Here is a 57,671-nt window from a genome sequence, read left to right on the forward strand (position 1 = left end):
ATTAACAAGTTCAATACCCTATAGCCTGCATAGTTTCATTTATGGTGGTGCCAAGTGTGCGGGCATGGGGGTTTAGTCCAGAAATAGGCTGCTCCTAGAACGGCTAAACAAGGTCGATTTTGCATATTGTATTAATGATTGTGGAGAGGTATAGTTGTAAGGTAAACGCTGGAGCGTTTACGGAAGGACGGAGAGCGGAACGAAAAATCTGTGATATGGCTGGAAATTATCCCTCCGACAAGGAGGTGCTGTATCTTGTCGGCATCATTATCATCCACTCACCACACTGCGAGTCCATTGTCCTGTTGCAGCGGAAAGGGTGAGGTGAGAAAGGGGAGCAAGAGAAATAAGGATGAGGAAAATATTGAAAAATTGTATTCAGTGTAAGGTGTGCGGGGAGGTGATTCAGTCAAAATCGGTGCATGATTTTAAGACCTGTTCCTGCGGTGCTTGCAGCGTGGATGGTGGATTGGAATATCTGCGAAGAGTAGCAGATGGCGAGGAAAGTTATGCAGAATTATCGATAACAGAGGAAATCACTGATACAAAATAGTATAGAGGAAATAAAGACGTAAGGGCGAAGATGCTTTTACGTCTTTTTTCTTATGGGGAGGTGGGAATGCTTTATGAAGAAAATCCGATTAATACCTGTTCCGCCCAAAGAACCAAAACGATTGAGGGTAGCGGCCTATTGTCGTGTTAGTACAAGGAGTAAGGAACAGAGAGCCAGTCGGTTCCGACAAATATGGGCATATATGAATCAGATATTGAATCATCCGGATTGGGAATTTGCCGGAATCTTTTATGATTTTGGAAAAAGCGGATTACGGAAAAAGGGGCGTACAGGGTTAGAAAAGGTGCTAAAACAGGCGGACGCTGGGGAGGTAGATTACATACTCACCAAATCGGTGAGCAGAGTATCAAGAGACACATTGGAAATTCTAAACATAGTTAGATATTTAAAGGAAAGGGGTATTTCTATGTATTTTGAAAATGAAAAGCTGGATTCTATGAATCCCGAAGCTGAGGCTTATATTACACTGGCAGGTGCGGTGGCGCAAGAGGAGAGCAGAAATATGAGTGAGAATATGAAATGGGCGGTTACAAGAAACTTTGAATAGGGGATTTTTACAAATTATAAGGCATTTATGGGGTATCGGTGTGTAGATGGGGAGTTGGAGATTGTTTCAGAACAGGCAGAGGTAGTGAAACAAATATTCGATTTATATCTGGCGGGGTATACCTTTGCACAGATTAAGAAGGAGCTGGAAAAACAGAAGATAAAGACGGCAACAGGAAAGGAAAGCTGGGATGTCACGACTATTCAGAAAATGTTGAAAAATGAAAAATATAAAGGGGATGCATTGTTGCAAAAGACTTTTACAGAAGATTATCTCCATGGTATCAGAAAGGAAAACACAGGCCAGCGGGCTAAGTATTATGTAAAAGGAAGCCATCCGGCGATTATTTCTTCAGAAATTTATGATGAGGTGCAAGAGGAAATGTTCCAGAGAGCGAGATTGATAGTTGATGAGAACGGAGCGAGGGAAAATCGTGTGGAGATGTGGTACGAGAATGGAAAAGGGAAAGGATTGTTGCGGACATTCTCCGACCTTAAAAGATGATCAGATAAAGAATATTTTGGGAGAGAAAGTATGTGGTGGTGTTTATGAAGAAGATGTTGTACGGAAAGAAGTAAAACGGATTGATGTATATGAAACGCAGATCATTATTTGCTTTTATGAGGGAGAGCGGTATTGCGTTTGCAGTTTGCATTCGAGTTAAATATTTCAAAATCAGTAAGAATACGAGTTGTGATAAAAGCAGAATGTGGCTAGACATACCGCAGGCAAGTGTGGTCAAAATACGGCGTGAAAAAGCCTGTGTGACGCTGTGACAGCAGAACGAAGCACGGAGCGAAGAAGTGCAGGTATTCGCCCATACTGATGGAAAAACCCTGCATGAAGCCATTATGGAGGCTATCAACAACAAGGTGGAGGATCATAGAGAATTTGTGGAAGCTTTTCGGGAGAATGTCATCCGGATTTTTGGCAATTACTCCGCCGACAGAGAGCCTACGGAATATGGCAGACAGATTGACAGCCTTCAGAAGCAAATGATGACACTGATTGAGGAAAGCACCAGGCTGGAAGACACGGATGAGGAATTCGATAGACAGTACCGTGAAATCGAAGACCAGATCAAGGAGCTGAAGTAGAAAAAATCCAAACGGATACGGGAGATATGGCTGGCAAAATCCTACGAACAGCGGGCGCAGAATGTGAACGGCTACAAAAAAGACTGGAAGTCTGAAACGGCAGTTCTATGATGCTCTCGTCAGGAGGCTCATCCAGAGCATCAAGGTCATCAATGAGAATAAAATAGAAATCCAATTTGAATCAGGCATAGTCATGAGACAGGATATCTTGTGCGATGACTGAGGTGTCAGCAGGGACTGAACGGAGGTTGGTCCCTGCTGGCGAGTACATATCACTGGTAAGAATAAAATCCTCAGACGGTAGGCTAAGGACTTTATTGTTGGCAGTGGTCACTGCCAGCGTAAATTCACAGGTACTTTGACTTATCATAAGTATCTTATTCTGGCGATGCGGAGCATCCTCAAATCTCAAAATCTATGTTATAATCTAAACGCAGGCAATAGAAATGGAGTGAGCTTGAAAAAGCTTGGTCTCCATTTTGGTAGGAATGATAAGGTTTCCGCCAAGATCAAATTGCACCTTTAGGGAATCTTTTTCACACAATCAACACATTTCGAGGCTTGTGTGGAATTAGTGAGAAAAGCTTGATTCCAGGAGAGTTGCAGTTTTCTAAACAAAAAAAGCGGAGATCCAAAAGCAGCGGATTTCGGATGTGCTGAATGCGAATTCCAGCATGATATGCCTGTACTGAAACATTGACAGAGCCATCTTGAAAAAACAGGAGGAAGAAGGCTGGGGAGCAAAAGTCATCGACCGCATGGCCAAGGATCTAAAGGACGCATTTCCTGAGAACTGGCCTGATTTTGAAATTGTGCAACGGGCTGTTGCACAATTAGAATTCAGATATACAGAACGATACTGGTAAGAATAAGACGCTTGAGCCGTTGCTGGTTCGAGTGTTTTACTGTTGGCAGTGTTGCAGTTGAGGCGATAGGTATGGCTGAGCGATAATGCGATCAGAAAGGTTTTAGAAATATGAATAATGAAATAGAAAATAAATGAATTTCATTCATTGACAAAGATAAAAGGAAGTGATAGGATAGAACCTGTAAGGAGGTCTTGCCTATGCGTGTTGTTAAAAATCCGGAGGAGAGAAAAGCAGAGATTTTATCCGCCGCAATTCGGGTGTTTGCCAGAAAAGGATATGATAAGACATCAATTTCCGATATTGCCAAAGAAATCGGAATTTCTCAAGGACTTTGTTATCGGTATTATACTTCCAAAGAAGAAATCTATGATGCGGCGCTGGATGAGTATGCGGATTATATTGCCCGGGAAAATCTGCGGCGGTATGACCTGCGTGGAAAGACACTGAAGGAAATGATTCAGGAAATGAGTGGTCATGTGGATGATTATGTGGAATTCGAACAGGGACAGAGAGAATTATTTGAATTGTTTCATAAGGGCGATAACAAAAGGCTGCACGACCAATTGTTTGTGAGGGTGGCAAAGAAGCTGGTCCCAATTCTTACGCAGTTTTTTGTGGAAGCAAAGGAACGAGGAGAGATTACCGTGTCAGATCCGCAGACAGTGGCATATTTCTTCGTGTATGGTCAAATGGGAATGCTGATGGACCCGGATATCAATGAAACAGACTGCACCAAACGAATCCAGGATTTTATGATAGAATCTTTAAATTTATAACAGATGGATAGGAAGCTTTTATCTGCAATGCAAGCCCGGGCCGAAGGCTTTGTGCAAAAAGCCTGGGTAACTTTATAAACAATAAATGAATGAAAATCATTCATCCAACAACAAAGAGGTACAAACAAATGAACAGTAAAATTGATTTTGTAAATGGTAAGACAGGAACCAGTCTGTTAAAAATGGTCATGCCGCTTCTTATGGCGATGTTTCTCACCATGGCTTATAACATGGTGGATAGTTTGTGGGTCGGTAATCTACTGGGTGAGAATGCCTATGCGGCATTGGCAGATTCCACGGCATTGATTTTGATTTTGAATGCCATTGCTATGGGGGCCGGAAATGGCATTGCCATTCTGATTGCTCATGTGGTTGGTGCGGGGGAAAAGCAGAAGGCTGAAAGAATGGTTGGAGTGGTTGTGTTTTTATCTGTGCTTTTCTCTGCTGTCATCATGATTCTTGCCGAGGTGCTGCTACCTGCTATTTTGCGGGCTTTGCAGACACCACAGGAGATTTTTAATGACGCTTATGGATACTTGTCCATTTATTTACTGGGGTATGTATTTTTGTATCTCTATGTACAGTTTACTTCTATATTCAGAGCATATGGAGATCCCATGCTTCAGATGAAAGGAATGTTTTTTACAACACTGTTTAATGCAGTAATCGATCCATTTCTGATTCGTCTGATGGGATTAAATGGAGCAGCCTGGGCAACCGTGCTGTCAGAGGTTTTATGTCTTGGATATGCGATCCTTTATTATCGGAAAAAGAAGCTGTTTTCCATCGATATGAAAGGAATCTGGAAAGAACATGCATATGTAACACAGATTTTATCAGATGCAATCCCCTCTGCCCTGCAGCAATGTATGCCGGCCATCAGCTCTGCCGTTATGGTGGTGCTTGTCAGCAGCTTTGGTGTGACGAGTATCGCTGCTTACGGTGTGACCAATAAGCTTGAAATCTTCCTGTTTTATCCTGCAATGGCAATGAATATGGCGCTGGTGACAAGCGTGGGGCAATGCGCCGGTGCCGGTAGAATAGACAGGGTGAAAGATTATATGAAATTTGCCTGCCTGATAGGCAGTATCTTTGTGGGTGTGGTTTCTGTGCTTATCATTCTGTTTGCGGGACAGTTGTCACATCTGTTTGTACCGGCAGATGCCGCTGCCGAGATCGTGAAGAGGTTTTTCTCCATCATCAGTATCGGGTATGTGATGTACATGCTGACTAGCTGCTTCTTGGGGGAATTAAGCGGACTTGGGAAGTCAGGCTTTTCCATGCTGCTGTTTTTTGTGTACTATATTGTGGTCAGGGTTCCGCTGGCAAGTGTTTTCGTACGGACGTCCTTGGGGCTTGACGGTATTTGGGTTTCTATATTAATCAGTCATGTGTTGGCGGCTGTGCTGGCAGGAATTGTGGCAGTCAAAAATCTCGCGGGTGATGTGAGTGTTTTTCATCAGAATGGAGAAAATGCCAGTGACTAAGTAGATAGATTTGGACTTACAGAGATACCGGAGTTCACAGATACTATTATCAACTGTGAATGCACCCCGTGGTCACAGGTGGTGAGTTGACAGTTAGATCAGACAGTTTAACGTCTTATAATTTATGAATAACCTCAAAATCCTGGCATACGAAAAAGATCTCTGGGGATTGGTTATTTTAAGACTAATTCCTACAGGCCTCTATGGTTTTTGTGAAAGTTGCCTGGTCTGTGGCGGTTCGTAAATTTGTGTGTTTAGCGTTTTAGCAGCTTCGGTGTCAGCATCACCTGGTCGGGAGCGACATACCGGAGCTGCAGCGCTTTCAAGACTTCTTCATCATACCATTTGCAGGCTTCTGCATAGGGTGTACTGCCAATCAAGGCCTATTCTGGTTACTGCGCATCAGATCACAGTAATAAATACTGGTTCTGCGGCTCCTATCCGGTGATGCTTCCAAACCATCTGGATCCCGAAACTCCACGCCCCGGTCCGTGAGTATGACCGGAAATAAAAAGGTAAATTCATCTGCACCGCCCAGGCGTGCCTGTAAGCTGTTAAATACAGCCTTTACCGCGCCGGGAGTGCAGCGATAAAGCAGATGGGCATAGAACAACTCTGTTTCGGGGAAGTAGAATGTCAGGATGCATTTGTCGGAGCCTTTGACTGATTTGACCGTATCCATTTCCGCAAAGTCCATCTCATCCAAATGAGACTGCTTAAAATCCTGGTAGGTCCTTCCGATAAAGACCTCCCGGTTTTTGATTTGTGTGTTGTGAACTTTTCTGGGTTTAAATTTCATCTTGCGCTTCAGGTCGATATTCCTGGTGAGCAGGACTCCCTGATTGGTGTAATTATAGAGAGTGCTGACTGAGATGCCAAGCTCTGGATGACTGGCCACAATCATGTATGGGGACTGGCTCTGCATGACCAATGGCCTCACTACGGAATCAATGGCATGAAGTTCCTTCCTTGAGAGGGGAATGCCCTGCCTGGAAGCGGAAAGACGTTCAGAATACATTCTGTGGGCAGCAATGGTATTGTAATCATATTTGGTGGAAATAGGGCATTTGTTCCTTTGCTGTGTGCATCCATTACAGACAAAAGGTGCTTTCTGAATTCGCCGGCATTGCTCTGGTTCAAAGCCATTACAGACCCGGTTGCAGATACTGCAGGAGCGGCATAAGGTATCACAGAGAATCAGTTTGCGGCATGCATTTGTTTTCTTGCAGCGGAAGCGGTGGACACAAACGTTGTGTGGGTTATTAAAGCTGCCGCGGTTCCAGGTGTTGGCGATTCTGTTTCTGAACACCTTATCGGAAATGGTGGATGGATCTTTACAGAGGTATCTGGAAATCTCGCGGAAGGACTTGCCTTCATTCAGAGAACGCTCAATATAAGCACGGTCATCAAGGGTGAGATGTTTATGGTCTCCTGGAATTAATTTAGACATAGCGTTTCCTCCTTTAACGCCACCAGGACCAGACAACAGATCGAACTATAAAACAGCGGGGACGTATGTGCAAGAGTTAGCTCCACTTGTCCAGGATTAAATCCTATCTTGGATGATGGGGGTAGGGTTTAGAAAAACAATCCAGGTATTTTCAATGTTGTGTAACTTTGCATTGCGTTGCCTCCTTCGATTTATTGTTGCAGCTTATTCTACATCAATAAATATATCAAAGGTGGTGCATTTTCATCGTAATATACACCAAAAACATCAGATATGCTTACGGGAAAAGATTCTTTTTGGGGTAATCGAGCAGAAATTTATGTTTTACTGGGGGAACGTAAGAAAGACGAAACGGGTGCTTGAGTATTAAACTTAGGCACCCGTTTTTCATGTCAGAATACATCAAAACAATATTTTCTATCCACAAACGTTCTATTCACAAGCAAGAATGTTTGACCTAATCACTTTACCATTAAAAAATCAAATGTTCAATATAAAATGAAAAATATATTGACATGTATGGAAAACATTGCTATATTGTTAATATAAAGATGGATAAATGTCAGAAATACATCAAATCAATAGAAGATGTATGATGAGTGATAATTATTACCCGGCAATTGGGATTGCCAGGTAATACTCGAAAGAATTAGCTCGCAACTAAACCATTCGATAAAATAATTTTATATAATTTTTGTCAAATGGTCAACCACTTTCGGGAGAATCACATACCGGAAAGGAGTATGATGGAAATAAGGTGTCTATTATCATCTATCTTTTTTAGAAAAACAGTAGTAAAATAAAAGGAGAGATAGACCATGATAAGATATTATTTAAATTTGGACACAAAAGGGAACCCAAATAATGACAATGAGGCTCATCGTGGATAAAACATCATATGGAGGAGATGCTATGATTGCCCATATCAATGCGGAAACAAGAGCAGAACAGACCGTCCTGTCCCATTTACAGGGGACAGCTGCGTTGTCAGAAAAGCTCGCCTGTCCCCTCGGTATGGGCAATCTTGCATACTTAACCGGGCTGCTTCACGACTTGGGGAAATGGCGGAAAAAATTCGAGGATTACATCCGTACAGCCATAGACCACCCGGAAAAGGTTCGGAAAGGCGAGGTGAACCACAGCTCTGCTGGTGCCATTTATGTGTATCAGCGATACTACAAAGGCGATAAGCTGCAGAGGCTGACGGCGCAGTTGATGGCTGAAGCCATTCTTTCCCACCATGGCTTGAATGACTGCCTTAGCCCACAGGGAGATGAAGCATTCCGAACCCGTATCGAGAAGTTGGAAGATTTGGATTATGATGAAATTCTGGTAAATCTTGAGAAAAGTGGGATAAAGGCAGAGGAACTGGATGATCGGTTTGCAAAAGCGCAGGAAGAGATTGCAGTATTCATCCGGAAAACGTCGGGATATGATTATGGAAAAAGCTTCTTTCAGGGGATGATACAGCGAATGCTCCTGTCGATTTTGATTGATGCTGACCGGACAGATACCGCAGTGTTTTGCGGCACGCGGGATGAGCTTGCTAGGGAGTTTACGGACTGGGAGCTGCTTTGCAGAAAGATGGAAGGATATCTTGCCCAGCCAAAGTTTATGCAAGACACTCATATCTCGCGAATCCGCCGGGATATCGCCGATGAGTGCCTGCGGTTTGCGGAGAATCAAACCGGGATATATCGCCTTTCGGTCCCAACCGGAGGCGGAAAGACTTTAAGCGGTTTACGGCTGGCATTGAACCATATCGCCGGGACGCGGCGCGAGAGGTTTGGGAAAATAGAGAACTCGGAGATTCAGAAGAATCTGGAGAAACCGGAGAATCCGGCACCGACCGCAAAAAAGAGAATTTTTTACATAGGACCTTACCTGAGTATTTTGGAGCAGAATGCCCAGGTATTCCGGGATGTGCTTGGGGATGGAGATTTTTTACTGGAGCACCATTCCAACGTGGTTCAGGATGATGAATCCCAGTTGGAGGGGAGCCGATATCGGCAGATGACCGAAAACTGGGAAGTGCCGATTGTGTTGACCACATTTGTCCAGTTTTTAAATACCTTGTTTTCAGACAGTACCCAGTCTGTGCGGAGATTTCATAGTCTGGCAGATTCGATTATCATTATAGATGAGATTCAGTCGCTGCCCATTCATATGATTTGTATGTTCAATCTGATGATGAATTACTTGTCCGCTGTCTGGAATGTGACGGTGATTCTTTGCTCGGCTACACAGCCGGTCTTACATCATGTGAAGCCACCGATTGATTTGGGTCGTCCGGAAGATGTGATCGAAAATACAGCGAAGCTGTACGCCAGTCTGAAGCGCGTGAGAATCGAGGAAAAGAAGGGGTGGTTGGACACTTCGCAGCTTTCCCGGTTTGTGGCGGACATTGCAGGGCGGGAACGGTCGGTACTGGTGATTTTAAATACTAAGACAGCGGTGCGGGCATTATTTCTTGAATTAAAGCAATATTATGCTGACAGCAGTAAACCGGTTCGCATTGTCTATCTTACCACCAACATGTGTCCGGAACATCGCCTGAAGGTAATTCATGATTTAAAGCAGCAGTTAGAAGCAATTCAGGAAGGTTCGACAAACGAGCGAATGATTTGCGTAAGCACTTCCTTGATTGAAGCTGGTGTGGATTTGTCTTTTTGCAGTGTAATTCGTTCTTATGCGGGGATGGACAACGTTGCACAGGCAGCAGGACGATGCAACCGGAACGGAGAGTCGGAGGAAGGCGTTGTCTATCTGGTTCGGTACAAAGAAGAGAATATGAGCCATCAGAAACAGGTTGTGAAAGGCGCTTCCTGCAGTGAAAAGCTGGTGGAGGATTTTCAGCAGAATCCGCAGCGTTATGACCATGATTTGCTGTCTCCACAGGCGCTGAATGCGTACTACAACCATTATTATTACGACCCGGAACAACAAAAGCTGATGCGTTATCCCATAGAAAAGAAGGGCTTTACGCTGCTGGATTTGCTAAGCGAAAACAGGGTCGGGAAAATGGCGGCATACAGGGATAAACGTCAGGTTGAACTGGAACTTTGTCAGGCATTTAAAACGGCCGGGGCTTGCTTTCAGGCGATTGACAGTGATACGGTAAGCATTCTGGTTCCTTATGAAAAGGGAAGGGAATACATTGCAGATTTATGCAGTTTCCACAGCACACCGGCTGAATGTAAGAAGATTCTTCGAAAGGCGCAGCGATTTACGGTGAATTTATACCGTTATCAGTTTGAGAAAATGAAAAATCTGGAGGCACTGCAGTTCCTGGAAAAAGCAGGTGCATGGGCGCTGAAGGAAGGATTTTATGACGAGGAGATGGGAGTGGTAATGGAGAAAAAGCTTGATTTTATGGACATATAAGGAGGGATTACATGGAGAAAGAAAACAGCATTACATTTAAGGTGTATGGAATCAGGGCACTGTTCTCTGACCCGGTCACCAGAGCAGGAGGTGAGAAATTTTCTTATCAAGTGCCGACCTATCAGGCCCTGAAAGGAATCACCGAAAGCATTTACTGGAAGCCTACCCTGGTGTGGGTAATCGACCGGGTGCGGGTGATGAAGCCTATACAGACGGAGTCACAGGCGGTTCGTCCCATTGACTATACCGGTGGGAATACCTTGTCTATCTATACCTATGTGCGGGATGTGGAATATCATGTGCAGGCGCATTTTGAGTGGAATGAGAACCGTCCGGAGCTGGCCCATGACCGCAATGAAAACAAGCATTTTTTCATTGCGAAGCGAATGGTGGACCGGGGCGGACGCAGGGATATTTTCCTTGGAACCAGAGAATGCCAGGGGTATGTGGAGCCATGTGAATTTATGGAAGAGAAGGGATTTTATGATGAGATTCCAGAACTTTCCTTTGGAACCATGGTGCATGGCCTGACCTATCCCGATGAAGCGGTTCGGGAGGAGGAACGGGGGAAATTGACGGCGAGATTCTGGCGGCCGGTTATGAAAAACGGAATTATTGATTTTGTTCGTCCGGAGGCGTGTGAGATTCGAAGAACCCTGCGGGATATGTCTATGAATCATTTTGATGACCACAACAGCCAGGGGGTGGAGGATCTGGAAGAACTGTTTTTGCAGGAAGGGGTGAAGTGATTTGGGATTGCTGCAGGATTTGTATGAGACCTATGACAAGTCGGCTCATCTCGTGGGAAAGGAGGACGAGTTTGGGAAAATCCTTCTTCCCATTGCCCATTCCACGCAGAATGCACAGATTGAGGTGGGGATTGATTTAAACGGAGCCTACAAGGGCGCACGGCGGGTGGAGAAAGCCCGGGCGGTGACCATTATTCCGGTGACGGAGGATTCCGGAAGTCGTTCCAGCGGGATTGCGCCCCATCCATTGTGTGATAAGCTGATTTATGTTGCTGGAGATTATGCCCGGTTTGTGCCGGGAAAAAAGACACAGCAATATTACGATGCCTATATTGCACAGTTAAAGGAGTGGAAGGAACATGGCTGCCATCCGTATGTGGAAGCAGTTTATCAGTATCTGAGCAAGGGAACATTGATGCAGGATTTGATATCCGAAGGGATTTTGGAGGTGGATGAAGGCAGGAAGCCGGTGCCCAATGCGAAGATTGAAGGTATTGCCCAGACAGATGCTTTTGTGCGGTTTTGCATCAATGATATCAATGTGATGGGAACCGGTGAAATCTTCAAGGAGAAAGCGGTTTATGATGATTACATTCAATATTATCTGAGTATTCAGGGAGAGCGGGATATTGATTATATCAACGGAGAATATACCATGTGCTCGGAAAAACAGCCCTCCAAAATCCGCCACAGCGCAGATAAGGCGAAGCTGATATCGGCCAATGACAGCAGCGGGTTTACGTATCGCGGACGTTTTACAGGCAAAAAAGAGGCCATGTCAATCGGGTATGAGACATCCCAGAAAGCTCACAATGCACTGAAATGGCTGATTGAACGGCAGGCCTATAACCGGTATGGTTTGTGTATTCTGGTGTGGAATCCGGTGCTGCTGGATGTGCCGGACTGGATGTTGGATACGGCGGATTTGTTGTACGAGGACAGTGATGTCCCGGCGATGGTTGACCAGGAATATGCCCTTCGTGTGCGGGAGGCGATATCCGGAAAGTATGCAGATATTAAAACAAAGGATACAGATATCAGCATATTGTCCCTGGACGCGGCAACACCGGGACGTATGGGAATTCGGCAGTATCAGAAGATTGCAGGTTCTGTGTTTCTGGAACGGCTGGAGTCCTGGCATGCGGAGTGCAGCTGGCGGATGACTTATAAAAAGGGAATAAAGTCTGTGATTATGGCACCGTCTCCGGAGGATATTGCCAGAGCGGCTTATGGAGTGGAGCGGAATGGACTTTTGGAGTTGGATGCAAAGCGCATGGGAGACGTGGTTGAGTCCTTGATTCCATGCATCACCGGTGAGAAAAAGATACCGGCGGAGATTGTGCGGGCAGCAGTTCAGAGAGCCTTTGAACCGCAGAAATTCAGCGATTATAATTACCGGAAGGTCTTGGAAGTGACCTGTGCATTGCTGCACAGACAAATGATATACAAAGAAGGAGAGGGGCGAAATGTTATGGCACTTGACCGAAACAGAACAGTGAGGGACTATCTTTATGGCCGGCTGATGGCAGTGGGACATAAGGTGGAGTATGATACGTTTTCTGAGAGTGAAAGAGGAAAACGAGAGACAAATGTGACACGGTTTATGAGCCAGATTGTGAAGCGGCCGCAGCAGACCTGGGAGCTGATTAGCCTGAAATTGCTGCCTTATAAGAGCAAACTAAATCCGGGACTGCAGACCAAATACCAGAAGGAAGAGCAGGAGATATACGATTTATTTTTGGCAGATGAGTATTCAGATCCGAGGCCGCTGGGGGCGGAATTTTTGCTGGGTTATGCTTGTGAGTTAAGCTATTTATGGGGAACAAATGAGAGTAAGGAAAGCGAGAAGGAGGACTAAATGATGAGCACTTTTACAAACAAAATCGATTTTGCAGTGCTGGTGACGGTAAACAAGGCCAATCCCAACGGAGACCCGTTAAACGGAAATCGCCCGCGTGAGGATTTTGACGGCAGAGGTGAGATTTCGGATGTGTGCATTAAGCGGAAAATCCGCAACCGTCTGCAGGATATGGGGGAAGAGATTTTTGTGCAGTCGGACGGCCATTACACGGATGAATACAGAAGCTTAAGCGACCGGGCAAAGAATTGTAAGGAGCTGGAGGCAGCGCAGAAGGCAAAGGATATGGAAGCCTACGCAAAGGCCGCCTGTGAAAAATGGATTGATGTGAGAAGTTTTGGGCAGGTGTTTGCATTTAAGGGAGCGGACAGCGGAGTGTCGGTTGGTGTGCGGGGCCCGGTTTCCATTCATCCGGCTTTTAGTGTATCCCCGGTGGATATTATGGATCAGCAGATTACAAAGAGTACCAACAGCGAGCCAACCAAGGATGGCAAGCGTTCTTCTGATACTATGGGTATGAAGCACCGCGTAGAGTTCGGTTTGTACGTATTTAAGGGAAGTATCAATCACCAGTTGGCGGAAAAGACGGGATTTTCCGATGAAGATGCAGAAATGATTAAGCAGGCGCTGATTACGTTGTTTGAAAATGACTGTTCTTCGGCGCGCCCGGACGGCAGTATGGAGGTGGTGAAGGTATACTGGTGGAAGCATAATTGTCCCATGGGACAGTATTCTTCTGCGAAGGTTCACCGTACTTTGAAGATTGAGGAAAAAAAATCGGCGAACGGCATGCCCGGCTGCTTTGAGGACTATGAGGTAACTCTTCAGTCTTTGGAAGGTCTGGAGCCGGAAATCTATGATGGAATATGATGAAAATGATTTCCTGATGCTGTCGGGAATCCAACATTATGCGTTCTGTCCCAGACAGTGGGCATTGATTCATATTGAACAGCAGTGGGAGGAGAATTATTTCACCATTGATGGGATGATTATGCATGAAAATGCCCACAATCAGGAGAAAACAGAGAAGCGGAAAAATCTTCTGATTACCAGAGGCATGCCGATTTTTTCAAGGACGCTGGGGATCCGAGGTGTGTGTGATGTGGTGGAATTTCATCGGAATGAGCAAGGGGTGACGCTGCAAAATTATGCAGGATTGTATCTGCCTGTGCCGGTGGAATATAAGCGGGGAAAGCCGAAAACCCACGATGCAGATGAGCTGCAGCTGTGTGCCCAGGCCATGTGCCTGGAGGAAATGCTGCTGTGTGAAATCCCCAAAGGGTATTTGTATTATGGGGAGCCGAAGAAGCGGCAGGAGGTTATGTTTGACGAGGAACTGCGGCAAAAAGTCATTGCTTCTTTTACAAAGATGCATGAGCTTTTTGATAAGCAGTACACGCCTCGTGTGAAACAGACGAAAGCGTGCAGATCCTGTTCCATGGCAGATGTGTGCCTTCCCGGATTAAATAAAACGGTTTCGGTGGAGCGTTATTTCGAGAAGGCCATGAAGGAGGGAGAGTAGATGAAGAAATTACTGAACACCCTTTATGTGACGTCTTCCGATGCCTATCTTTCTCTGGATGGGGAAAATGTGGTGATTCTGAAAGGGGACGGCGGCAAGGTGCGCATTCCCCTGCACAATCTGGAAGGAATTGTAGCATTTGGATACACAGGAGCCAGCCCAGCTTTGATGGGAGCCTGTGCCCAACGGAATATTTCCCTGGTGTTTCTCACGCAAAACGGCAGATTTCTTGCAAGAGTTGTGGGGGAGACGAAAGGAAATGTGGTTCTGCGCAGGCAGCAGTACCGGATGGCAGACCAGGAAACTATGAGGCTGGCGATTTCGAAAAACTGCCTGACAGGGAAGATTTATAATAGCAGAAGCGTCATAAATCGAGCGCTGCGAGATCATCCCCAGAGAGTGGATACAGAGAAATTCCAGATGGTTTCCGACCAGCTGAACAACAGCCTTTCCCTTATCAGAAATGCTATCGGAGTTGATGAACTAAGGGGGTATGAGGGGGAGGCGGCAGCAAGATATTTTTCTGTATTTGACGGATTGATTTTGCAGCAAAAGGACGGATTTTCTTTTTCCGGGCGAACAAAGAGACCGCCTCTGGACAATGTAAATGCCATGCTTTCCTTCGTGTATACACTGCTTACCCGGGAGACCGCTGCGGCGTTGGAGACGGTGGGATTGGATTCCTACGTTGGTTTTCTGCACACAGACAGGCCGGGAAGAGTGTCGCTTGCCCTGGATATGATTGAGGAGCTGCGCCCCATTTTTGCAGACCGTTTCGTCCTGTCCCTGATTAATAAAAAGGTGGTAGATGCAGGAGACTTTGAAAAGCAGGAAAATGGTGCGGTCTACATGTCTGATGAGGCCAGAAAGAAAATTCTAAGTCTGTGGCAGGAGCGGAAACAAGAGAAAATCAAGCATCCCTATCTGGGAGAAACGGTGGAATGGGGACTGGTTCCCTTCGTCCAGGCAATGCTTCTGGCCCGGTTTATACGGGGAGACCTGGACGGTTATCCGCCATTTATGTGGAAGTAGGTGATAAGGTGCTGGTACTGATTACATATGACGTGAATACAGAGGATGCAGGCGGAAAAGCCAGGCTCCGCAAGGTGGCAAAGCAGTGCACAAATTATGGTCAGCGGGTTCAGAACTCGGTGTTTGAATGTGTGATGGACTACGGAAAATGCAGAGAGGTGAAGCATATTCTGGAGGAGATTATTGATAAGGATAAGGACAGCCTGCGCTTTTATTATCTGGGAAATAATTACCAGGGAAAGATAGAACATATTGGCGCAAAGGAAACGTTTTCCGTAGAGGCCCCGCTGATTATCTGATGAGTGCTTGTTGGTTGTCCGATCGTAGTGGGATTCACGAAGTGCGAATGTGAGTTGCACATGATTTCTTTGGGGGATTCGCACTGGGTTTTGGGGTGTTTTGGGGGTTGAAAAAGGGTGATTTTGAAGTTTTAAAATCGTTTTTTGTAAAAATATATAATTAGAAGAAGGATATTGCTTTGGAAATTGTGCATTTTTGCTGTCGAGGCTCGCGAGAGCCTTGTGGATTGAAATATTTTGGGCTTGCCGTTGCTATCAAGCATTACTGTCGAGGCTCGCGAGAGCCTTGTGGATTGAAATTCGTTTCTTTACGAAACAGAAATAATCTGATATAGTCGAGGCTCGCGAGAGCCTTGTGGATTGAAATAGTTTTGAGGAGTAGCTGACATCTCCACAATATGGTCGAGGCTCGCGAGGGAAACTCGGTAGAGATTAAAATCAGATTCGTTTTTAATTAATAGAGATTTAGTGCGAATGTCAAGTGCACAGAAATTTGCAGGGGGATTCGCACTAGAAAGTATGCTATATTGAATAGGCTATGAGGTATGGAGGAAGGATATACTTGCCATGGTTCGGTGAAATGTGTACAATGTGACTATATATATTGCAATTTTCAATGAGATAATTATGCATAATTGCAGTCGTTCCCTTCGCTGGGAACGTGGATTGAAATTATTTTTAGCGGTACAACCTGATAGTAAAACTTAGGTCGTTCCCTTCGCTGGGAACGTGGATTGAATTAGTAATAAATTTCCTGCTTATCTGCCGTAAAATAGAATTCTAAGGAGATAGTAAACATGATATTCGACTTTTACCCATGGAAAATGGATATTGATATTAAAGCTACGAAACAACTTTATGAGAGAAAAGACTACGCCAAAGATAGGAATGCCAATAAAACTATGTTTCAGGAGATGTCCGAAAAACAGAGAAATTTTTTTATATCCGTAGGTGTTGACATATTAAAAGCAAAAGTAATAGAAAAAGTTCATAATATTCCAAGTGATGGGGAATTGACTGGCGGGAAGATTTATAGTAGGACACTGGATTTTCTAATGTGTGGGAAGTTCCTTTCTATACCAGATTATCAGGAAGAAGTATACAGTGATGAAGAAATATTCGGTATGAATTTTTCTCATTCTTTACAAGTTATTTCTATGCCGGAGGAACAGAAAATTCCTGTATTCGATATTGATGGGTGGGGGTGTGTATTTAAGCATCCTTTATTTAGATTCGGGGAAGAGGATTTTAAACAATGGGATTGTGGTTACATAGCAGGCACTATATTGCTTATGAAAGACCTATAATTAAAATTTCTGGTACCATTATTGAGTAATATTGTTTTAAAAAAGTTTTATAAAATTGTACTGCAACTTATGGGAAAGGGAGTACACGCATGTGATTTAGTTGTAACTTTTTCTGATAGGGTATAAGAAAACTGAAGGAACGATAGTGAACATACAATGAGAATACATATGAAGAGAAAAACGCGGAGATTTTTTATGTGGATATGGATTTTGGCAGCCAATTTCTTTTGGGCATTTGCACTTATCACTATTAGTTATTCCTGGGGATATGATCAATGCGCCATTGATGGGAACATCGCATATTTTAGCCACCCGGCATATCTTAATATTATAAATGGTATCCCCTGGCTTTTAGGCACACTTGTGTTTGGCGGTTTAGGGATTCTGTTTTACCGGAAAAGTAATATATAGAAGCAAAAGATAAGGGGGATAAATGATATACATAAACAGTATAGCAGATATGATAGAATTCATCAGAGCCTGCGACAAATATGAATTAGACTGTGCATCATCCATTAACTTTAGGATGCCAAATTACGAGATTTCGCCAAAAGAATTTTTAGAGTTTGCAGATATAGATTTAAGAGACACAACGGTTAAAGGGAAGGTGGGAGCAGTTTCGAATCTGAAAAGGGCGCTGGATTGCCAGCTGGATATGTTTTTTGAGGCTGTCAATATCAAAAGTATCTTTGACAGCAAAAATCTCAAATTCAGTAAAAAGATACAATTTCTATCGGATATAGGAATGCTTCTCACCAACGCAATGAACAAACTTAATACCATCAGAAACAGAATGGAACATAATTATCTTGTCCCGACAATTGAAGATTTAGAGGTATATTATGAGATGGTGTGGAACGTGATTGAGATCATTAACCTAAATGTGCATATAATGAAAATGGGAGAAATCAGGTATGTAGCAAGTGCAGGGCAGGAGAAGTTTTATGTGGAAAATGGGTATGATATCTCCCAAAGAAGTTTTTGGTTTAAAATTACTCAGAGAAAAACCAGAGATACAAACAGCATAATCAAATCCTTGTATAAGCAAGACGACTATACAGAGTATGTCAGGGCATTCCAGGTATTCCGATGCAATATAGACTTTTATGACAGTGATAATGCGAAGGAGTATAAAAAGAGATTAAAAGAAATAAGTCTTATTGATATATAATGATAGAGGAGAAAACTGATGAGAGAATTTGCAGCAGCAGCCCTTCCCTGGATTGTCATTGGAATAGCAGTTGCCGTTCTTTTGGCATACAGAGGGAAGAAGAAGGGTGAGTATGAGACTTGTATGACAGAGGGGATGTGTATTGGAATGTGTATCGGAACCGCAATCGGCAGTTCAGGAATCCTTGATTTAGGATTGGGCATAAGCCTGGGGATGCTGTTGGGGGAATTGGCCGGTATGAACATCAAAAAATAAAAACGGCATGATAAGGGGTATCATGTTAAGATGGGCGGTATGATATGAGGATAGAGATTGAATTAGCGTATGATAACAAAGAAGAGGTACAGGCTCTTTTTTCAGAATACACGCAGATGCTGAAGCGTATGGAGCCTGATATGGTCAGGTGTCTGGAACATCAGGATTACAGCAGGGAAATTTTACATCCTGAGGATAAGTACGGGCTGCCCCAGGGAAGACTCTATATTGCATGGGTGGACGGTAAACCGGCAGGGTGCATAGGAATGCACAAATTTAACGAAAACAGTTGTGAAATGAAACGACTATATGTAAAGCCAGAGTACCGGGGCCGTAAGCTTGCCAGCTTGCTGATAGACAAAATACTGGAGGATGCAAGGGAGATAGGTTATCGGGAGATGGTGTTAGATACCATGACATTTTTAGATGCCGCAATTTCCTTATATCTGAAATATGGATTTTGTGAAACAGAGGCCTACTATGAGAATCCCGTGAAGGGTGCGGTCTATATGAAACTGGAGCTGTAAAGTGAAATCACAGGAGCGAAATCATCCAGAAGGAGTAAATATGAGAAAACTAAGAAAGATGCTGGGAGATATAACGGATCCTTCTGTTGTATCGCTCATGAGATTGATTGAAACCCAGAGCAAGGCTACCTTATCCGGATGGGCGGTAGATTACGCAGAGAAGCACTATCTGGGGATTTACCAGAAGGTGTATGCAGATGAACGCAGACTGCAGGAGGCAGTTTCCGGAATGAGGGAATATCTGGACGGGAGCAGAAAACAGAAGGACTTAAAGCCGCTTCTGCAAGCTGCCGTGCAGGCGGCACAGGAGGCAGAGGATAATCCCCCGGCACAGGCTGCTGCCCGGGCGGTAGCGACAGCCTGCAGAACGGTCCAGTCCCCTGCCAGTGCACTGGGGTTTGCTTTTTATGGGGCAGCGGCGTCTGCCTACGAGAAGGCAGGACTGGTAGAGAGCCAGGAGGTGTATGATGCGCTGGCTTCTAATGAACTGGTACAAATATTGGGATCTCTCAGGGAGATCGCTGTATCTGGTGAGAAAAATCCGGTTACGATTAAGTGGAACTGCTGAGTCAAGGTACGGTTTTTAGGAGCACATGACCTGACTCAAAAGGCGGGGCATCCGCACGCTCTGCGATGAGTTTTCTGTGAGCGATGCGCAGTTCTTCCTGATATTTAGCCAGATATGCGGGAAACTCTTTCCATTTCTCCAGGGAAGCATTCTGGATTAACTTTTCTTCCTGCATATGGGCCTGGATGACCAGATGATAGTAGAGCTGAGGGTCTATCTGGTCTGCCCGGCATACCTTTGTGAGAAGTTCTGTAATTGCCTTATATTTCTCCCAGAGCTGATTGGTTGCTTTTGCACGGTGATAGGGAAAAAGCAGGCAATTTATGATATAGCCGATAGCTGCACCGGCGAGAATATATCCGAGCCGGATGAGGAAAATACCGCCCACTGCCTGAAAACCAAAGGCATTCATGAACACAGCTCCCCCCAGGGCACCTACGGTGGAGCAGGCAAAGGTTTCCTTATAGTCAGTAAAGTAAAATGAAAGATAGCCCGACAGCATCATGGCAGCGGTGCGCCCTGCCGGGGAGGAAATCAGGGAATAGATAGCCACAGAGATCAGTCCGCCCAGTATAGTGGCGAAGATCCTGTTCTTGATCTTCTGGGGGACATCATCTGCATAGGGCAGGGAAACGGAGGCCAGGGTGAACAAAAGCCATCGTCCATGAGGCAGGGGGAGATACTGTACCGCCAGCACAGCAAGGGATAAAAGCAGTGCTGTCCGAAGGGCATAGATGGCACGCATAGGACTCAGATCAATGGCAGACTGCAGCCGTATTTTAAAAGAGAGGGCGGATTTGCGGAAATGGACTCGCCCCTGGGGATCTGTCATATGAAGCAGCCTGTCACGGATATAAAGGAGGATATTGTTAAAAACCCGGGCTGTTTTTTCATCTGTCAGTTCAGCCAAAACGGAGGGATCCAAAGCAGGGATCTCAGCGCGTTCCTGCAGGATAAACGCATGAAATTGGCTCAGCTGTATATCGATGCAGTGCAGAAATTCTTTATTCTGGGGGGACGGGCTGGAGGAGAGTTCATGTATCAGTATGGCCAGCTGTTCCAGCCCCCGTCCGGCGGCAACCATGGAATAACTGGAGTCAGAGATACAAAAGGCTTTTTTTCTTCTCTCGTATACTGTCTGACTTAACCGGCACAGCTTACTTCGCATACCCGGCAGATCCGGCTCATGTGTAAGGTTTTCCGTATTACTGGAAATAGTGCTGCGGATATCCTCAATCATTTCACTTAACACATCTCTGGCGGTTTCAGCCACTCGCTTTCTTCCCATGATCCACTGATACAGCATGATAGATACAGCTCCAACCAGCATCCCCAGAATCCGTTTGGGAAGCTGAGAAGCTGTAACAGGTGAAATAAAAACCAGAAACAGATACGACAGAATATAAGGAAAGTACATGTGACTGGCATACTCATATGTAAAGGCGTACAAAATCATGAGAAGTGTGGCAAAATTAATGAGAAAGGATAAAGGCGCCGTGCAGGCAGTGACCAAATAGGCGGCAACGGCCATCCATACCAGGACCAGTGCCTGAAGAATAAAGTGTTTAAGGGGCGCGGCTGTCAGATCCCGTACCATGGATGCTGACATCATAATGGTGAAGATCACACCGACAATTGAGTGTACAGGGCCAAATAGGATCTGAAAAATATTTACATATGCGATAATAAATAGAAAGCTGAGGGTGCTGAAACGGAAGTTTTTCCGGATTCTCTCAGATAGTTTGGAACTGCATTTCATAGATCACGACATCTCCTTTAATACTGATCATCATAAAGATGATAATTGACTTTAGCCTATAGTACTATATAATGGGAATAAGAAGTCATATAATAATGATAGTCATATTTTGTTTACTAATCTACAAGAATAGCATTTCCGGATGTATTTGTCAATGGGAGAAGGAGAATATGAAAACTGAAAAAGTATCAGAAGAATTTGTTCAAAACCTGCTTTCGGTACTGCCGAACTGGCATTCCAAGCTTGTGCGTCCTTTTAAAGATACACTGAACGGGGAGATGAGCCTGGAAACCTATTATTGTCTGGAGACTCTTAAAATTCAAGGCGCAGTAACTATGACGGAACTGGCCCATCTGCTCAAGGTCCCCAAGCAGCAGGTGACAAAGCTGGCAGAGAAGTTGAGACTGCATGGTTTCGTAGAGAGGGTATACAACGAGAAGGATCGAAGAGTCATCAGGCTTCGTCTGACCCAGAAGGCAATTCTGTATCTGGACGAGTATCATCTTAAGAATACGGCATTTATCCAGAGCCTTGAGAACCAGCTGGATGCAGAGGAGCTGCGGAAACTGAATCAGGCGGTTGAGCTTCTGGGAGAGATACTTCCTAAATTAAAATAAAATATATGTCACAAAACGTCTGCGCCTGGGTCTAATTTAATAGGAGGTAAAAAACTATGAATAGAAATCAAAAAGAGACATCGGTACTGATAGATCAGGCTGTGGAGGGAGACAGAGAGGCGCTGGAGGCATTGCTGACTCAAGTGCAGGATATGATATTCAATCTGTCTCTGCGCATGCTGGGCACTGTGCCGGACGCGGAGGACGCATCCCAGGAAATTCTGATTAAGGTAATGACACACCTGTCGTCATTTCGTAAAGAGAGCAGCTTTACTACCTGGGTATTCCGGATTGCCGTAAATTATCTCAAGGATTACAGGAAAAATATGTTTTCTCATCATCCTCTGAGCTTCGAAATATACGAGGAGGATATTGCAAGCGGAAGGGAGAAAGATATCCCTGATTTGTCCCAGGGGGTGGATCGTACAGTTTTAGAAGAAGAACTGAAAATGTCATGTACAAATGTTATGCTGCAGTGTCTGGATCGGGAAAGCAGATGTATCTATATTCTGGGAACTATGTTCCGGGCAGACAGCCGTATGGCGGGAGAGATTTTGGGAATGACTCCTGAGGCATACAGGAAACGGCTGTCCAGAATCCGGGAAAGAATGGGAACCTTTTTGAGCGAATACTGTGGTTTATCCGGAACAGGAATCTGCAGCTGTAAAAAACGAACGGATTATGCCATAGCAACCCATCGTCTGCACCCGGAACAGCTGGAATACAGAGCTTTGGAACATACGGAAAGAGACATTATGCTGGAATGCAAAGAGGCGATGGAAAAAGTAGACGACTTGTCCCTGATCTTTGCAAACATGCCCTTTTACAGGACAAGCAGCAAAGCCAGCGAGTGGATGAAACGCTTTTTGAGGTCAGAGGAATTTAAAATTATCGCTGAAGCCGGGGAGGGATGCGGATGAATACAAAGCTGATACTGGAATATCTGAGGGAATTGGAGGAGAATAACAGCAGAGAGTGGTTCCATGGGCACAAGGAGGAATATCAGGCCGCAAATGGAGAATTTCTAAAACTGATTGAGGCTTTTATGCTGGAGCTGGGCAAAGAAGATGCCGGAATCCTGGACTGCGAGCCGGGAAAACTCACCTTTAAGCTGGTAAGGGATACCCGATTCAGCAAAGACAAATCCCCTTATCTTCCTGCCTTCAGAGCTCATATCTCATCGAAAGGAAAGCTGCCGGTGCCGGTGGGGTATTACCTGATGATAAAACCGGGCTCTTCTTTTTTGGGGGGAGGATTATTTGCAGATATGTTTAAGAACGCCACCCAAATGGTAAGACGCTATATTGCAGAACATGGTGAGGAGTGGCAAAGTGTTCTGGACGTGCCTGAGTTCCAAAGGTATTTTCAGGTCAAAGGGACTGCTCTGAAAAATGTTCCCCAGGGATTTGAGAAGGACCATCCCCAGGCAGAGTTCCTGAAATACAAAAGCTGGTATCTGGAATACCCTATTCCGGATAAGGAGTTAGAAGACGGAGAGGCGTTTTTTCAGAGAGCACTGGAGAGCTACAGAGTTATGAAACCCTTTAATTCGTTCCTGAACAAAGCTTTGAAGGAGTTTGAAATGCCTGCCCGACCGTAAGGGGAGTAAATATCTTTTCTGATATCGTTTCATTTTGTTTCGTATCCACGCATTCATTGACATAAGATCATTGGACATGATAAAATAAACTATTATTTACCCATCATGAAAATGGTAATATGTGGGTTTTACAGGGCGGAACGATGTGATACATGTGTGGGCGGAAAAGAAAACGGCAGTTAGAAAAGGAGGAACAACATGGCGTTTTATTATCAGGAACCATCCAGAACATTCAGCGAATATCTTTTAATTCCGGGGTACTCTTCTACAAAGTGCATTCCCTCGGAGGTTAGGCTGAATACACCCTTAGTGAGGTATGAGAAAGGCACAAAACCGGCGTTATCCATAAATATCCCGCTGGTTTCTGCGATCATGCAGTCCGTCTCTGATGACAGGCTGGCTGTGGCCCTTGCACAGGAGGGCGGCTTATCCTTTATTTACGGTTCCCAGTCGGTTGAAAGCCAGTCGGAAATGGTAAGGAAGGTAAAAAAATACAGGGCGGGATTTGTGGTAAGTGACTCTAACGTATCTCCTGAGATGACTCTGCAGGATGTGCTTGATATCACAGAAAAAACCGGGCATTCCACTGTAGCGGTAACCTCAGACGGCAAACCGGGAGGGAAACTTCTGGGGATTGTAACCAATAAGGACTACAGGGTCAGCCGGATGGGACCGGATACCAAAGTGGGAGATTTTATGACCAGGTTTGAAGATCTGGTGTATGCGGATGAGGAGACCAGTCTGAAGGCCGCCAACGATATTATCTGGGAACATAAAATCAACTGTCTGCCCCTGGTGAATAAAAAACAGGAGCTGGTCTATCTTGTGTTCAGAAAGGATTACGACACGCACAAGAAGAATGAGAACGAATTAATAGACGGTTCCAAGAGGTATATGGTTGGAGCAGGGATTAACACAAGGGATTACAAAGAGCGGGTGCCCGCGCTTCTGAATGCCGGAGCGGATGTTCTTTGCATAGACAGCTCGGAAGGGTTTTCCGAGTGGCAGAAGATTACCATTGATTATATCAAGGAGACCTTTGGCCCTGAGGTGAAGGTAGGGGCCGGCAACGTAGTGGATGCGGAAGGATTTCGTTTCCTGGCAGATGCGGGCGCTGATTTTGTCAAGGTAGGAATCGGCGGCGGAGCGATCTGTATTACCCGGGAACAGAAGGGAATCGGCCGGGGACAGGCCACTGCCTTGATTGAGGTGGCTAAAGCCAGGGATGAGTATTACGAAGAAACAGGTATCTATATTCCTATATGTTCCGATGGGGGCATCGTACATGATTATCACATCACTCTGGCGTTGGCTATGGGGGCTGACTTTATTATGCTGGGAAGATACTTCGCCAGATTCGATGAAAGCCCCACGAAGAGAGTGAACATCAACGGGAGCTATATGAAAGAGTACTGGGGTGAGGGAAGCGCAAGGGCAAGAAACTGGCAGAGATATGACATGGGCGGAGATAAAAAGCTATCTTTTGAGGAAGGTGTAGATTCTTTTGTGCCATATGCCGGCAGCCTGAAGGACAATGTGACACTGACCTTATCTAAGGTGCGATCCACTATGTGTAACTGCGGAGCGCTTACCATACCTGAGCTTCAGAGTAAGGCTAAAATCACTCTGGTATCCTCAACGAGTATTGTTGAGGGCGGGGCCCATGATGTTATGCTGAGAGATAAGAGATAGAATAGAATAATTGTATCTAAAGGCGTCAGAGCACACATGCTCCGGCGCCTTTTTAAACGAAAATATTTTCGTGAAATGAAATTCTTGTGGGTGAGGGGATAATCTAGTACAATGGAAAGAGCAAACGCTTTGTTGTAAATATTCGGGTATTATCTCGGAAGTGGTCTGTGATTCAGAGAAAAGTATGAGAAGGAGCATTGGTTATGGAGAACCAGGAACAGAAGCATAAACGGCGTGTCCGCTATAAAGGGACACATCCCAAAAAATATAGTGAGAAATACAAGGAGCTGCAGCCGGAGAAATATCCGGAAACAGTGGAGAAAGTGATTCAGAAGGGGAGTACTCCTGTAGGGATGCATATCTCCATCTGCGTAAAGGAAATTTTAGAGTTTTTTCAAATAAAACCAGGTCAGACAGGTCTGGATGCTACGCTTGGATATGGAGGCCATACACTGGAAATGCTGAAATGTCTTGGAACAGAGGGGCATATTTACGCTCTGGACGTGGACGCTGTGGAAATGGAGAAAACAAGAAAGCGTCTGCAAGGGCTGGGGTACGGACCCGAGCTGCTGACCATAAAGCAGATGAATTTTGCTGATATTGATCAGCTGGCGGAGGAGACCGGGCCTTTTAATTTTGTTCTGGCGGATCTGGGCGTATCTTCGATGCAGATAGATAATCCGGACAGGGGGTTTTCTTTTAAAAAGGACGGGCCCCTGGATCTGCGCCTGAACCCGCAGAAAGGAATTTCTGCAGCAGAACGCCTGCAGCAGATCCAACTGGGGGAACTGGAGGGCATGCTTGAAGAAAATGCGGATGAACCCTATGCCAGGGAGATTTCAGGGGCAGTAATACGGGAGATAAAGAAGGGTAAGAAAATCAGCACAACGACTGAACTTCAGCAGGTGATAGCAGGCGCTCTGTCTTTTCTGCCTCAAAACGAGAGAAAAGAAGCAGTGAAAAAGTCCTGCCAGAGGACTTTCCAGGCTCTTAGAATCGACATTAATAATGAATACGAGGTGCTGTACCAGTTTTTGGAAAAACTGCCCGGTGTACTGGCAGAAGGCGGCCGCGTGGCTATACTGACCTTTCATTCCGGTGAGGACAGAATTGTAAAGAGGTCTTTTAAAGAGCTTCACCGCAAGGGAATATACAGTGAGATAGCAACAGAGGTGATTCGCCCTTCAAGAGAAGAGTGCAGCAGGAACAGCAGGGCCCGTTCCACAAAGATGAGATGGGCTGTAAGGTCGCAGAACATCGGTGAGTAGATGATTACGCGTGCCGCTTGAAGACAGAAAAAATCATAGAAATAGGAGGTTGCATATGAAAGAATATCCACTGAGCGAGGTGGAAGCATTTGCCTGTGAAATATTGAATAAGTATTACTGTGAGTGTGATGTGGAATTTCTCAACTCTACATTTGCAGAGGACATTGTGTGGATTGGAGCGGGCGAAGGACAGAAAGCAGAGGGAAAAGAGGCTGTGACCGCATATTTTACTCAGAAAAATAGGGATATGGCCCCCTGGGATGTGTCTTATGAAATATATGAAACAAGGAGACTGGGGTCTGACTGCTATCTGTGCGAGGGGAGCAGCAGGATAAGCTTCTGTAAAAAGATGGAGATGCTTCTGGACAATCAGCAGAGGTTTACCTTTATCTTCAGAGACAACGGGGGAAAGCTGGAAACCATACATATCCACAATCTGATGCCGTATCTGGGCTGGCAGGAGGCAGTACAGGCGGCTATCTTTAAAGTCTATCCTTTGATTTTAAAACTAAATCTTACACAGGATACGTACAGATGCTTTAGTGAGGAAGAGATACAGTTTATTGACAAAACAGAAGGAGTGTACTCTGAAATTTACAGCAGTTCACTGCCGGGTATCCATCCTGAACACCGGGATAAATATGCGTCGGTACTTGCAAGAGAAAAGCTTATGGAACGGTTTTCCCGGGGAGAGCGGGAAGTATATCTGGACTTTCAGCAGGAAGGGACAAATGGGGAATATGGCTGGCGCTCTGTCTGCGTCATTCAGATGGAGAACCCTTTCAGCCCGGACGTAATGGCCATCGGGTTGGTTAAAGTGCAGGATACTCAAAAAGAAAAACAAGAGGAACAGGAGCAGCTTCTCCGTGGGGCATTGCAGTCTGCCAATGCGTCCAGCCTGGCAAAATCAGATTTTCTCTCAAGAATTAGCCATGATATCAGAACTTCCATGAATGGTATTGTCGGGATGAGTGCCATTGGACAGAGAAATCTGCAGAAGCCGGACACTGTGATGGAGTGTTTTCAGAAGATAGATGCCTCCTCAAAATATCTTTTTGACATACTTAATGATATTTTAGATGTGTCAAAGCTGGAGACGGGCAAAATGGAGCTTATCAGCCAGTGCTTCAGCCTTCAGGTACTGCTGGAGGAAGTGAATCATATCATCACCCCCCAGGCAAAGGGGCGGAGGCTGATCTATGAAGAGTACAAAAAGGGGCTGGAGGCAGAGTATTATGTGGGGGATGCAGCCAGAATTAAGCAAATTCTGATCAATTTATTGAGCAATTCACTGAAATTTACTCCTGCAGGCGGAAAGGTAATTATGAGTGTCAGGCAGGAAGACGAAAATTATGATCTGTCTTTTCTGGAGTTTTGCATCTGCGACACTGGGATTGGAATCTCAGAGGCGTTTCTTCAGAGAATTTTTCAGCCATTTGAACGGGAGATTCCAGAGGTGATATGCGATAATCCGGGAAGCGGGCTGGGCCTTTCTATTGCCTATAGCCTGGTTCATCTGATGGGAGGCACGATCGAGGCTGACAGCAAAAAGGGAGAGGGGACACAGATTACAGTGAGACTTCCTCTTGCGCCTGTTTTCGAAGAAGAGACAGTATACGGTAAAAACAGCAACAGCTGGTGGGAGGAAGAAGAATCGGAGGATTTTGATTTTTATGGATACAGAGTGCTCCTTGCGGAGGATAATGAACTCAACAGAGAGATTGCCTGCACTCTTCTGGAGATGAATGGCATTGAGGTTGAGACTGCGGAGAACGGCCAGGAGGCAGTGGATATGTTTTCTGAGAATCCTCCGGGTTATTATATGGCGATCCTTATGGATATTCGCATGCCTGTTATGGATGGACTGGAAAGCACCTGTGCGATCCGGGCCCTTGACCGGGGGGATGCTCAGACAATACCAATTATTGCTATGACAGCAAATGCTTTTCAGGAGGATGAAGAGGAGGCCAGAAAAATCGGAATGGATGGGTATCTGGTGAAGCCTCTGGAGGTAGAGGCAATTTTCAGGGAGCTTAGACATTACGTGTAACGGTACACAGCAGAATGCTGACAGGCCTTTCACAGCGGCAGTCCAGGTAAGTCCTGGACTTTCCGCAATGCTGGAAGAGGAATCACAGACGGCCTATAAGATACCGTATATCGTATTCCATACATAGCCCAAAAGAGGGGAACCAAGGAAAAAGTAAAAGAGGAAAATCAGCAGTATGGTGCAAAGCCCGGTATATTTGAGAGAGAAGCCTTCCTCCTTCTGTATATGCATCTGAAAAATTGTCAATTTTCGGAAACATAACGTGAAGATTCCATATCCGGCTGCTGTTCCCAGAGTATTCATCAGCAGATCATCTATGTCCGTTGCCCTCCAGTTCAAAAGCTGGCTGGTTTCGATGAGCAGGGAAAACAGGAACCCCGCCATTACTGTCCGCTTGAGGCTTTGGCTGCTTTTCCACAAAACAGGAAGAGCAATCCCCAGAGGTATAAAAAGTATAATGTTCATAATTAAGCCAAAGGGGCTGTTTAAACCCCACCGCAGAGGGATTAGATTAATTTCCTCCAGACGGATCAGAGAGTCAGCGTGGCGGCCTATGTCATCGATACCTCCTGCCCCGGTGATGGAAAATACAGCGGTCATCAGACAGGCCAGCAGCTGCCATCCAATAAGGAACCCCCAGGTCAGCCTTATGCCTTTCTGCCTGTAAAAGATACAAAATCCTGTCTCAAGGAGAAGATAGGGCAGGAAAAGAATTAGATAATTTTCTAACGCATTAAATATATAAGACATTTCAGTCACCTCCTGGTATATAAAAATATCACAGAAATCTTAATATGGAAGAAAGATTATGCTTAATACTTTCTTAAACTAAATATAAGTTTCGCCTGCCCGGGAGCAGCCCAGCAGATGAAAGCGGAAGAAAGAAACCATAATAAGGAACTGAAACGTCAGATGAATAGAAGCCTGAGAGAAAGATGACTGCAGAAGGAGAAGGGCGGGACGCATAATACAATATGCGGTCCGCCCTTCTCCTTCTGCAGTCATATCCTGGAACGGCGGCTCAGCTTGAGCCGTCAATCTGATCTAAAGTCTTAAACGTATACCCCATCTCTTCCCATTTTGTGAGAAGTTCATCCATGATATCAGCGTTTGTCTTGGAAGTACTGTGGAGCAACACTATGGCTCCTGGATGGATACGGCCAAGCAGCTTTTTATACGCTTCCTCTTTGGTAGGCTGATTATCCTGATACCAGTCTACATAGGCCAGACTCCAGAAAAAGGTCTTATATCCCAGTTCCTTTGCCATCTGGAGATTGTTTACACTGTATTTTCCCTGGGGTGGCCGATAGAACTTGGTAATAGGTTCTCCGGTGGTCTGCTCATAGAGCGTTTCTAATTCACTCATTTCTTTGGAGAATGCGTCCATACTGGAGATTTTGGACATATCGGGATGGTGGTATGTATGATTTCCCACAGTGTGTCCCTCCGCCACCATTCGCTTTACCAGATCCGGACTGGTTGAAATGAAATTGCCTACCACAAAAAAGGTGGCGTGCACATTATGTTTTTTTAATGCATCCAGGATGGGAGCTGTATTGCCGTTCTCATACCCCGCGTCAAAGGTGAGGTACAACACTTTCTCCTCGGTATCCTCGGCATAATAAGCGTCATACTGCTTAAGTTCATCCATAGTGGCATTGCCGATGGGAGGTTTTCCCTCCTCGGGAAAACTAAGGCCCCAGTTCCCTTCCGCTGAAGTCTGAATAGCTGCTGCCTGCCGGGACGGAACCTTCTGTGCAATAAACCTGCCGGCAAGAAAGGCCGCCGCGAAGAGAAGTGTGATTTTAAAGAAGTTTTTAACGAAGGTTTTATTGATCATAAGAATCGCCAATTTGTATTTGTTTTAAGTATATTGTGATACTTTTCAAAATATACCCATTGCAGACGGGAAAGATTCCTCCTTTGAAAAAGAAAAGGTTTGACAGGAAAATCCTATTTGCAGGTGGAAAAAAGATGGACCCGATGATATACTGAGAGTAAGTTTTCCCGGCAGATGTGAAGACTTCCGGGACTTTTTTACTTAGTATTGGGAGGATTTTATATGGTACTTTTAGAACAGGAAGACAGATATAAAATTGAGCCCTTATTTGAAGGGTGGCAGGAGACTATGATATGGTCCTGCCTTCAGGGATATATGGGGAGAGCCTGGGCGGATCGAAGGGACCACCCCACATCGGCACGGATTATAGTAGGGGGGTTTTGTTTTTTTGCCGGTTCTCCCAACAGAGAAATGGTTGGAAGTATGCCCAGGGACTGCATCTCGGATGTTATCCTAATGATTCCCCAGAACAATTACTGGTCCCGGCTTATTGAAAAGGAATACAATAAAAATTATGTTGTTACCACCCGGTATGCCATAAAAAAAGAACCGGATGTTTTTGATCGGGAGAAGCTTTCCGGGTATGCTCATGCTCTGCCTCCAGGCTATGAGCTGAGTAGAATTGATAAGGAACTTTTCAGAATTCTGAACAGACAGAAATGGTCTGCTGACTTCTGTTCACAGTTCAGCGGGTGGCCGGAGTATGAGAAGCATGGGCTGGGAGTTGTTGCTGTGTATGAGGGAAATCCTGTATCGGGGGCCTCTTCCTATACGTATTATGACAGGGGCATTGAGATTGAAATTGATACCAGGCGTGATCACAGAAGAAAGGGACTTGCTCTGGCATGCGGGGCAAGACTAATCCTGGAGTGCCTGGAGCGGGGGCTGTATCCCAGCTGGGATGCCCATGACAAACGCTCAGTGGCCCTTGCAGAGAAATTGGGGTACCATCTCGACAAACCTTACACAACGTATATTATTTCAGACCTTAATTAAGTGACGGAAAATTCATATAACTTTTTCTTGCATCCGGCTTCAAAACAGTATATAGTGGATTCCGGATTACTTTTGAGGAGAGGTTATTATGAAAGAGAAAGAAAGGAAATCATCTGCCAGGGATATGACCCAGGGAAGCCCTATGAGACTTATTTTGGGCTTTGCTCTTCCCATGATGCTGGGTTTTTTGTTTCAGCAGTTTTATAATATGGCAGATACTGTAATAGTAGGAAGATTTTTGGGAGTGAATGCACTGGCTGCTGTGGGGGCAACTGGTTCCATTAACTTCTTTGTAATTGGGTTCTGCATGGGAATCTGCAATGGATTTGCCATACCGGTGGCTCAGAAGTTCGGGGCAAAGGACGAAAAAGGGTTGAAAGCCTATGTGGCGAACAGTGCCATTCTGGCAGCAATTTTTGGAATTGTGATGACGGTGCTTGTGGTACTGTTCTGCAGAGAGATCCTGGAAATCATGAATACTCCCGCAGACATTGCTGACGGTGCCTATGATTATATTATAATTATATTTGCGGGAATACCGGCGACCATCCTGTATAATATGGTGTCAGGATACATACGTTCCCTGGGGGACGCCAAGACACCGGTTGTGTTTCTCACCATTTCCTCCATATTGAATATTATACTGGATCTTGTCTGTATTCTGGTTTTGGAGATGGGAGTGGCGGGAGCTGCCTGGGCGACCATTGTATCTCAGGGAGTATCCGGAATCGCCTGTTTGGTGTATATGATAAAACATTATCCTGTGCTTAGACTGAAGAGGGAGGAGTGGAGGCTGAACAGCCATTTCGTTGGGGTTTTGTGCAAGATGGGAATTCCCATGGGGCTGCAGTATTCAATTACTGCCATTGGCAGTGTAATTCTTCAGGTGGCAGTAAACTCTCTGGGAGCGGCAGCAGTGGCGGCAGTTGCTGCCGGATCTAAAATCGGCTGCTTTTTCTGCTGCCCTTATGATGCTTTGGGAGCTACCATGGCTACCTATGGAGGACAGAATGTGGGGGCAAGAAGACTGGATCGAATCGGTGCCGGTCTGAAAAGCTGTGTTCTTCTGGGAACTGCCTACTCAGGAATCTCTCTGGCTCTGATTTTACTCTGGGGAAAGAATATCTCCTACCTGTTTGTGAGCAGGGGGGAGACGGGCATTGTTCAGGATATCTATCAGTTCCTGGTCTTAAATGCAGTGTTTTATTTCCTTCTTTCTCTGGTGAACAGTATCCGTTTCCTGATTCAGGGAATGGGATACAGTATATTTGCGGTAACAGCAGGAGTCTGTGAGATGGTTGCCCGCACCTTGGTTGCGTTTTTCCTGGTGCCGGTATTCGGATACACTGCCATCTGTCTGTCAAACGGACTGGCCTGGGTGGCAGCGGATCTGTTCCTGGTTCCGGCCTATTTTTATGTGGTAAAGCATCTTCGAAAGATGCTTGGTATCAGAAAAGGGGATGTGCTTTAGCGGCATGTCCCCTTTGTGGCTGCTTTATTCCTATACATATTCTGATCTGCCGCGGATAAGAGGCTGTCAATATCTTTGTCACTGTCTCCGGCATTATGGGCATACCCCTTGGCAATTGACAGGGAATAGCGGCTTTTTGTGTTGAACTGTGCGATCTCCAGATCCATAACCTGAAAAAGAGGTTCAGGAGAAATATTCCCCTTTTTTATGAGAACTACAAATTCATCTCCGCCGATGCGGTAGGTGGTTCCAACTTCCTGAAAGGCATTCTTGATACTGCCTGCAGCGCCTTTTAAGAGCTCATCCCCTGCCTTGTGCCCATAGGTATCATTGGTTTCCTTCAGATTATTCAGATCCAGCATGACAACGGTAAGAGGCATCCCGGAGATACCCGACTGCCGGAGTTTGTCAATGCACTCATCGAAAGCGATGCGGTTGGGCGTCTGCGTCATGATATCTGTGTAGGCGAGCTGCTGATACAGCTTTGCCTGAGTGCGTTCCTCCAAAAAACGGATTAGATTCTTCCCGGACAGAAATAGCAGAATTCCTATAAACATTACAAGTCCGTATCTGAAAAAGCGGCTATTGTCTGTGTTGGGGTGCAGATAGAACTGCACCATGGCAGCAATGGAACAGAGGATCAGCAGGAGAATTGCCGCCAGTATTCCCTTTGCTTCAAAGGAGGCATGGAGCCTGACCTCGCGGATAAGGAGGACGATGATAATCCCGATATACAATAGGAGAAGAAGGTGAGTTACTGGAAGCATAGATGGGAAATCAAACAATTCCATGCTGTACAGTAAAAATTGGACGATTATGTTTACAAGCAATACACACTGCATCCCTGTGAGGAGTGTTTTACCCTGACGGCAGGCAGAGCGTACAAAGGACAGCAGAGGGATGGGCAGTGCCATAAATGAAAAAAAGGAAATCAGGCATACCATGGTAGCATTGCTGCATAATAGCTGAGGGAGTTCCGAATCAGACCACATCCAAAGAGCAGACAGTAATAGGAAACTGCCGATATACAGAAAGCTCTTATAATCATAGGACAGCTTTTTAACATCCTGTACAAGGTACACCAGATATAACAGCAGGGCGGTCAGAAACATAAAAATCAGACATACGGCCAGGGAAAAGTTATTAGAGATGATGTCCAGAATAAAGGCATCTGAGGAACCCAGCTCTATATTTTGCAGTCCATTGACTGTAATTGAGACAGTATTTTTTAAGTGCAGACTAATTGTCTGTCCTTCATACTCCGGACTCAATGGAATGTAACACCTGAAATTTCCCAGTAGTTTTCCTGCCGGTGAGGCGGATGAAGTTTTGTATTCGTATATGCAGAGATCTCCTGCGTAAGCCTTGATTTCCTGAAACTGATTTTTAAAACTCAGGTATTTTATGTCGGTCAGGGGCGGTATTTTGTGATAGAGTATGAGTTCATCTCCCCCAAAAGACAGCGAAAAAGGAAAAGAGGCAATGGTATGTTTCACATTTTCCTCCATATAATACCAGCCTTCTGTGAACGAAGTATCCTCTTCCTCAGGCGGTCGGATATCCGGAAGATCCGATGTAAAAAAAACAGTACCTAAGATTCCAAGGAAAAATAAGGATGCACAGATCCAGAGGATATTACGTATTAACTTTTGAAGATGTCTGCTTTCTATTAAGGGCATATTCTCTCTTCCTTCTCTATTAGGTACATAGCCGATACTAATTATATTGTGACAGAAAGTCAATGATATTTCAAGATAATATATTAGCCTGCGCAGAGAAATGACGGTTGGGAAGAACTTACGGATAGGCGGTGGCCTGTGTGTGTGATATACTATAATTACTATACAATTAAAATACAGTAACGGAGGAAGTTAGACATGATACAGGACATTGCGCCTCATGAGTACCATAATGAATGGAGGCCTCAGCCGCCTGAAGCTGAAAGCTATGTATTATTTTACCGGGGGAAGGAGGTACTGGTGAAATGGAAGGGAGAAGCATTGGATTTTCCCAGATTTTCCGAGCTGGAGGACATAAACGACAGTCTCTACGAAACCAGTACCTATCTCTTTACCATTGACAATGAAAGATATTATCTTCTGGAAAACATTGCGTATCCTTTGGAGGATGCCTATCGGATGGAGAACCTGGAGATTTTCAGAACGGTCTCCCCTGGATACCTGGCTTTTGCGGGAATTACGGGTGCCCAGCTGTACCGCTGGTACCAGAGCCACAGGTTCTGCGGAAAATGCGGGAAGCAGATGGTACATAGCGAAAAGGAACGTATGGTGTACTGTCCGGACTGCAATACCATGGAATACCCCAAAATATCTCCGGCAGTCATAGTGGCGGTAACTAATAATAACAGACTGCTTATGTCAAAATACGCAAACCGGGACTTTAAAAAATATGCGCTTATAGCTGGCTTTGTGGAGATCGGAGAAACTGTGGAGGAGACAGTCAGGCGGGAGGTTATGGAAGAAGTCGGCTTGAAGGTGAAGAACCTGAGATATTATAAAAGCCAGCCATGGTCCTTTACGGATACCATACTCATGGGATTTTTTGCTGAGCTTGACGGAGAAGAGGAAATCACCCTGGACCGGGAGGAGCTGGCTATGGCAGAGTGGTTTGAGCGGGAGGAGATTCCGGTAAAGGAGCAGAGTGTCAGTCTTACGAATGAAATGATACTGAAGTTCAAGGCAGGGGAGATATGATTGTAATAATGAATGGAACTTGTATGGAGTTTAGTTCTGGGATCTATTAATCGGGTGTGGAAGAAGAACAATGAGAGGAAGCCCGCCGACACGGGCTCCCTCTCACCTGATCATGGAAAAGCTCCACAAAAAAACTACATCTCTTTCATTATTTCAAACAAACTAATCTGCCGTAATTCCCCATCTTCCTTTTCTTTTCCAATTCTCTCTCTTTGCACCAGCTTCTCCGGGATATCCTCTATAAATGGAGAGGGCTTTTCGGCTGCAGTGATTAGCACCAGTTCTTCTTTCGCCCGTGTAAGACCAACATAGAAGAGACGCCGCTCTTCTTCCAGGGCAGCCTCTTCCCGGGCCTGGGACAGGGGCAGGATGCCTTTGTTTAGCCCCGCCAGAAAGACGGCGGGGTATTCTAATCCTTTGGCCGCGTGGAGAGTCATCAGGGTTACTGCGCCGGAGGTGTAGCCTTTTCCCCAGCTGCGCTTCAGATCGCTCTCCTGGCCAAAGGTAACGGTATCCAGGAGCGACTGCATAGTGGGGTGGAACACTGCCATATTTGAAAATTTGCATAGGAATTCATCTTCCGAAAGCCCGAGATCCTGTATCCAGGAGTCTATCAGCTTCTGGGGTTTAGTTCTTTTCACCCTGGAGGTATATTTTGTTGTAAGGGTCTCCAGAACATCACGGTCTCTAAGTGGTTCCAGATGTCTTTGGCTGAGTGCCAGGGCGGAGGTATCCTCCGGGTGGAGGAGATGCCGGAAAAAGCTGAGCGTTCCTTTTACGGAGGGATGCGAGAGGTAGTCCTCACGACCGGTGACAATATAGGGGATGCCCTCCTTTTTCAGACATTTTTCTAACAGCTGTGCCTGACGGTGTGTGCGGTAGAGAATGGCAATATCCGAAAATCCATAGACACGCCGTTCTATGACTCCTCCGGTATCCACATCCAGCATATCAATGCCTCCTACCATGCGGTTGATTTCTTTGGCAATATAGATTCCCTCGGAGAGGCCTCCGGGACATAAGGCCAGGCGGACAGGCATGCCTTTAGGGGATACGGGACAAAGGGGCCGGTGTTCTCCCGGGCTGCGGGAGATTACTGTATGAGCAAGAGAGAGGATTCCCCCGGAGGAACGGTAGTTTTCTTCCAGATAAATTTGTGTAAGTTCCGGATAGTCTTCTCTAAGATGCTGGAAACATAGGGCATCTGCCCCCCGGAAACCATAGATTGCCTGATCGGGATCTCCAATGACAAACAGTTCTTTTCCGTTTCGGTTCCACAGCTGAATCAGCCGGTACTGCAGGGGACTGATATCCTGAAATTCGTCTACCAGAAGATAGCTGAAACGTTCCCCCAGAACAGATGAGGCATCTTCCCGTTCCAAAAGTTCAATGGTCTTCACCAGGAGATCATCAAAATCCAGGAGCTTATTCCCTTGAAGCGATGCTGCGTAAGCCTGAAATGCTTCCCCGGGAAGGGCGGAGCTGACCTGTGTCATTCCGGTTTTTATCCGGGAGACTTCTTTTATAAATGTTTCCGGACTGACGGATAATTCATAGCTGGAGATTACTTCTCCGGCTTTGTCCAGGAGTGTATATTCATCTGCAAGGATATACCCGGGATATACACTGGTGTAGAGCTGATAGCAGATGGCGTGGAAGGTTCCCACGTTCAGCTGTCTGAGACTTCTGGAATTTCCCAGCTCCAAAGCCAGGCGTTCTTCCATCTGAGCGGCTGCTTTTCTGGTAAAGGTAACGGCAGTAATCTTAGACGGACCCACTTTGCGCTCCTGGAGAAGATATAGAATCTTGGCGGTAAGGGTATGCGTCTTGCCGGTTCCGGGTCCTGCAATGACTGCGCATACAGGAGCATAAGAGTGCACGGCCTCCTCCTGCCTGGCATTCAGGCTTTGGGTAAGTGAACGGGGAAATGCTCTCTTCGTGGACTGCCCGTCACTGGGCGACGCTTCGTTACTCACAGAGGTCTCCGGGATGGAGGGTACGGAATCAGTACTCCGGTCAGAGGGGGACGCCGCCTCCAGAGAGGAAAGCTCTTCCATAGAAAACAGATTCAGCTGACCACTGAAAAGGTCTATCTCGTAGGGATTTAAAACCTTAATGGTGCCGTACTCACCGTCAAACCCGGGACTTCGCTCCACACGCCCCTCCCGCAGGCGCCGGATGCCCTCTGCAATCACTGGTCCTGAGATCTTTTGTATGTCCTCTGTGGGGATTTCCCTGAGAAGAGAGAATTCCGGCCCTAAATGCTTCAGAAGCTTTTCATACTCAGCGGTTACCTTCTTGCTGGAGGGAGACGAAGCTGTGCAGGAGGCAATGACCTCGGGGAGAGGCACCAGACTTTCGAAGGGTTTACCCTGTGAGAAGACAAAGTCCTCCGGGCGGTCAGCCAGTTCTTCCACTCTGTGCAGCACCCCGATGGTAAGTTTTTTGCCGCAGACAGGGCATTTATTACCGTGAAGTGCGGCCTGTGCGGGGCTGAGCCGCAGATGGCATTTCCGGTGGCCGTCAAAATGATATTTTCCCTCTTCCGGGAAGAATTCTATGGTACCGGCAAGTCCGTTTCCTGTCTCCAAAGCTTCACAGAGGGCAGGATAAGACAGTTCAGTATCCAGAAGATTAGCCTCCCGGCCCAGTTTGGCCGGAGAGTGGGCGTCGGAATTGGATACCAGCTGATACTTGTCAAGGGCAGAAAGACGCCAGTTCATTGCGGGATCAGAGGAAAGCCCTGTCTCCAGAGCATGTATGTGGGGAGTCAGATCCTCAAAGCATTCCTCTATGGTATCAAAGCCTGAGAAAGCACCGAATAGAGAAAAGTGGGGGGTCCATATGTGGGCTGGGATAAAGACAGCCTGGGGACAGGTATCCAGGGTGATCTCCAGGAGATCGCGGCAGTCCAGTCCGAGAATGGGACGCCCGTCCGAGTGAATATTGCCGATGGCCTCCAGTTTTCTGGACAGGGCCTCCGCTGCTTCAAGCCCCGGAAGCAGAATAAGGCTGTGGACTTTTCTTACTTTCTCATTTTTTTTATAAATGGAGCTGATTTCTCCTGAGACAACAAATCTGGGGGACTGTCCCGGGGGACATAAATCCGGATGCCGGAAAGAGGGATTCAGAGTATAGAAGCCTTCCTCGGCCGGAACCAGCTTTTGGGCCAGTTCGTCTCTCCAGGCAGGGTGAGTAAAGTCACCGGTGCCTAAGAGCTGTATTCCTTTTCTTCTGGCCCATAAGTCCAGATGTTCTGGTGTGCATTCCCTGCTGGTGGCCCGGGAATACCTGGAATGTATATGAAGATCTGCAATGTACATGAGTTCACCTGCTTTCTGTAAATAGTCAGTATGGGACAGTTCTAGGGATGAAGTAAAGTAAGGCTGGAGGCATCCAGGTCATTTTCCCGGAAATAGGCCTCGATTTTGCCTTTGCTCTCTTTTAAAAGGGTAATAATTCGTTCGCTTTTTTCCGGAGTGTCACGGTATATGGGGACACTGACGCTGAGGCCGCCCACGACCTCATGGTCTTTTACCAGAGAGACTGCGATGCACAAGATCTGTTCGGTAGCTTCCTCCCTCTCTTCGGCATATTCTCTGATCCGGCAAAGCTCCAATTCCCGGAGCAATACGTCAAAATCCGTAATGGTTTTTGGGGTTACCGGATATAAGCCGCGCGGATAGAGCTCTCTCACCTTCTGAGGGGAAGCATGGGAGAGGATTGCCTTTCCCATTGCCGTACAGTAGAGCGGCATTCGTTTGCCTACATAGGACACAAGACGGATGGGGGCTTCAGATTCCTCTTTGGCAATATACAAAAGATTAGACTGTTCCTGGATGCCCAGCTGGCAGGTTTCCTGGGTTTGCCTTACAATGGTTTTCATTTCCTGGTGTATAAATTCCAGAGCGGTCATACTGCTGGTATAGGAAGTCCCCACGGAAAATGCGGCTATCCCGATTTGGTAGCGTGATGTATTTTTATTTAAAAAGATAAACTTTCGGTGTGCCATGGTGTGAACCAAGGGCATGATGCTGCTTTTGGGGGCATCTAACGTATGGGAAATTTCAGTAAGAGTCAATCCTTCCGGTGTGCTTGCTAATAATTCCAGGATATCAAGTACCCGTTCGGTTGGTCTGTGACTGGTTGCTGGCATATGAATTCTCCTTTCAACTCTTCAAATTATAACAGAAATCGACAGGAAGAGAAACCGCTGCAGAAGAGAAAATCTTTTGATAAATATGGTTGACTTGCCTTTCTTTAGGTGATAGGATACAACTATAGGTACGTAAATACATATATAGTACGTATATAAGTACTATGTAAGATAAAAACCAGAGAAAGGAAGAGAAAAATGAAAAAAGGGAATTATTTTACTCCGGTAGTAACTGCATTTGATGAAAATGGCCGTCCGGATATGGACGCAAACAGAAGGATATGGGAACATCTGATTGCAGGCGGGGTTGACGGGCTGGTCATCATGGGAAGTATCGGAGAATTTTTTGCCATGTCCAGGGAGGAAAAAGAGGCCATTATTGACCAGGTTACAGACTTTGCCGGAGGCAGGACAAAATTATACATAGGAACTAGCTGTATGACACCGGAGGAGACCGTGGAATTGTCTAATTATGCTCTGGATGCAGGGGCAGATGCGGTGATGGTAATCAGCCCTTACTATTTTTCTCTCTCAGATGAGAATGTAGAGTACTTTTATGATGAAGTAGCGGCCAACATTCGCGGCAATATGTTCCTGTATAATTTCCCGGACAGAACAGGATATGATCTCAGTCCCGAAGTTACAAGGAATCTGCTGAGAAAGCACAGCAACATTATAGGGTATAAGGATACGCTGGGGAATATGGGACATACCAGAAAGCTTCTTAACACCGTGATGGGTGAATTTCCTGATTTTATGGTGCTCTCAGGTTTTGACGAATTCTTTGTACATAACCTTTTGGGCGGGGGAAGCGGATGCATTGGAGGTCTGTCCAATATCTATCCAGAATTATTTGCCTCATGGGTAGATGCTGTGGATAAAAAGGATATGGAGAAGGCTTCCGGGATTCAGCAGATTGTGGACGGTCTGATGGCCATCTATGATGTATCAGCCACCTTTATTCCGGTCATTAAAAGAGCTATGGTTATCCGTGGGATTGGGATGCAGGACTGCTGTAAGAAGCCATTTCTTCCAGTCAGTGAGGAACAGGATAAAAAGATACGAATGATTATGAAAGAGGCAGAACAAAGGATGGAAAAGCTCTCTTAGCACTGAAATCAGACAGAAAATTAAGAACTCGTAAAGAATCCTCCGGATTGCTTGATTCTTAGGAGGCCTTCTTCTATAATGCGGCTAGAATCATCCATGTGATGATTCCCAATACGCTGCAGGAACATATTATATAAGGAAAAAAAGCGTAATGGGCGTCCCAGACGGACGTGATTACGCTTTTTACTTTCCGGGGGAGGAATTATGGAATTATTAAAGCGGCAGTCGCCGGGGCGTCTGATTGTGTTGGGATTCGCCGGTGTGATACTGCTAGGTACATTTTTGCTGATGATGCCGGTTTCTGTGAGGGAGGGGCAGCAGGTGAGTTTTATTAATGCCCTCTTTACCTCCACAAGTGCAGTATGCGTTACTGGATTGATCGCCATTGATACCGCAGATCACTTTACTGTATTCGGAAGGACAATTGTGGCTCTTCTGATCCAGATCGGAGGTTTGGGGGTCACATCCGTAGGGGTAGGGCTGATCTTATTAACAGGAAAGCGGGTTGGAATGAAGGGAAGGCTGATGGTAAAGGAAGCCATGAATGTGGGAAGCCTGAAAGGAATGGTACGGCTGGTAAAGGCGGTACTGCTGATGACACTCTGCTTTGAGGCCGCAGGGGCGGCACTCAGCTTTCTGGTATTTGCGCAGGACTATCCTCCGCTACAGGCGCTGGGAATCAGTGTGTTTCATGCGGTAGCTGCCTTTAATAATTCCGGCTTTGATATTTTGGGAGGGCTGAGGAATCTGATCCCTTACCAGAATGACATCCTTTTGAATCTTACCACCAGCGGCCTTATTATTTTCGGAGGTCTGGGATTTCTTGTTATCCTGGATATAGGCAGGAAACGGTCCTTTAAAAAGCTATGTCTTCACTCGAAAGTAGTGGTTACCATGAGTGTAATTCTGCTGGCTGCAGGTACACTGCTTTTAAAAGCAACGGAAGATATCAGCTGGCTGGGAGCATTTTTCCAGAGTGTATCGGCCCGTACCGCAGGGTTTTCGTCATATCCCATTGGAGAGTTTACGAACGCGGGGCTTTTTGTGCTGATTATTCTGATGTTTATCGGCGCGTCCCCTGGTTCCACCGGGGGAGGAATAAAAACCAGCACTTTTTTTGCCCTGGTGCAGGCCACAAAAAGCGCGGCCACCAATCAACATTGTTCTGCTTTTCACAGGAAGCTGCCCTATGAAGTGTTATCAAAGGCATTTATTATTACCTTTCTGTCGATGCTGGTGGTGTGTGCGGGAACCTTTCTTTTGTGTATCCTGGAACCGGAATACACTTTTGTTCAGCTTCTTTTTGAGATAACCTCCGCGTTTGGTACAGTCGGACTTTCCACAGGAATTACACCTGAGCTGGGAGATGCGGGGAAATATATTGTAATACTAACTATGTTTATCGGCAGGCTAGGTCCCCTGACGATTGCTTCGATCTGGAGCTTTAGGCCTGCGGCAGCGGCCAGATACAGCGAAGAGAGTATAACCATTGGTTAAGGAGGAGAGGGTTATGAGAAAAAATAAGACAGACGTTTCCTATGGAATTATAGGCCTTGGGAGATTCGGCCAGGCGCTGGCAGTCACGTTGGCGGATGCGGGAAAAGAAGTGGTGGCTGTGGACAACAATGAAAGTAAAGTAAAAGAAATCCGCCAGTATACAGAACATGCTTATGTGGCAGAAGAGCTTACAAAGGAAGTGCTGGAGGAGATAGGGATACAGAACTGTGATACGGTGATTGTATGTATCGGAGAGAAAATAGATACCAGTATCCTTACTACCTTAAATGTGGTAAACTTGGGGGTCCCTAACGTAATTGCCAAAGCCATCAGCCGGGATCAGGGTATGGTACTGGAAAAGATAGGCGCAGAGGTGGTTTACCCGGAGCGGGATATGGCACTGAGACTAGGGAAACGTCTGCTGACAGGCTGTCTGCTGGATTATCTGCCCCTGGAGAATGGTGTGGAGATTACAGAGATTAAGGCCACAGAGAAGATTGTGGGAAAAAGTGTGGTGGAAGTAGAGCTGAGAAAACGGTACGGACTGAATATTATAGCCATTGAGCATGAAAACCGGACAGAGACGGAGATAGGACCTGATTACAGATTCCAAAAAAATGATATTATTGTGGTAATTGGGAAAGATGAAAATGTGGAGAAGTTCGAAGCCTATCTTTGAGATTTCCAAAGTTCTTGCAGACAGAAGCACGGGAAAGATGTATAATGGTATTTGACTGATCCAAAAAAGAAATACAAAGGAGGAAGGAAGATGCTGGAATTAAAGAATATTTCCTTCGACGTGTCAGAGGATGCAGAACAAAAAGGAATATTGCACAATATAAATCTGAAGCTGAAGGATAACCAGTTCATCGCCGTCACAGGACCAAACGGGGGAGGAAAGTCAACCCTTGCAAAAATCATTGCCGGGATTCAGGCACCTACAGAGGGGCAGATTCTCTGGAACGGAGAAGACATTACGGATAAAAACATTACGGAGAGAGCCCGTCTGGGAATCAGCTATGCGTTTCAGCAGCCGGTCCGCTTCAAAGGGGTAACAGTTTTTGACCTTCTGCAGCTGGCCAGCGGAGAGAATATAACGGTTACAAAAGCCTGTGAATATCTTTCAGAGGTAGGGCTGTGTGCAAAAGATTATATTAAGAGAGAAGTCAATGCCAGCCTTTCCGGGGGAGAGCTTAAGAGGATAGAGATTGCCTCTATTCTTGCGAGATCTACTAAGATCTCTATTTTTGATGAGCCGGAAGCCGGTATTGACCTGTGGAGCTTTCAGAATCTGATCCAGGTATTTGAGAAGATGCATGAAAAGATCCACGGAACGATCTTGGTAATTTCCCATCAGGAGAGGATACTGAATATTGCCGATGAAATCGTAGTAATCTCAGACGGCGGGATTAAAGGACAGGGCAGCAGGGATGAGATTCTCCCGGATCTTCTCAGCGGAGAGGATTCCTACGGAGCCTCCTGCTATAAGATGGAGGTGAAATAAATGGACGCAATACAAAAGCATCTGCTGGAAGAAGTGGCAGATCTCCACGCAATTCCCACAGGGGCCTATAATATCAGGGCCAACGGCAAGAGTGTAGAGCGGAATACCACAAGCACTGTTGATATTGTCTCTAAGGAGGACGGCACGGGAATCGATATTATCATAAAACCCGGTACAAAGCGGGAGAGTGTCCATATCCCGGTAGTTCTCAGTCAGGCTGGTCTTACCGAGGTGGTATACAATGATTTTTATATCGGTGAAGATGCGGATGTCACCATTATCGCAGGCTGCGGAATCCACAATGGGGGTGCCGAGAACAGCAGACACGACGGGATTCACCGGTTTTTTATAGGAAAGAATGCAAAAGTCAAATATGTGGAAAAGCACTATGGAAGCGGCGACGGTACGGGCAAGAGAATTATGAATCCTCAGACTATCGTTGAGATGGAAGAGGACAGCTATATGGAAATGGATACGGTTCAGATTAAAGGTGTGGATTCCACCAAGAGGGAGACGCGGGCAGTTCTCAGGGACGGTGCGAAGTTAGTGGTAATGGAGCGGCTGATGACCCATGGCAGCCAGACGGCTACCAGTGAATTTGCGGTAGATCTCAACGGAGACGGCGCCAGGGCAAATGTAACCTCAAGATCTGTGGCAAAGGAGGAGTCTACCCAGCTGTTTATCTCCAAGATTAATGGAAATGCCAAATGCAGCGGGCATACAGAGTGTGATGCCATTATCATGGATCACGCGAAGATCAGCGCAGTTCCTGAAATTACTGCGAACCATCCGGATGCGGAACTGATTCATGAAGCAGCTATCGGAAAGATTGCGGGAGAGCAGATTATTAAGCTTATGACGCTGGGGCTGGCAGAACAGGAAGCCGAAGAGCAGATTGTAAATGGGTTTTTAAAATAAAATGCAGGGTCCGGCCGCAGATGCGGTCCGGACCCAAGCCTTTTTGCGGGGGAAATGTGAAGGGAGAGCTAAACTTCTTGACACAATCTCTCCAATAAGGGAAAATAGAAGTATGTATGATAGGAAAGAAGAGGGCATAAGCGTTATGGCTGACAAAACATTTGCGGTATTAATTGATTCGGATAATATTTCATCCAAATACATCTCCGGGATTCTGGATGAGATGACAAAGTACGGCGTGATAACTTACAAAAGAATATACGGGGATTGGACCAGCACCCAGACGACCAAGTGGAAGCAGGCCCTTCTGGAGAATTCCATTATGCCCATTCAGCAGTTCAGCAATACCGTAGGCAAAAATGCTACGGATTCGGCATTAATCATTGACGCTATGGATATTTTATATACCAATAATGTAGACGGTTTCTGCATTGTATCAAGTGACAGCGATTTTACCAGGCTGGCAAGCCGGCTCAGAGAGTCTGGCAAAGAGGTGATCGGTATGGGAGAGGAAAAAACGCCCAGATCCTTCCGGGCGGCCTGTACGGTATTCACGAATCTGGAGATTCTGTTGGATCAGGATGAAGAGGAGGAGGAAAAGGGGACCGAGCCGGACGAAGAAGCTGCCGGAATTCCGAAGAAGAAAAGAGAGATTATCAGCAAGGGGAATATTGAAGATGATATTCTTTCTATTATCAGTGAGAATGATGATAAGGGAAAGGATACCGGCCTGGGTGAGATTGGCAGCCGTCTGGTGAAGAAATACTCGGATTTTGATGTCCGCAATTACGGATACAGTTCTCTGTCAAAATTTCTGGAAGAGATGGACGGATTTGAACTCAAGAAAATAAATAATGCCATAACAGTAAAGATGAAGGACAATAAAACAAAGAAGCAGAAGCTGGCTTCCTATGCCATTGAGCTGGTTGAGAAGAATGGTGAGGAGGGTATGGAGCTTGCTGCCCTTGGAAACCGGATGCATAAGAAATTTGATAAATTTAAGGTGAAGGATTATGGTTATGCAACATTTGCAAAGTTTGTCCAGAGCATTCCCCAGCTGGAGGTAACGGAAAACAAACTGAAAAGCAAGGTTGTGTTTCTTAAGAAAAAGTAACATAGGGGGGCAAAATGAACATGAAGCAAACATCAGATCAGACCTTTTTTGCATGTGTGGGCGGCGTACTTACCTGCGGCTGCGATGCGGGAGGAACCATATTGTGGGCAGATGATGGCTTTTACAATATGCTGGATTATACAAAATCGGAATTTGCAGAAAAGTTTCAGAATAAGATTGCCCCTGTGATTATTTCTGAGGAGCCCGGAAATGGATGGAAGGAATTTTGCGGTAAACTCAGTGAAAAAAAGGTGCTTCTGGCAGAATACCGGCTGCAGTGCAAAAACGGAGATATAAAGTGGGCTGTCTTTAGTTCCAGACGGATGGAAGAGGAGGGGAAAGAACCCTATGCCCTTATCTTTTACCACGATATTTCCGTCCGCAAAAAGAGGCAGATATCTGTTCAGGAACAGATTTTAAAGGATCCCCTTACGGGTCTGTATAATAAAAAGGCCGCAGAGTCTATGATTCAGGAGTATCTTGAGAGCAGCAGTGAGGCGGCGGCTCTCTTTGTGATTGATATAGACAATTTTAAGGGGATCAATGATAATTTTGGCCATATTTACGGAGACTCTGTACTCACGGAGATGTCACGTCATCTGAAAAGCATTACCAGAAGTACGGACATTGTGGGAAGAGTGGGCGGCGATGAATTTATCGCATTCTTTACAGATATAAAAGGGAAAGAGGGGATTATCCGCAAAGCAAAAGAAATAGGCAAGATGTTTTACCGTTCTTTTGAGGACTCAGATATTCATTATGAGATATCCGGAAGTATAGGAATCTGTTTCTTTCCCGATGACGGCACCACGTATCTGGAACTCTTTGAGAAAGCAGATGTGGCTGCCTATTTTTCTAAGGATAATGGGAAAAATCAATATACCGTTTATCAGGAGAATATGGAGCACAAAAGCCTGCAGACTGCAGACAGCGGGCAGGAAGAGCAGGACAACCAGCTGGCTTTGTACCGGAAGGCTTCCAGGGGAGGAACCTTTCAGATCCGCATGGACGAAAACTACACGCTGCTGTATGGCAATGATATATACTATCAGATCATGGGCTATACGAAGCAGGAAATGAAAGAAAAGTTTGGGAATCAGTGCAGGAGGAATGTTTTTCCGGGAGATGTAAAGCGGGTGGAGGACTTAATAAGCAGGGCCACATACACCGGGCAGCATGTTCTGGAGTGGGAAATGCGGATTATTACCGGACAGGGAGAGATTCGCTGGATATGGGTAAACGGGGCTTTGGAGTACCGTTCCACCGGGTGTGTAATGAGCGGTTTTATCCTGGATACGACAGAAAGACATGACCTTTTATCCCAGATTTCCAGAAGTGAGGAGAGATACCGGATAGCGCTGCAGCAGACCCACATGAACGTGTGGGAGTATGACATCCCCAATCGGAGACTGATCCTTACAGAAAGTGCCAGAGAGCACCATGGTTTTGGGGAGATTGTTGAAAATGTGCCGGAGTATCTCATTGAGTCCGGACATATTCATCCGGACAGTGTGAAGGAAGTGCGGGAGATGTACCGCAAGATCCGGGAGGGAGCGCCCAGGATTGAGGGAGAGATCCGCACAAGAAATCCCCGGGGGAACGGATGGTGGTGGGAGAAAGTAGTTTATACCTCCATATTCGACGAAGATGGCCTTCCCCAGTGCGCCATTGCCGTGGGCGAGGACATCACGGCAAAAAAGGAAGCGGAGATTAACTACCAGAAAGAGCTTCAGATGAGATTTGCCATGTCTGAGGGAATCATGGCCAGCAGCCGGGTGAATTTGACCCGAAATTGTGTGGAATATCTGCAATCCGAGATCCTGAATATAGAAGGGAAAGAAGGTGCAGTAAACTATGACGATCTGGTGCAACAGGGAGTGTCCAGAATTGTAAATTCCGAGGACAAGGTGCGTTATCTTAAGATTATGTCCTCAGAAGCATTAAAGTCCGCTTATGTGAAAGGACAGTCACAGGTATCCCTGGAGTACCGCTGGCTGGATTTGAACGAAAAGCTGATCTGGATCGGTACCTCGGTGAGTCTGGTAAAGGATGCGGTTACGCAGGATTTGTATGCTTATGGAAAGATGCGGGATATAGATTACCAGAAAAAACTAGAGCTGGGACTGAAGCAGAGAGCTGAGAAAGACAGTCTCACCGGGGCTTATCATAAGGAAACCGCGTTCAGTATCATGAATGCGGCGATCCGCAATGCCAGAAGTCTGGGACATGATTTTGCAGTGATACTTTTTTCTGTAGATAATTTCAGAAGAATTGACAGGTGCTGCGGATACGGGGAGGGCGGCAATGTTTTAAAAGAACTCAGCAGTCTTTTAGATATGAAGTTTGGGAGCCGGTATCTGGCGGGCAGATACAGTGAGGATGAGCTTCTTCTGCTTGTTCCGGGACCAAAGCAGCAAAAGGATCTGTCGTATAAGACAGAGGATGTCCGCCAGTCAGTAAGAATGTCATACGTATTTTCTGAACTGGAGGTGCCCGTAACCGTATCTGTGGGGATCGCAGTCTCTGGTGACGGTATAAAAAACATCCGGGAAGGTTGCGGCAAAGCAAAGGAGGCGTTAGACGCTGCAAAGGAAAGAGGCGGAGACTGCTGTGTCATGTATTCCCAGGCGATGGCTGCTGAGAAGAATCTGGTGATTCAGGAACTTAAAGGAACAGCAAGAGAGAATGGGGCGGGAGCTGCACCGGAGAAGGAGGAGGATGTTCTGCTTAAGTGTGTCTATTCCCTTACCTCATCCCTGGATATTGAACAGGTACTTGAGGAGGTACTGCGGGAGCTGGGAGCATACTTCAGGGCAGAACACACGTATATACTCATCTTGGGTGATGATATGGAGCGGACGGAGTATCTCAAAGAATGGAGAAGGGATGGGTTACCTTCCAAAACGTCTATTCCTTTAGCGCTTTTGCAGCAGATTAAGAATCAAATGGCTGTTACAGATATAAGCAAGATTGCGGGGATATATCCCGAAGAGACAGAGATACTGAGAGCAGAGGGGATCTTCAGCTTCCAGGTGGTTTCCATGGATAAAGTTCACAATGGGATCTCGGGATATATTGGCGTGGAGAATGGGGCCAGACATATGGAAAGGACGACAGTACTCCATTTTGTCCGGCATTTTGTGGGATATGAGATCATGAGGAGGAGACTTCATGAAAAGCAGGAATACCTCAGCTATCATGATGCGCTCACCGGATTGGAGAACCGTAACAGCTTTCTGTCCTACCGGGACAGTCTTTCCGAAGATACCCTGATTTCCCTTGGGGTAGTCTCTGCCGATATTAACGGTCTGAAGCAGCTGAATACCCAGTATGGCCATGATTACGGCGATTATATGGTAAAGTTCACCGGAAGGGTAATGCGTGAAAAGTTTAAGGGAGGAAGGATTTTCCGTTTTGCCGGAGATGAGTTTCTTGCTGTATTTGAAAATTTGTCGCAGAAAGCATTTTCGGACTGTGTAGAGGATATGAGAGCTGCCATGGAGGCATCTTATCCCTCCAGTATATCTCTGGGGGCGGTTTGGACTGATACAGAGATGAGTCTGGAACACGCCATAACCAGAGCAGATGAAAGGATGCTCCTTGCAAAACAGGAATATTACAGAAGCTCACAGAATATTGCCAAGCATTATGACCCGGCAATGCTGAAAAAACTTTTGAAGGATATACAGGACGGGCGTTACCATATGTTTCTACAGCCTAAGGCAGAGATCTCCACATGCAGGATTGTGGGGGCGGAGGCATTGGTGCGGTATATCGATTCTGATGGGAAAATCGTGGGGCCTGCCCAGTTTATTCCCCAGCTTGAGCAGGCAGGGAATGTCCGGCACGTGGACCTGTATATCTTTGAGGAAGTATGCAGAGCCCTGAAAAGATGGAAAGAAAAGGGATATGCGTGTATCCCCGTATCCCTGAATTTTTCCCGTACCACCCTTTTAGAAGAGGGATTGATCCATAAAATTGAGGAGATCTACCAGAGGTATCAGGTGGATCGAAATCTCATTGAGATTGAGGTGACAGAGAGCGCAAGCGTGGGAGAACGGGAAACCATAGTGGAGATCAGCGGCAGATTAGCTTCCCTGGGCTATCGGATTGCGCTGGATGATTTTGGGGCTAAATACAGTAATATGTCCATTCTCTCAGCCATGGAGCTGGAGGTTTTGAAACTGGATCGGAGTCTGGTTTCCGATTTGTTCTCCAATGAGAAGACCAGGGTTGTAGTGAAGAATTTTCTCCAGACCTGCAGACAGCTGGGGATCCAGAGTGTGGCCGAGGGAGTGGAAAGCAGAGAACAGCTTGAGGTACTGGAAGTCCTTGGCTGTGACTATGCCCAGGGATACTACTTTAATAAACCCATTCCGCTGGAAAAATTTGAAGAATTTTATCTGAAAAGTTCATCCTGCGGGGAGTACATAGAGATTCATTCATAAAAATATAACAAAGGAGAATACTAAAAATGATTAGACAACTTTCCGTTTTTATTGAAAACGTGCCAGGGAGCCTTATGCAGGTTACGAAATGCCTGAAGGATGCAGGGATAAATTTGATGGCTATATCATCCTTTGACAGCCCGGAATTCGGGATCCTGAGGATGATTGTAGATCAGCCGGAAGAGGCTGAGGGTATCTTAAAAAGAAATCACTTTATGGTCCGGGTGGGTACTGTCCTGGGAGTTTCTGTGGCAGACGAGCCGGGGGCTCTGAATAAGATGCTGGAGATTATGGCCCAGGGAAATATAAGTGTCAATTACATCTATTCTTTTATCAGTGAGATTGACCGCTCACCCATCATGATTTTTCACACCGAGTATACGGAGGAAGCAAGACAGCTCCTGAAAAGAAACGGAATGCATGTAGTGGATAACCTGAAAGAACTGTAAGGAGACAGCAGCTATGGAATATCAGATAATAACCGACGGTTCCTGTGATCTGGGAGAGGAACTGGCACAGAAATATGGGATTCGGGTAGTACCTTTTTATGTGTCATTTGATGATGTGACGTATGAAAAGGAGATAGAGGAACTGGACGTTCGCCAGTTTTACAGAAGAATGGTAGATCATCCCGGAAGCTATCCCAAATCCTCTATGCCTAACGTACAGGATTATCTGGAAGCCTTTGAGCCCTTTGCCAGTGCAGGGGTTCCTGTTATCTGTATTTGTATCACTACAAAATTCAGCGGATCTTATGCTTCCGCGTCTGCCTCCGGTGGAATACTTCTGGAGAAATATCCGGGAGCCAGGATAAAGGTGATTGACAGTGGTGTTAATACGGTGCTGCAGGGAATGCTTGTCCTGGAGGCTGTAAAGATGCAGAAGGCAGGATTCGGGTTTCAGGAAGCTGCAGACAAAATAGAAGAGATAAAGGGCAGCGGCAGAATATTTTTTACGATTGGCAGCATGGAATATCTGGTGCATGGAGGCCGTGTGGGGAAACTAATGGGACTGGCTGGCACAACCCTGGGGATTAAGCCTTTAATAACCCTTAAGGACGGGGAGATTTTTCCTTCCGGAATAACAAGGAGCCGGAGAAAGTCCAGAAAGAAGGTGCTGGACCTGGTGGAATCACATTTTCGGGATACCGGGGAGAATCCGGAAGACTATCTGATGGTGATAGGGTATGGATATGACTATGAGGAAGCTGTGGAATTCAGGGAGGAGATGCTTGAATCAATTTCCCATTACACCTCTTTGAAGGATGCAGACATCTATCAGATTGGCGCTACCATAGGGGTCCATACCGGACCGTATCCCCTGGGGATAGGGATCCTGAAGAAGGCAGTAAAAGAGTAAGGACAGGGAAAAGGAGCATGGGGATGGATAATTGGGAAAAAGATACAGATGAATTCGTTTATGATAAGGAACATCTTTATGATGCCCTGGTACGCAGCACAGATGACTATATTTATATAGGAAATATGAAAACCGGAACCTTCCGATATGCCCCCGGAATGGTGAAGGACTTTGCTCTGCCGGGGGAAATCGTTCCCAACGCGGCTGCCGTCTGGGGCGAGTTGGTGCATCCCCATGACCGGGAGGCATTTCTCGAAGCGAATCAGGAGGTGGCGGAAGGAAAGACACAGAATCATCATGTGGAGTATCGGGCTAAGAACCGCAAAGGCGAATGGGTCTGGCTCAGATGCCGGGGGTATATGCTGAAGGATGAGTCTGGAGTTCCGGATTTGTTTGCCGGGATTGTAACCAATCTGGGGAAAAAGAACAGGATTGACCATATCACAGGGATTTATAACAAGTTTTTGTTTGAGGAAGAAATTAAAACCAGGATTGTGACACGGCCGGACGATACGTTTGGGGTGATGGTGCTGGGAATGGATGATTTCAGGCATATTAATGACTTGTATGACAGAAATTTTGGAGATGAAGTGATCCGCATTACCGCTCAGAAGATCGCCACAATCCTTCCGTCTAATACTGGGTTATACCGTATGGACGGAGATGAATTTGCGGTTTTGGTATCGAATGTTCAGCCCGGGGATTTTGATAAAATATTCCTCAGCATTCAGGAAACCTTTCACAGGCAGCAGCAGTACAATGATAAAAAATATTACTGCACTCTCTCAGGCGGGTGTGCTACATACCCGGATGACGGAAATAATTATCAGGATCTCATAAAATATTGCGGTTATGCTCTGGAGTATGCCAAGGATCACGGAAAAAACCGTATGTGCTGTTTTTCCGAGGCGATTTTAAACCATAAGGAGCGGGATCTGCTTTTAGTTGAATTATTGAGAGAAAGCATAGAACAGGAGTACAGGGGATTTCAGCTGTATTATCAGCCCCAGGTGGAAGCCGCCACCGGGAGAGTAATTGGTGCGGAAGCACTGGCCCGATGGGAGTGCAGGGAGTTCGGCAGTATCTCTCCCATGGAATTTATCCCGCTGCTGGAGAAAAGTGGTCTGATTATTCAGGCCGGAAAGTGGATTTTTAAAACTGCTGTGGAGCAGTGTAAGAGATGGAGCAGAAAAAAACGTTCGTTTACGGTAAGCATTAATCTTTCTTATCTGCAGATCCTGGAGCCGGATTTCCTTCATTTTGTGAAAACCACTGTTGAGGAGGCCTGCCTTCCGGCAACCAATATTGTAGTGGAGCTGACAGAGACACTGCTGGTAAAGGAAAATGAAAAAATTACCCGGATATTTGAGGATATTCAGAGTATGGGCTTTTCAGTAGCGATGGATGATTTTGGCACCGGATATTCTTCTTTGGGAGTACTGAAAAATACGCCGGTTAACATTGTAAAGATAGATAAAACCTTTGTGGACGGTGTGGAGAAGAACTCTTTTGATGCCACCTTTATACGGTTCATTGTGGCTCTCTGCCACGATGTGGGGAAAGAGGTATGCCTGGAGGGCGTGGAGACCGCGGCAGAGTATGAGATTGTTAAGGGCAGCGGTCTTGAAATGATTCAGGGATATTATTTTGGACATCCTGTGAGCTGGGAAGAATTCGAAGAACGGTATTTGAACTGATCTGAGGTGAAAAAACGGGGACGTGCCGTACAGGCCCGTCCCCGCTATAGCGTTCTTTAATTTTCAAAGGTATCAGAAGTATTGGATGCCCCCGGCTTCAAAAAGAGATACTTGCGGACAGCAAACAAGATTGCAATGGCAAGAATTCCAATTAAAGTTTCCCAGGTGGCAAGATGTTCTACAACCATCTGCCTCGCAGTTGCAAACATGAGGACTTCAATAAGTGTCTCAGGGGTATGCTTGCAGAGCATTTTCACAAATTCAACTCCCACAACAAGACTCAGCGCTCTTGCCAGGAACTGGGTAAAGTATTCTGAAGTCATATGCAGAAGGGGCATGCTGGTCAGATCATATATAAGAGCAATGACCAGTGCGGCAATTACAGCCAGAATAATAATGGAAATAACAAGTTCCGTATAGCGGGATGCATGAAAGACAAGCTCGTTGATTCGTTTCCTTAAGGGCTTTTTTTCCATGAAACCTCCTTTATCATTATTTTATACCCCAGGGTCTTCTGGGGTGGAGAATGGTTTTATTATAGGGGAAATAACATGGAATTACAAGGGAAGTTTTTGGGTTTTTCTGCTTTAAAGCGCTAAAAAACTAGTGCAATATTCTGTAGATTTGTGCTATAATAAGATTTAACGCAGTAAAGCAGTATGATCTAGAATGGAAAAGAATCAGATGGCTGTTCCGCAGTACCACTGGGGAGACAAAAAGGAATGGTCAGATAGGAGAAATTATGATTTGGGCAAAAGAAGAAACATTATCAAGAGCTGATATCGAGACGATACAGCTGGAGAGGCTGCAGGAAACGGTCCGGCGTGTGTACGGAAAGGTTCCTGCATACCGAAAGAAGATGGAGGAGGCAGGGATTGTGCCGGAGGATATCCGTTCTCTGGAAGATCTGCAAAGGCTGCCGTTTACTACAAAACAGGATATGAGGGATAATTATCCCTTTGGTCTTTTTGCGGTACCCCAAAAGGACCTCTGCAGAATTCATGCTTCCAGCGGTACTACTGGGAAACCTACGGTTGTGGGATATACCAGGAGGGATCTGGATATATGGTCCGAATGTGTGGCAAGGATCGCATGCATGGGAGGAGCCTCCAGCGGGGATATTGCACAGATTTGTTTTGGATATGGCATGTTTACAGGCGCCCTGGGCCTGCATTACGGACTGGAGAAGGTAGGAGCGGCTATTGTTCCTTCCTCCACGGGCAATACGAAAAAGCAGATTATGTTTATGAAAGACTTTGCGTCTACCCTTTTGGTCGCAACCCCTTCTTACGCACTTCGGATTGCGGAGGTTGCAGAAGAAATCGGGGTTGATGTCAAGAAAGAATTGAAGATAAAGATTGGCCTGGTGGGCAGTGAACTCATGACGGAGGCTATGCGCCAGGAGATGTACAAGGCCTGGGGAGACAACATGATGCTTACACAGAACTATGGCATGAGTGAGCTGATGGGCCCAGGGGTATCCGGAGAGTGTCTGGAACTTTGCGGCATGCATGTGAATGAGGACCATTTTATTCCGGAAATCATTAATCCGAAAACCGGAGAAGTGCTTCCGCCAGGGGAGATCGGAGAGCTGGTAATTACTTGTATCACGAAAGAGGCGCTGCCGCTGATACGTTACAGAACCAAGGATCTTACCAGATTAATGTATGAACCCTGCAAGTGCGGGAGAACGACTGTGAGAATGGAGAACCTGCTGGGGCGCACCGATGATATGCTTAAGATTCGGGGAGTGAATGTATTCCCCAGTCAGATCGAAGAAATTCTTCTCAATATAGAGGAGTGCGGCCCTCACTATGAGATTATTGTGGGCAGAAAGAACCACTCCGATACCCTGGAGATTAAAGTGGAAGTATCCGCAGACAAACTGATGGATTCTTATAAAGCGCTGGAAGGCCTGGAGAGAAAGGTAAAAGACCAGATCCGTACTGTGCTGGGCCTGGATGCAAAGGTTTCCCTGCAGTCGCCTAACTCATTGCAGCGGTTCGAGGGAAAAGCGAAAAGGGTCATTGACCTTAGAAAGGAAGGAGAATAACAGTGGCAGAAAAAAAGATAATGTTAGGAAATGAAGCCATCGCCCGTGGGGCTTATGAAGCAGGGGTGAAGGTTTCCGCTGCATATCCCGGTACCCCGAGTACGGAGATCAGCGAGAATATTGTTAAATATAAGGAGATCTATGCAGAATGGTCACCCAATGAGAAGGTGGCTGCAGAAGTGGCTATCGGCGCTTCAATCAGCGGTGTGCGGGCTATGGTATCCATGAAGCATGTGGGGCTGAACGTGGCATCTGACCCTCTTTACACTGTATCATACATAGGAGCCAAAGGCGGGCTGGTATTTGTTGTGGCAGATGACCCCGGAATGTACAGCTCACAGAACGAACAGGACACTCGTCTGGTGGCAAGAGCCGCCCAGGTACCTGTTCTGGAGCCGTCGGACAGTGCGGATGCCAAGGAATTCATGAAGTTTGCGTTTGATCTGAGTGAGAAATATGACACTCCTGTGATTGTAAGGCTGACTACCCGTCTGTCCCATTCTCAGGGGCTGGTGGAGTTAAATGAGAGAGAAGAACCAGAGGATAAGCCTTATGAGAGGAATATCGGCAAGAACGTTATGATGCCCGGCAATGCCATCAAACGCCATCTGGTGGTAGAGGACAGAATGAACCGCTTGGAAGAAGACAGCTGCAAGTTCTCCGTGAACAGAGCAGAATACAGGGACACCTCCATAGGATTTATAACCAGCGGAATCCCTTACCAGTATGTAAGGGAAGCTATGCCGGATGCATCCGTACTTAAGCTTGGACTGGTAAACCCCCTGCCCAGGAAATTAATCGAAGAGTTTGCCTCAAAAGTGGATAAAGTTTATGTATTCGAGGAACTGGAGCCTGTAATTGAGGAGCAGATGAAGTCCTGGGGAATCCGGGTAATAGGAAAAGAAATCTTTACCCGTCAGGGAGAATATAGCGCCAATCTTCTCCGCACGACTGTGCTCGGCGAGAAGCTGGATGTGGCGGCACCGGCCCCGGTACCTCCCAGACCTCCGATTCTGTGTCCGGGATGTCCTCACAGAAGTGTATACTCAGTTATGAATAAATTAAAAATACATGCTGCAGGTGATATCGGATGCTATACTCTGGGGGCAGTGGCTCCTCTCGGTGTAGTGGATACCACCATCTGTATGGGAGCCAGCATCAGTTCTCTTCACGGAATGGAGAAAGCAAAAGGAAAAGATTACATAAAGAATTGGGTTGCTGTGATCGGTGATTCTACATTCATGCATACAGGAATTAACTCTCTGATCAATATGGTTTACAATAAATCTACAGGAACAGTAGTCATTCTGGATAACTCTACCACAGGTATGACAGGGCATCAGGATCATGCGGCTACCGGCAAGACTCTGAAAGGGGAGCCTACTTATGCAGTGAACATTCCGCAGCTTTGCAAATCCATCGGTATTGAACATGTGTGTGAGATCAGTGCTTTTGATTTGAAGGGACTGGAAGAAGCTCTTAAGAGGGAGACCGCCAGAGAAGAAGTCTCTGTGATCATCACAAAGGCACCCTGCGTGCTTTTAAAAGGGAATGTATTTAAAACAAAATGCAGGCCGGTGTCAGAAAAGTGCAAGAAATGCGGTCTTTGCCTGAAGCCAGGCTGTCCGGCTCTAACAAAACTGCCGGATGGAACCATTGCAATTGACGAAACCATGTGCAACGGCTGCGGTCTGTGCAGGCAGCTGTGCCACAGTGATGCAATAGAGGAGGTAGAAGTGTAATATGGCAACGAAGAATATTATGATAGTAGGTGTGGGCGGTCAGGGTACACTTCTCACCAGCCGGGTGTTGGGAGGCCTTGCAATTCATGCGGGATATGATGTAAAATTATCAGAGGTACATGGTATGGCACAGCGTGGAGGAAGTGTTGTAACTTATGTAAGATACGGAGAGACTGTGGCTGAACCTATCGTAGAAGAAGGTCAGGCAGATGTACTGATTGCTTTTGAGAGACTGGAAGCTCTCCGCTATATTCATTTTCTAAAAGAAGATGGAGTATTGATTGTGAACGATCAGAGAATTGATCCCATTACAGTTGTGACAGGTGCTGCAGAATATCCTGAGGGAATTCTGGAGGGGCTGAGAAAAGAACACAAGGTATACGCAGTGGATGCCATGAAAGAAGCAAAGGATATGGGGAACTCCAAAGTGTTTAACATTATTGTGCTGGGGGTAGCCGCACAGCACATGAATTTTACAAAGGAAGACTGGCTGACTGTCATTGAGAATACAGTTCCTCCAAAAACTGTGGAAATCAATAAAAAGGCATTTATGAAAGGGTACGAGCTGGCCTGAGAATGTAAAATACAGGAGAG

50 protein-coding genes and 1 CRISPR repeat array are annotated in these 57,671 nt (G+C 45.9%); of the genes, 41 read left to right on the forward strand and 9 right to left on the reverse strand.

Annotation, left to right across the window (positions count from 1 at the left end):
• Window positions 1-352: 352 nt before the first annotated feature.
• The 6 genes from GKG41_RS13800 (at window position 353) to GKG41_RS13825 (ending at window position 5,350) form a co-directional block, all read left to right on the forward strand.
• Window positions 353-553, forward strand: a complete 201-nt coding sequence (locus GKG41_RS13800) for a hypothetical protein (RefSeq protein ID WP_154259569.1) — start codon at window positions 353-355, stop codon at window positions 551-553.
• 73 nt (window positions 554-626) lie between these two features.
• Window positions 627-1,121: a recombinase family protein gene (locus tag GKG41_RS23915; RefSeq protein ID WP_347563326.1), complete on the forward strand. Its 495-nt coding sequence runs from the start codon at window positions 627-629 to the stop codon at window positions 1,119-1,121.
• 27 nt (window positions 1,122-1,148) lie between these two features.
• On the forward strand, window positions 1,149-1,625 hold the full coding sequence (locus tag GKG41_RS23920) for a recombinase family protein (RefSeq protein ID WP_347563327.1): 477 nt from the start codon (window positions 1,149-1,151) through the stop codon (window positions 1,623-1,625).
• A gap of 299 nt (window positions 1,626-1,924) precedes the next feature.
• Window positions 1,925-2,218 (forward strand): hypothetical protein, encoded by a 294-nt coding sequence (locus GKG41_RS23565; protein ID WP_226905338.1) that lies wholly within the window; start codon window positions 1,925-1,927, stop codon window positions 2,216-2,218.
• Window positions 2,219-3,284: 1,066 nt separating this feature from the next.
• A complete protein-coding gene (locus GKG41_RS13820; RefSeq protein ID WP_154259571.1) occupies window positions 3,285-3,863 on the forward strand; it encodes a TetR/AcrR family transcriptional regulator in 579 nt (192 codons plus the stop codon).
• 128 nt (window positions 3,864-3,991) lie between these two features.
• Window positions 3,992-5,350, forward strand: coding sequence for an MATE family efflux transporter (locus GKG41_RS13825; RefSeq protein ID WP_154259573.1), 1,359 nt, complete (start codon window positions 3,992-3,994; stop codon window positions 5,348-5,350).
• A gap of 254 nt (window positions 5,351-5,604) precedes the next feature.
• Here GKG41_RS13825 and GKG41_RS23775 read toward each other — a convergent pair whose 3' ends face one another.
• Complete coding sequence (locus tag GKG41_RS23775) at window positions 5,605-5,730, reverse strand: hypothetical protein (protein ID WP_279233630.1); 126 nt, start codon at window positions 5,728-5,730, stop codon at window positions 5,605-5,607.
• A complete protein-coding gene (locus GKG41_RS13830; protein ID WP_243140968.1) occupies window positions 5,727-6,800 on the reverse strand; it encodes a helix-turn-helix domain-containing protein in 1,074 nt (357 codons plus the stop codon). Before GKG41_RS13830 ends, GKG41_RS23775 begins: the two co-directional genes overlap by 4 nt.
• 882 nt (window positions 6,801-7,682) lie before the next feature.
• On the opposite strand from GKG41_RS13830, the gene GKG41_RS13835 reads away from it, so the two are divergent.
• The 13 genes from GKG41_RS13835 to GKG41_RS13895 all read left to right on the forward strand — a co-directional run bounded on the left by GKG41_RS13835 (window position 7,683) and on the right by GKG41_RS13895 (window position 19,472).
• The gene (locus tag GKG41_RS13835) at window positions 7,683-10,184 is read left to right on the forward strand and encodes a CRISPR-associated endonuclease Cas3'' (protein ID WP_173015487.1); all 2,502 of its coding nucleotides are present in this window, start codon (window positions 7,683-7,685) and stop codon (window positions 10,182-10,184) included.
• A gap of 11 nt (window positions 10,185-10,195) precedes the next feature.
• Complete coding sequence (gene cas5c / locus GKG41_RS13840) at window positions 10,196-10,933, forward strand: type I-C CRISPR-associated protein Cas5c (RefSeq protein WP_154259577.1); 738 nt, start codon at window positions 10,196-10,198, stop codon at window positions 10,931-10,933.
• Window position 10,934: 1 nt separating this feature from the next.
• Entirely contained in the window at window positions 10,935-12,791 is a 1,857-nt protein-coding gene (gene cas8c, locus GKG41_RS13845) for a type I-C CRISPR-associated protein Cas8c/Csd1 (protein WP_154259579.1), read from the forward strand.
• A gap of 3 nt (window positions 12,792-12,794) precedes the next feature.
• Window positions 12,795-13,661, forward strand: coding sequence for a type I-C CRISPR-associated protein Cas7/Csd2 (cas7c, locus tag GKG41_RS13850; protein WP_154259683.1), 867 nt, complete (start codon window positions 12,795-12,797; stop codon window positions 13,659-13,661).
• Complete coding sequence (cas4, locus tag GKG41_RS13855) at window positions 13,651-14,313, forward strand: CRISPR-associated protein Cas4 (protein ID WP_154259685.1); 663 nt, start codon at window positions 13,651-13,653, stop codon at window positions 14,311-14,313. Before cas7c ends, cas4 begins: the two co-directional genes overlap by 11 nt.
• The gene (gene cas1c, locus GKG41_RS13860) at window positions 14,314-15,345 is read left to right on the forward strand and encodes a type I-C CRISPR-associated endonuclease Cas1c (RefSeq protein ID WP_154259581.1); all 1,032 of its coding nucleotides are present in this window, start codon (window positions 14,314-14,316) and stop codon (window positions 15,343-15,345) included.
• 8 nt (window positions 15,346-15,353) lie between these two features.
• A complete protein-coding gene (cas2, locus tag GKG41_RS13865) occupies window positions 15,354-15,644 on the forward strand; it encodes a CRISPR-associated endonuclease Cas2 (RefSeq protein WP_347563328.1) in 291 nt (96 codons plus the stop codon).
• Window positions 15,645-15,845: 201 nt separating this feature from the next.
• Window positions 15,846-16,079: a CRISPR direct-repeat array (repeat unit 33 nt; unit sequence GTCGAGGCTCGCGAGAGCCTTGTGGATTGAAAT).
• Between the two features lie 362 nt (window positions 16,080-16,441).
• Window positions 16,442-16,951, forward strand: coding sequence for a toxin-antitoxin system protein (locus tag GKG41_RS13870; RefSeq protein ID WP_154259585.1), 510 nt, complete (start codon window positions 16,442-16,444; stop codon window positions 16,949-16,951).
• A gap of 195 nt (window positions 16,952-17,146) precedes the next feature.
• Window positions 17,147-17,362 (forward strand): hypothetical protein, encoded by a 216-nt coding sequence (locus GKG41_RS13875; protein ID WP_154259587.1) that lies wholly within the window; start codon window positions 17,147-17,149, stop codon window positions 17,360-17,362.
• 22 nt (window positions 17,363-17,384) lie between these two features.
• Window positions 17,385-18,122, forward strand: coding sequence for a hypothetical protein (locus GKG41_RS13880; RefSeq protein WP_154259589.1), 738 nt, complete (start codon window positions 17,385-17,387; stop codon window positions 18,120-18,122).
• Window positions 18,123-18,140: 18 nt separating this feature from the next.
• The gene (locus GKG41_RS13885; protein ID WP_154259591.1) at window positions 18,141-18,377 is read left to right on the forward strand and encodes a hypothetical protein; all 237 of its coding nucleotides are present in this window, start codon (window positions 18,141-18,143) and stop codon (window positions 18,375-18,377) included.
• A 44-nt stretch (window positions 18,378-18,421) separates the two neighbouring features.
• A complete protein-coding gene (locus GKG41_RS13890; protein WP_154259593.1) occupies window positions 18,422-18,904 on the forward strand; it encodes a GNAT family N-acetyltransferase in 483 nt (160 codons plus the stop codon).
• 40 nt (window positions 18,905-18,944) lie between these two features.
• Window positions 18,945-19,472, forward strand: coding sequence for a putative immunity protein (locus GKG41_RS13895; RefSeq protein WP_154259595.1), 528 nt, complete (start codon window positions 18,945-18,947; stop codon window positions 19,470-19,472).
• Between the two features lies 1 nt (window position 19,473).
• On the opposite strand, the gene GKG41_RS13900 is transcribed toward GKG41_RS13895, so the two are convergent.
• Window positions 19,474-21,231 carry an FUSC family protein gene (locus tag GKG41_RS13900; protein WP_154259597.1) on the reverse strand — a complete coding sequence of 586 codons (1,758 nt, stop codon included), beginning with the start codon at window positions 21,229-21,231 and terminating at the stop codon, window positions 19,474-19,476.
• Between the two features lie 170 nt (window positions 21,232-21,401).
• Here GKG41_RS13900 and GKG41_RS13905 point away from each other — a divergent pair, with 170 nt between their 5' ends.
• The 6 genes from GKG41_RS13905 to GKG41_RS13930 all read left to right on the forward strand — a co-directional run bounded on the left by GKG41_RS13905 (window position 21,402) and on the right by GKG41_RS13930 (window position 28,458).
• Window positions 21,402-21,848 (forward strand): MarR family transcriptional regulator, encoded by a 447-nt coding sequence (locus tag GKG41_RS13905; RefSeq protein ID WP_154259599.1) that lies wholly within the window; start codon window positions 21,402-21,404, stop codon window positions 21,846-21,848.
• Window positions 21,849-21,904: 56 nt separating this feature from the next.
• The gene (locus GKG41_RS13910; RefSeq protein WP_154259601.1) at window positions 21,905-22,768 is read left to right on the forward strand and encodes an RNA polymerase sigma factor; all 864 of its coding nucleotides are present in this window, start codon (window positions 21,905-21,907) and stop codon (window positions 22,766-22,768) included.
• A complete protein-coding gene (locus tag GKG41_RS13915) occupies window positions 22,765-23,448 on the forward strand; it encodes a DUF2461 domain-containing protein (RefSeq protein ID WP_154259603.1) in 684 nt (227 codons plus the stop codon). The genes GKG41_RS13910 and GKG41_RS13915 overlap by 4 nt, the downstream gene beginning before the upstream one ends.
• A 198-nt stretch (window positions 23,449-23,646) precedes the next feature.
• Window positions 23,647-25,140: an IMP dehydrogenase gene (locus GKG41_RS13920; protein WP_154259605.1), complete on the forward strand. Its 1,494-nt coding sequence runs from the start codon at window positions 23,647-23,649 to the stop codon at window positions 25,138-25,140.
• A 203-nt stretch (window positions 25,141-25,343) separates the two neighbouring features.
• Complete coding sequence (rsmH, locus tag GKG41_RS13925; protein ID WP_154259607.1) at window positions 25,344-26,408, forward strand: 16S rRNA (cytosine(1402)-N(4))-methyltransferase RsmH; 1,065 nt, start codon at window positions 25,344-25,346, stop codon at window positions 26,406-26,408.
• 55 nt (window positions 26,409-26,463) lie between these two features.
• Entirely contained in the window at window positions 26,464-28,458 is a 1,995-nt protein-coding gene (locus GKG41_RS13930; protein ID WP_154259609.1) for an ATP-binding protein, read from the forward strand.
• A gap of 93 nt (window positions 28,459-28,551) precedes the next feature.
• On the opposite strand, the gene GKG41_RS13935 is transcribed toward GKG41_RS13930, so the two are convergent.
• Together GKG41_RS13935 and GKG41_RS13940 are read right to left on the reverse strand one after the other, a co-directional pair.
• The gene (locus GKG41_RS13935) at window positions 28,552-29,208 is read right to left on the reverse strand and encodes a VanZ family protein (protein WP_154259611.1); all 657 of its coding nucleotides are present in this window, start codon (window positions 29,206-29,208) and stop codon (window positions 28,552-28,554) included.
• Window positions 29,209-29,479: 271 nt separating this feature from the next.
• The gene (locus tag GKG41_RS13940; protein WP_154259613.1) at window positions 29,480-30,298 is read right to left on the reverse strand and encodes a polysaccharide deacetylase family protein; all 819 of its coding nucleotides are present in this window, start codon (window positions 30,296-30,298) and stop codon (window positions 29,480-29,482) included.
• Between the two features lie 222 nt (window positions 30,299-30,520).
• Here GKG41_RS13940 and GKG41_RS13945 point away from each other — a divergent pair, with 222 nt between their 5' ends.
• Complete coding sequence (locus tag GKG41_RS13945) at window positions 30,521-31,294, forward strand: GNAT family N-acetyltransferase (protein WP_154259615.1); 774 nt, start codon at window positions 30,521-30,523, stop codon at window positions 31,292-31,294.
• Between the two features lie 88 nt (window positions 31,295-31,382).
• Window positions 31,383-32,765 (forward strand): MATE family efflux transporter, encoded by a 1,383-nt coding sequence (locus GKG41_RS13950; protein ID WP_154259617.1) that lies wholly within the window; start codon window positions 31,383-31,385, stop codon window positions 32,763-32,765.
• Here GKG41_RS13950 and GKG41_RS13955 read toward each other — a convergent pair.
• Window positions 32,762-34,444: a GGDEF domain-containing protein gene (locus GKG41_RS13955; protein WP_154259618.1), complete on the reverse strand. Its 1,683-nt coding sequence runs from the start codon at window positions 34,442-34,444 to the stop codon at window positions 32,762-32,764. The two genes, GKG41_RS13950 and GKG41_RS13955, sit on opposite strands and share 4 nt — an antisense overlap.
• A gap of 198 nt (window positions 34,445-34,642) precedes the next feature.
• Here GKG41_RS13955 and nudC point away from each other — a divergent pair, with 198 nt between their 5' ends.
• Window positions 34,643-35,479: an NAD(+) diphosphatase gene (gene nudC / locus GKG41_RS13960; protein ID WP_154259620.1), complete on the forward strand. Its 837-nt coding sequence runs from the start codon at window positions 34,643-34,645 to the stop codon at window positions 35,477-35,479.
• Between the two features lie 134 nt (window positions 35,480-35,613).
• Here nudC and GKG41_RS13965 read toward each other — a convergent pair whose 3' ends face one another.
• A complete protein-coding gene (locus GKG41_RS13965) occupies window positions 35,614-38,802 on the reverse strand; it encodes a UvrD-helicase domain-containing protein (protein ID WP_154259622.1) in 3,189 nt (1,062 codons plus the stop codon).
• 41 nt (window positions 38,803-38,843) lie between these two features.
• Window positions 38,844-39,635 carry an IclR family transcriptional regulator gene (locus tag GKG41_RS13970; protein ID WP_154259624.1) on the reverse strand — a complete coding sequence of 264 codons (792 nt, stop codon included), beginning with the start codon at window positions 39,633-39,635 and terminating at the stop codon, window positions 38,844-38,846.
• A gap of 198 nt (window positions 39,636-39,833) precedes the next feature.
• Between GKG41_RS13970 and GKG41_RS13975 the strand changes: the two genes are divergently transcribed.
• From GKG41_RS13975 to GKG41_RS14020, 10 genes are all read left to right on the forward strand, one after another.
• Complete coding sequence (locus GKG41_RS13975; RefSeq protein WP_154259626.1) at window positions 39,834-40,745, forward strand: dihydrodipicolinate synthase family protein; 912 nt, start codon at window positions 39,834-39,836, stop codon at window positions 40,743-40,745.
• Window positions 40,746-40,949: 204 nt separating this feature from the next.
• Window positions 40,950-42,242, forward strand: a complete 1,293-nt coding sequence (locus tag GKG41_RS13980; RefSeq protein ID WP_154259628.1) for a potassium transporter TrkG — start codon at window positions 40,950-40,952, stop codon at window positions 42,240-42,242.
• A gap of 13 nt (window positions 42,243-42,255) precedes the next feature.
• Complete coding sequence (locus tag GKG41_RS13985; RefSeq protein ID WP_154259630.1) at window positions 42,256-42,921, forward strand: TrkA family potassium uptake protein; 666 nt, start codon at window positions 42,256-42,258, stop codon at window positions 42,919-42,921.
• 90 nt (window positions 42,922-43,011) lie between these two features.
• Window positions 43,012-43,746 (forward strand): ATP-binding cassette domain-containing protein, encoded by a 735-nt coding sequence (locus GKG41_RS13990; RefSeq protein ID WP_154259632.1) that lies wholly within the window; start codon window positions 43,012-43,014, stop codon window positions 43,744-43,746.
• Entirely contained in the window at window positions 43,747-44,664 is a 918-nt protein-coding gene (locus tag GKG41_RS13995; protein WP_154259634.1) for a SufD family Fe-S cluster assembly protein, read from the forward strand. It begins immediately after the preceding gene.
• Window positions 44,665-44,776: 112 nt separating this feature from the next.
• Window positions 44,777-45,778 carry an NYN domain-containing protein gene (locus tag GKG41_RS14000; protein WP_347563329.1) on the forward strand — a complete coding sequence of 334 codons (1,002 nt, stop codon included), beginning with the start codon at window positions 44,777-44,779 and terminating at the stop codon, window positions 45,776-45,778.
• 14 nt (window positions 45,779-45,792) lie between these two features.
• Window positions 45,793-50,226 (forward strand): diguanylate cyclase, encoded by a 4,434-nt coding sequence (locus GKG41_RS14005; RefSeq protein ID WP_154259636.1) that lies wholly within the window; start codon window positions 45,793-45,795, stop codon window positions 50,224-50,226.
• Between the two features lie 26 nt (window positions 50,227-50,252).
• Window positions 50,253-50,675, forward strand: coding sequence for an amino acid-binding protein (locus tag GKG41_RS14010; RefSeq protein ID WP_154259638.1), 423 nt, complete (start codon window positions 50,253-50,255; stop codon window positions 50,673-50,675).
• A gap of 13 nt (window positions 50,676-50,688) precedes the next feature.
• Window positions 50,689-51,585 (forward strand): DegV family protein, encoded by an 897-nt coding sequence (locus GKG41_RS14015; RefSeq protein ID WP_154259640.1) that lies wholly within the window; start codon window positions 50,689-50,691, stop codon window positions 51,583-51,585.
• Between the two features lie 23 nt (window positions 51,586-51,608).
• Window positions 51,609-53,282 (forward strand): GGDEF and EAL domain-containing protein, encoded by a 1,674-nt coding sequence (locus GKG41_RS14020; RefSeq protein WP_173015488.1) that lies wholly within the window; start codon window positions 51,609-51,611, stop codon window positions 53,280-53,282.
• A gap of 56 nt (window positions 53,283-53,338) precedes the next feature.
• On the opposite strand, the gene GKG41_RS14025 is transcribed toward GKG41_RS14020, so the two are convergent.
• Window positions 53,339-53,758, reverse strand: coding sequence for a transporter (locus GKG41_RS14025; RefSeq protein WP_154259644.1), 420 nt, complete (start codon window positions 53,756-53,758; stop codon window positions 53,339-53,341).
• Between the two features lie 266 nt (window positions 53,759-54,024).
• On the opposite strand from GKG41_RS14025, the gene GKG41_RS14030 reads away from it, so the two are divergent.
• Genes GKG41_RS14030 through GKG41_RS14040 form a run of 3 tightly spaced genes read left to right on the forward strand, consistent with a single transcriptional unit; the run spans window position 54,025 to window position 57,651 of the window.
• On the forward strand, window positions 54,025-55,335 hold the full coding sequence (locus GKG41_RS14030; RefSeq protein ID WP_154259646.1) for a phenylacetate--CoA ligase: 1,311 nt from the start codon (window positions 54,025-54,027) through the stop codon (window positions 55,333-55,335).
• Between the two features lie 20 nt (window positions 55,336-55,355).
• Complete coding sequence (iorA, locus tag GKG41_RS14035) at window positions 55,356-57,077, forward strand: indolepyruvate ferredoxin oxidoreductase subunit alpha (protein ID WP_154259689.1); 1,722 nt, start codon at window positions 55,356-55,358, stop codon at window positions 57,075-57,077.
• Between the two features lies 1 nt (window position 57,078).
• On the forward strand, window positions 57,079-57,651 hold the full coding sequence (locus GKG41_RS14040; RefSeq protein ID WP_154259648.1) for an indolepyruvate oxidoreductase subunit beta: 573 nt from the start codon (window positions 57,079-57,081) through the stop codon (window positions 57,649-57,651).
• Window positions 57,652-57,671: the final 20 nt, after the last annotated feature.

Source organism: Lactonifactor sp. BIOML-A5 (genome assembly GCF_009677585.1).
Lineage (GTDB): Bacteria > Bacillota > Clostridia > Lachnospirales > Lachnospiraceae > Lactonifactor.

What these genes read in the sequence shown, in the direction of transcription:
- GKG41_RS13885 (WP_154259591.1), top strand. Translation starts at nt 18,141, where the DNA reads ATGAGAGAATTTGCAGCAGCAGCCCTTCCCTGGATTGTCATTGGAATA.
- cas4 (WP_154259685.1), top strand. Translation starts at nt 13,651, where the DNA reads ATGGAATATGATGAAAATGATTTCCTGATGCTGTCGGGAATCCAACAT.
- GKG41_RS13905 (WP_154259599.1), top strand. Translation starts at nt 21,402, where the DNA reads ATGAAAACTGAAAAAGTATCAGAAGAATTTGTTCAAAACCTGCTTTCG.
- GKG41_RS13965 (WP_154259622.1), bottom strand. Translation starts at nt 38,802, where the DNA reads ATGTACATTGCAGATCTTCATATACATTCCAGGTATTCCCGGGCCACC.
- GKG41_RS13870 (WP_154259585.1), top strand. Translation starts at nt 16,442, where the DNA reads ATGATATTCGACTTTTACCCATGGAAAATGGATATTGATATTAAAGCT.
- GKG41_RS14030 (WP_154259646.1), top strand. Translation starts at nt 54,025, where the DNA reads ATGATTTGGGCAAAAGAAGAAACATTATCAAGAGCTGATATCGAGACG.
- GKG41_RS14010 (WP_154259638.1), top strand. Translation starts at nt 50,253, where the DNA reads ATGATTAGACAACTTTCCGTTTTTATTGAAAACGTGCCAGGGAGCCTT.
- GKG41_RS13910 (WP_154259601.1), top strand. Translation starts at nt 21,905, where the DNA reads ATGAATAGAAATCAAAAAGAGACATCGGTACTGATAGATCAGGCTGTG.
- iorA (WP_154259689.1), top strand. Translation starts at nt 55,356, where the DNA reads ATGTTAGGAAATGAAGCCATCGCCCGTGGGGCTTATGAAGCAGGGGTG.
- GKG41_RS14040 (WP_154259648.1), top strand. Translation starts at nt 57,079, where the DNA reads ATGGCAACGAAGAATATTATGATAGTAGGTGTGGGCGGTCAGGGTACA.
- GKG41_RS23915 (WP_347563326.1), top strand. Translation starts at nt 627, where the DNA reads ATGAAGAAAATCCGATTAATACCTGTTCCGCCCAAAGAACCAAAACGA.
- GKG41_RS13995 (WP_154259634.1), top strand. Translation starts at nt 43,747, where the DNA reads ATGGACGCAATACAAAAGCATCTGCTGGAAGAAGTGGCAGATCTCCAC.
- GKG41_RS13915 (WP_154259603.1), top strand. Translation starts at nt 22,765, where the DNA reads ATGAATACAAAGCTGATACTGGAATATCTGAGGGAATTGGAGGAGAAT.
- cas7c (WP_154259683.1), top strand. Translation starts at nt 12,795, where the DNA reads ATGAGCACTTTTACAAACAAAATCGATTTTGCAGTGCTGGTGACGGTA.
- GKG41_RS13930 (WP_154259609.1), top strand. Translation starts at nt 26,464, where the DNA reads ATGAAAGAATATCCACTGAGCGAGGTGGAAGCATTTGCCTGTGAAATA.
- GKG41_RS14025 (WP_154259644.1), bottom strand. Translation starts at nt 53,758, where the DNA reads ATGGAAAAAAAGCCCTTAAGGAAACGAATCAACGAGCTTGTCTTTCAT.
- GKG41_RS13985 (WP_154259630.1), top strand. Translation starts at nt 42,256, where the DNA reads ATGAGAAAAAATAAGACAGACGTTTCCTATGGAATTATAGGCCTTGGG.
- GKG41_RS13940 (WP_154259613.1), bottom strand. Translation starts at nt 30,298, where the DNA reads ATGATCAATAAAACCTTCGTTAAAAACTTCTTTAAAATCACACTTCTC.
- GKG41_RS14020 (WP_173015488.1), top strand. Translation starts at nt 51,609, where the DNA reads ATGGATAATTGGGAAAAAGATACAGATGAATTCGTTTATGATAAGGAA.
- GKG41_RS13800 (WP_154259569.1), top strand. Translation starts at nt 353, where the DNA reads ATGAGGAAAATATTGAAAAATTGTATTCAGTGTAAGGTGTGCGGGGAG.
- GKG41_RS13890 (WP_154259593.1), top strand. Translation starts at nt 18,422, where the DNA reads ATGAGGATAGAGATTGAATTAGCGTATGATAACAAAGAAGAGGTACAG.
- GKG41_RS13975 (WP_154259626.1), top strand. Translation starts at nt 39,834, where the DNA reads ATGAAAAAAGGGAATTATTTTACTCCGGTAGTAACTGCATTTGATGAA.
- nudC (WP_154259620.1), top strand. Translation starts at nt 34,643, where the DNA reads ATGATACAGGACATTGCGCCTCATGAGTACCATAATGAATGGAGGCCT.
- GKG41_RS13955 (WP_154259618.1), bottom strand. Translation starts at nt 34,444, where the DNA reads ATGCCCTTAATAGAAAGCAGACATCTTCAAAAGTTAATACGTAATATC.
- GKG41_RS13970 (WP_154259624.1), bottom strand. Translation starts at nt 39,635, where the DNA reads ATGCCAGCAACCAGTCACAGACCAACCGAACGGGTACTTGATATCCTG.
- GKG41_RS23920 (WP_347563327.1), top strand. Translation starts at nt 1,149, where the DNA reads ATGGGGTATCGGTGTGTAGATGGGGAGTTGGAGATTGTTTCAGAACAG.
- GKG41_RS13945 (WP_154259615.1), top strand. Translation starts at nt 30,521, where the DNA reads ATGGTACTTTTAGAACAGGAAGACAGATATAAAATTGAGCCCTTATTT.
- GKG41_RS13895 (WP_154259595.1), top strand. Translation starts at nt 18,945, where the DNA reads ATGAGAAAACTAAGAAAGATGCTGGGAGATATAACGGATCCTTCTGTT.
- rsmH (WP_154259607.1), top strand. Translation starts at nt 25,344, where the DNA reads ATGGAGAACCAGGAACAGAAGCATAAACGGCGTGTCCGCTATAAAGGG.
- GKG41_RS14000 (WP_347563329.1), top strand. Translation starts at nt 44,777, where the DNA reads ATGTATGATAGGAAAGAAGAGGGCATAAGCGTTATGGCTGACAAAACA.
- GKG41_RS13880 (WP_154259589.1), top strand. Translation starts at nt 17,385, where the DNA reads ATGATATACATAAACAGTATAGCAGATATGATAGAATTCATCAGAGCC.
- GKG41_RS13830 (WP_243140968.1), bottom strand. Translation starts at nt 6,800, where the DNA reads ATGTCTAAATTAATTCCAGGAGACCATAAACATCTCACCCTTGATGAC.
- GKG41_RS14015 (WP_154259640.1), top strand. Translation starts at nt 50,689, where the DNA reads ATGGAATATCAGATAATAACCGACGGTTCCTGTGATCTGGGAGAGGAA.
- GKG41_RS13820 (WP_154259571.1), top strand. Translation starts at nt 3,285, where the DNA reads ATGCGTGTTGTTAAAAATCCGGAGGAGAGAAAAGCAGAGATTTTATCC.
- GKG41_RS13920 (WP_154259605.1), top strand. Translation starts at nt 23,647, where the DNA reads ATGGCGTTTTATTATCAGGAACCATCCAGAACATTCAGCGAATATCTT.
- cas1c (WP_154259581.1), top strand. Translation starts at nt 14,314, where the DNA reads ATGAAGAAATTACTGAACACCCTTTATGTGACGTCTTCCGATGCCTAT.
- GKG41_RS13875 (WP_154259587.1), top strand. Translation starts at nt 17,147, where the DNA reads ATGTGGATATGGATTTTGGCAGCCAATTTCTTTTGGGCATTTGCACTT.
- GKG41_RS13980 (WP_154259628.1), top strand. Translation starts at nt 40,950, where the DNA reads ATGGAATTATTAAAGCGGCAGTCGCCGGGGCGTCTGATTGTGTTGGGA.
- GKG41_RS14005 (WP_154259636.1), top strand. Translation starts at nt 45,793, where the DNA reads ATGAACATGAAGCAAACATCAGATCAGACCTTTTTTGCATGTGTGGGC.
- GKG41_RS13900 (WP_154259597.1), bottom strand. Translation starts at nt 21,231, where the DNA reads ATGAAATGCAGTTCCAAACTATCTGAGAGAATCCGGAAAAACTTCCGT.
- GKG41_RS13935 (WP_154259611.1), bottom strand. Translation starts at nt 29,208, where the DNA reads ATGTCTTATATATTTAATGCGTTAGAAAATTATCTAATTCTTTTCCTG.
- cas5c (WP_154259577.1), top strand. Translation starts at nt 10,196, where the DNA reads ATGGAGAAAGAAAACAGCATTACATTTAAGGTGTATGGAATCAGGGCA.
- GKG41_RS13950 (WP_154259617.1), top strand. Translation starts at nt 31,383, where the DNA reads ATGAAAGAGAAAGAAAGGAAATCATCTGCCAGGGATATGACCCAGGGA.
- GKG41_RS13990 (WP_154259632.1), top strand. Translation starts at nt 43,012, where the DNA reads ATGCTGGAATTAAAGAATATTTCCTTCGACGTGTCAGAGGATGCAGAA.
- GKG41_RS13825 (WP_154259573.1), top strand. Translation starts at nt 3,992, where the DNA reads ATGAACAGTAAAATTGATTTTGTAAATGGTAAGACAGGAACCAGTCTG.